52 protein-coding genes and 1 riboswitch (2 of these 53 running past the window's edge) are annotated in these 57671 nt (G+C 53.5%); of the genes, 39 read left to right on the top strand and 13 right to left on the bottom strand.

Going from position 1 to position 57671, the window contains the following annotated elements; genetic code table 11:
• From pelA (ACFQI7_RS07855) to ACFQI7_RS07840, 4 genes are all read left to right on the top strand, one after another.
• On the top strand, positions 1-784 hold the 3' portion of the coding sequence (gene pelA, locus ACFQI7_RS07855; RefSeq protein ID WP_218098735.1) for a pectate lyase. The gene continues 731 nt to the left of window position 1, outside the view; the window shows 784 of its 1515 coding nt (coding positions 732-1515); its start codon lies beyond the left edge, outside the window; it ends in the stop codon at positions 782-784.
• Positions 785-857: 73 nt separating this feature from the next.
• The gene (locus ACFQI7_RS07850; RefSeq protein ID WP_218098734.1) at positions 858-2174 is read left to right on the top strand and encodes an ABC transporter substrate-binding protein; all 1317 of its coding nucleotides are present in this window, start codon (positions 858-860) and stop codon (positions 2172-2174) included.
• Positions 2175-2225: 51 nt separating this feature from the next.
• Positions 2226-3227, top strand: coding sequence for a Gfo/Idh/MocA family protein (locus ACFQI7_RS07845; protein WP_218098733.1), 1002 nt, complete (start codon positions 2226-2228; stop codon positions 3225-3227).
• 7 nt (positions 3228-3234) lie between these two features.
• Positions 3235-4386 carry an N-acetylglucosamine-6-phosphate deacetylase gene (locus ACFQI7_RS07840; RefSeq protein ID WP_218098732.1) on the top strand — a complete coding sequence of 384 codons (1152 nt, stop codon included), beginning with the start codon at positions 3235-3237 and terminating at the stop codon, positions 4384-4386.
• A 560-nt stretch (positions 4387-4946) separates the two neighbouring features.
• Here ACFQI7_RS07840 and ACFQI7_RS07835 read toward each other — a convergent pair.
• A complete protein-coding gene (locus tag ACFQI7_RS07835; RefSeq protein WP_218098731.1) occupies positions 4947-5777 on the bottom strand; it encodes a helix-turn-helix domain-containing protein in 831 nt (276 codons plus the stop codon).
• Positions 5778-5912: 135 nt separating this feature from the next.
• Between ACFQI7_RS07835 and ACFQI7_RS07830 the strand changes: the two genes are divergently transcribed.
• Positions 5913-7736 carry an FAD-dependent oxidoreductase gene (locus tag ACFQI7_RS07830; protein ID WP_218098730.1) on the top strand — a complete coding sequence of 608 codons (1824 nt, stop codon included), beginning with the start codon at positions 5913-5915 and terminating at the stop codon, positions 7734-7736.
• Positions 7737-7806: 70 nt separating this feature from the next.
• Complete coding sequence (locus ACFQI7_RS07825) at positions 7807-9117, top strand: ABC transporter substrate-binding protein (RefSeq protein WP_218098729.1); 1311 nt, start codon at positions 7807-7809, stop codon at positions 9115-9117.
• Positions 9118-9313: 196 nt separating this feature from the next.
• Here ACFQI7_RS07825 and ACFQI7_RS07820 read toward each other — a convergent pair whose 3' ends face one another.
• Positions 9314-9697 carry a DUF2243 domain-containing protein gene (locus ACFQI7_RS07820; protein ID WP_329958227.1) on the bottom strand — a complete coding sequence of 128 codons (384 nt, stop codon included), beginning with the start codon at positions 9695-9697 and terminating at the stop codon, positions 9314-9316.
• A 164-nt stretch (positions 9698-9861) separates the two neighbouring features.
• Between ACFQI7_RS07820 and ACFQI7_RS07815 the strand changes: the two genes are divergently transcribed.
• The 9 genes from ACFQI7_RS07815 (at position 9862) to ACFQI7_RS07775 (ending at position 22394) form a co-directional block, all read left to right on the top strand.
• Positions 9862-10761 (top strand): PEP/pyruvate-binding domain-containing protein, encoded by a 900-nt coding sequence (locus tag ACFQI7_RS07815; RefSeq protein WP_218098727.1) that lies wholly within the window; start codon positions 9862-9864, stop codon positions 10759-10761.
• A 45-nt stretch (positions 10762-10806) separates the two neighbouring features.
• Positions 10807-12441: a PEP-utilizing enzyme gene (locus tag ACFQI7_RS07810; protein WP_218098726.1), complete on the top strand. Its 1635-nt coding sequence runs from the start codon at positions 10807-10809 to the stop codon at positions 12439-12441.
• Positions 12428-13750 carry an MFS transporter gene (locus ACFQI7_RS07805; protein WP_218098725.1) on the top strand — a complete coding sequence of 441 codons (1323 nt, stop codon included), beginning with the start codon at positions 12428-12430 and terminating at the stop codon, positions 13748-13750. Before ACFQI7_RS07810 ends, ACFQI7_RS07805 begins: the two co-directional genes overlap by 14 nt.
• Positions 13751-13810: 60 nt before the next feature.
• Positions 13811-16276, top strand: a complete 2466-nt coding sequence (locus ACFQI7_RS07800) for a tol-pal system YbgF family protein (RefSeq protein ID WP_218098724.1) — start codon at positions 13811-13813, stop codon at positions 16274-16276.
• 219 nt (positions 16277-16495) lie between these two features.
• On the top strand, positions 16496-17356 hold the full coding sequence (locus tag ACFQI7_RS07795; protein ID WP_218098723.1) for a helix-turn-helix domain-containing protein: 861 nt from the start codon (positions 16496-16498) through the stop codon (positions 17354-17356).
• A 227-nt stretch (positions 17357-17583) separates the two neighbouring features.
• Entirely contained in the window at positions 17584-18444 is an 861-nt protein-coding gene (locus ACFQI7_RS07790) for a glycerophosphodiester phosphodiesterase family protein (RefSeq protein ID WP_218098694.1), read from the top strand.
• Positions 18445-18515: 71 nt separating this feature from the next.
• Positions 18516-19829 (top strand): ABC transporter substrate-binding protein, encoded by a 1314-nt coding sequence (locus ACFQI7_RS07785; protein WP_218098693.1) that lies wholly within the window; start codon positions 18516-18518, stop codon positions 19827-19829.
• 49 nt (positions 19830-19878) lie between these two features.
• Positions 19879-21429 (top strand): endonuclease/exonuclease/phosphatase family protein, encoded by a 1551-nt coding sequence (locus tag ACFQI7_RS07780; RefSeq protein ID WP_230414874.1) that lies wholly within the window; start codon positions 19879-19881, stop codon positions 21427-21429.
• A gap of 461 nt (positions 21430-21890) precedes the next feature.
• A complete protein-coding gene (locus tag ACFQI7_RS07775) occupies positions 21891-22394 on the top strand; it encodes a DinB family protein (RefSeq protein WP_218098692.1) in 504 nt (167 codons plus the stop codon).
• Between the two features lie 77 nt (positions 22395-22471).
• Here ACFQI7_RS07775 and ACFQI7_RS07770 read toward each other — a convergent pair whose 3' ends face one another.
• Positions 22472-24061 carry a sensor domain-containing diguanylate cyclase gene (locus ACFQI7_RS07770; RefSeq protein WP_218098691.1) on the bottom strand — a complete coding sequence of 530 codons (1590 nt, stop codon included), beginning with the start codon at positions 24059-24061 and terminating at the stop codon, positions 22472-22474.
• 388 nt (positions 24062-24449) lie between these two features.
• Here ACFQI7_RS07770 and ACFQI7_RS07765 point away from each other — a divergent pair, with 388 nt between their 5' ends.
• The 6 genes from ACFQI7_RS07765 (at position 24450) to ACFQI7_RS07740 (ending at position 31515) form a co-directional block, all read left to right on the top strand.
• Positions 24450-25784 (top strand): ABC transporter substrate-binding protein, encoded by a 1335-nt coding sequence (locus ACFQI7_RS07765; protein WP_218098690.1) that lies wholly within the window; start codon positions 24450-24452, stop codon positions 25782-25784.
• A gap of 42 nt (positions 25785-25826) precedes the next feature.
• A complete protein-coding gene (locus ACFQI7_RS07760) occupies positions 25827-27332 on the top strand; it encodes a sulfatase-like hydrolase/transferase (protein ID WP_218098689.1) in 1506 nt (501 codons plus the stop codon).
• A 6-nt stretch (positions 27333-27338) separates the two neighbouring features.
• Positions 27339-28646, top strand: a complete 1308-nt coding sequence (locus tag ACFQI7_RS07755) for a sulfatase family protein (protein WP_218098688.1) — start codon at positions 27339-27341, stop codon at positions 28644-28646.
• A 447-nt stretch (positions 28647-29093) separates the two neighbouring features.
• Positions 29094-30596 carry a pectate lyase gene (gene pelA, locus ACFQI7_RS07750; RefSeq protein WP_218098687.1) on the top strand — a complete coding sequence of 501 codons (1503 nt, stop codon included), beginning with the start codon at positions 29094-29096 and terminating at the stop codon, positions 30594-30596.
• Positions 30597-30650: 54 nt separating this feature from the next.
• Entirely contained in the window at positions 30651-31004 is a 354-nt protein-coding gene (locus ACFQI7_RS07745) for a hypothetical protein (protein WP_230414872.1), read from the top strand.
• Between the two features lie 13 nt (positions 31005-31017).
• Positions 31018-31515, top strand: coding sequence for a hypothetical protein (locus ACFQI7_RS07740; RefSeq protein WP_218098686.1), 498 nt, complete (start codon positions 31018-31020; stop codon positions 31513-31515).
• Between the two features lie 7 nt (positions 31516-31522).
• On the opposite strand, the gene ACFQI7_RS07735 is transcribed toward ACFQI7_RS07740, so the two are convergent.
• The 4 genes from ACFQI7_RS07735 to ACFQI7_RS07720 are packed head-to-tail and all read right to left on the bottom strand — an operon-like array spanning position 31523 to position 33030.
• Entirely contained in the window at positions 31523-31843 is a 321-nt protein-coding gene (locus ACFQI7_RS07735) for a hypothetical protein (protein ID WP_218098685.1), read from the bottom strand.
• A gap of 40 nt (positions 31844-31883) precedes the next feature.
• A complete protein-coding gene (gene gerPC / locus ACFQI7_RS07730) occupies positions 31884-32312 on the bottom strand; it encodes a spore germination protein GerPC (RefSeq protein WP_377516758.1) in 429 nt (142 codons plus the stop codon).
• On the bottom strand, positions 32312-32536 hold the full coding sequence (locus tag ACFQI7_RS07725; RefSeq protein WP_218098683.1) for a hypothetical protein: 225 nt from the start codon (positions 32534-32536) through the stop codon (positions 32312-32314). The genes gerPC and ACFQI7_RS07725 overlap by 1 nt, the downstream gene beginning before the upstream one ends.
• An 11-nt stretch (positions 32537-32547) precedes the next feature.
• On the bottom strand, positions 32548-33030 hold the full coding sequence (locus ACFQI7_RS07720; RefSeq protein WP_218098682.1) for an Hsp20/alpha crystallin family protein: 483 nt from the start codon (positions 33028-33030) through the stop codon (positions 32548-32550).
• A 282-nt stretch (positions 33031-33312) separates the two neighbouring features.
• Between ACFQI7_RS07720 and ACFQI7_RS07715 the strand changes: the two genes are divergently transcribed.
• From ACFQI7_RS07715 to ACFQI7_RS07685, 7 genes are all read left to right on the top strand, one after another.
• Positions 33313-34287 (top strand): carbohydrate ABC transporter permease, encoded by a 975-nt coding sequence (locus ACFQI7_RS07715; protein ID WP_218098681.1) that lies wholly within the window; start codon positions 33313-33315, stop codon positions 34285-34287.
• Positions 34284-35126, top strand: coding sequence for a carbohydrate ABC transporter permease (locus ACFQI7_RS07710; protein ID WP_218098680.1), 843 nt, complete (start codon positions 34284-34286; stop codon positions 35124-35126). Before ACFQI7_RS07715 ends, ACFQI7_RS07710 begins: the two co-directional genes overlap by 4 nt.
• Positions 35127-35163: 37 nt before the next feature.
• Positions 35164-36675: an ABC transporter substrate-binding protein gene (locus ACFQI7_RS07705; RefSeq protein WP_218098679.1), complete on the top strand. Its 1512-nt coding sequence runs from the start codon at positions 35164-35166 to the stop codon at positions 36673-36675.
• A 28-nt stretch (positions 36676-36703) separates the two neighbouring features.
• On the top strand, positions 36704-38215 hold the full coding sequence (locus ACFQI7_RS07700) for a sulfatase-like hydrolase/transferase (protein ID WP_218098678.1): 1512 nt from the start codon (positions 36704-36706) through the stop codon (positions 38213-38215).
• A gap of 155 nt (positions 38216-38370) precedes the next feature.
• Positions 38371-39252 (top strand): formylglycine-generating enzyme family protein, encoded by an 882-nt coding sequence (locus ACFQI7_RS07695; protein WP_377516757.1) that lies wholly within the window; start codon positions 38371-38373, stop codon positions 39250-39252.
• A gap of 81 nt (positions 39253-39333) precedes the next feature.
• Positions 39334-40683 carry a sulfatase-like hydrolase/transferase gene (locus ACFQI7_RS07690; protein ID WP_218098677.1) on the top strand — a complete coding sequence of 450 codons (1350 nt, stop codon included), beginning with the start codon at positions 39334-39336 and terminating at the stop codon, positions 40681-40683.
• A gap of 26 nt (positions 40684-40709) precedes the next feature.
• Positions 40710-42086, top strand: coding sequence for a sulfatase-like hydrolase/transferase (locus ACFQI7_RS07685; protein WP_218098676.1), 1377 nt, complete (start codon positions 40710-40712; stop codon positions 42084-42086).
• Between the two features lie 130 nt (positions 42087-42216).
• On the opposite strand, the gene ACFQI7_RS07680 is transcribed toward ACFQI7_RS07685, so the two are convergent.
• A complete protein-coding gene (locus ACFQI7_RS07680) occupies positions 42217-42549 on the bottom strand; it encodes an ArsR/SmtB family transcription factor (RefSeq protein WP_377516736.1) in 333 nt (110 codons plus the stop codon).
• Between the two features lie 183 nt (positions 42550-42732).
• On the opposite strand from ACFQI7_RS07680, the gene ACFQI7_RS07675 reads away from it, so the two are divergent.
• Together ACFQI7_RS07675 and ACFQI7_RS07670 are read left to right on the top strand one after the other, a co-directional pair.
• Positions 42733-43119: a VOC family protein gene (locus tag ACFQI7_RS07675; RefSeq protein ID WP_218098674.1), complete on the top strand. Its 387-nt coding sequence runs from the start codon at positions 42733-42735 to the stop codon at positions 43117-43119.
• A 107-nt stretch (positions 43120-43226) separates the two neighbouring features.
• Positions 43227-43769 carry a DUF402 domain-containing protein gene (locus ACFQI7_RS07670; protein WP_218098673.1) on the top strand — a complete coding sequence of 181 codons (543 nt, stop codon included), beginning with the start codon at positions 43227-43229 and terminating at the stop codon, positions 43767-43769.
• Between the two features lie 10 nt (positions 43770-43779).
• Here the strand turns inward: ACFQI7_RS07670 and ACFQI7_RS07665 are convergent, their stop codons facing one another.
• On the bottom strand, positions 43780-44352 hold the full coding sequence (locus tag ACFQI7_RS07665) for a hypothetical protein (protein WP_218098672.1): 573 nt from the start codon (positions 44350-44352) through the stop codon (positions 43780-43782).
• Between the two features lie 175 nt (positions 44353-44527).
• A complete protein-coding gene (locus ACFQI7_RS07660) occupies positions 44528-44665 on the bottom strand; it encodes a GNAT family N-acetyltransferase (protein WP_230414868.1) in 138 nt (45 codons plus the stop codon).
• A 288-nt stretch (positions 44666-44953) separates the two neighbouring features.
• On the opposite strand from ACFQI7_RS07660, the gene ACFQI7_RS07655 reads away from it, so the two are divergent.
• Entirely contained in the window at positions 44954-46957 is a 2004-nt protein-coding gene (locus ACFQI7_RS07655) for a hypothetical protein (RefSeq protein WP_218098671.1), read from the top strand.
• On the opposite strand, the gene ACFQI7_RS07650 is transcribed toward ACFQI7_RS07655, so the two are convergent.
• Positions 46954-47859 (bottom strand): AraC family transcriptional regulator, encoded by a 906-nt coding sequence (locus ACFQI7_RS07650; RefSeq protein WP_218098670.1) that lies wholly within the window; start codon positions 47857-47859, stop codon positions 46954-46956. The two genes, ACFQI7_RS07655 and ACFQI7_RS07650, sit on opposite strands and share 4 nt — an antisense overlap.
• 190 nt (positions 47860-48049) lie before the next feature.
• Here ACFQI7_RS07650 and ACFQI7_RS07645 point away from each other — a divergent pair, with 190 nt between their 5' ends.
• The 6 genes from ACFQI7_RS07645 (at position 48050) to ACFQI7_RS07620 (ending at position 53781) form a co-directional block, all read left to right on the top strand.
• Positions 48050-49402, top strand: a complete 1353-nt coding sequence (locus ACFQI7_RS07645) for an ABC transporter substrate-binding protein (RefSeq protein WP_218098669.1) — start codon at positions 48050-48052, stop codon at positions 49400-49402.
• A 35-nt stretch (positions 49403-49437) separates the two neighbouring features.
• Positions 49438-50109 (top strand): hypothetical protein, encoded by a 672-nt coding sequence (locus ACFQI7_RS07640; protein WP_218098668.1) that lies wholly within the window; start codon positions 49438-49440, stop codon positions 50107-50109.
• An 8-nt stretch (positions 50110-50117) separates the two neighbouring features.
• Positions 50118-50501, top strand: coding sequence for a TolB family protein (locus ACFQI7_RS07635; RefSeq protein ID WP_218098667.1), 384 nt, complete (start codon positions 50118-50120; stop codon positions 50499-50501).
• Positions 50502-50771: 270 nt separating this feature from the next.
• Positions 50772-51329 carry a GNAT family N-acetyltransferase gene (locus ACFQI7_RS07630; protein ID WP_218098666.1) on the top strand — a complete coding sequence of 186 codons (558 nt, stop codon included), beginning with the start codon at positions 50772-50774 and terminating at the stop codon, positions 51327-51329.
• Positions 51330-51459: 130 nt separating this feature from the next.
• Complete coding sequence (locus tag ACFQI7_RS07625; RefSeq protein WP_218098665.1) at positions 51460-52194, top strand: class I SAM-dependent methyltransferase; 735 nt, start codon at positions 51460-51462, stop codon at positions 52192-52194.
• A gap of 120 nt (positions 52195-52314) precedes the next feature.
• Positions 52315-52394: riboswitch (ZMP/ZTP riboswitch) on the top strand.
• A 46-nt stretch (positions 52395-52440) separates the two neighbouring features.
• The gene (locus ACFQI7_RS07620; RefSeq protein WP_218098664.1) at positions 52441-53781 is read left to right on the top strand and encodes a bifunctional folylpolyglutamate synthase/dihydrofolate synthase; all 1341 of its coding nucleotides are present in this window, start codon (positions 52441-52443) and stop codon (positions 53779-53781) included.
• Positions 53782-53902: 121 nt separating this feature from the next.
• Here ACFQI7_RS07620 and ACFQI7_RS07615 read toward each other — a convergent pair whose 3' ends face one another.
• Positions 53903-54730 carry a stalk domain-containing protein gene (locus ACFQI7_RS07615; protein ID WP_218098663.1) on the bottom strand — a complete coding sequence of 276 codons (828 nt, stop codon included), beginning with the start codon at positions 54728-54730 and terminating at the stop codon, positions 53903-53905.
• A gap of 186 nt (positions 54731-54916) precedes the next feature.
• Here ACFQI7_RS07615 and ACFQI7_RS07610 point away from each other — a divergent pair, with 186 nt between their 5' ends.
• Positions 54917-55918, top strand: coding sequence for a type I glyceraldehyde-3-phosphate dehydrogenase (locus ACFQI7_RS07610; protein ID WP_218098662.1), 1002 nt, complete (start codon positions 54917-54919; stop codon positions 55916-55918).
• 81 nt (positions 55919-55999) lie between these two features.
• On the opposite strand, the gene ACFQI7_RS07605 is transcribed toward ACFQI7_RS07610, so the two are convergent.
• Positions 56000-56530: a hypothetical protein gene (locus ACFQI7_RS07605; RefSeq protein WP_218098661.1), complete on the bottom strand. Its 531-nt coding sequence runs from the start codon at positions 56528-56530 to the stop codon at positions 56000-56002.
• Between the two features lie 427 nt (positions 56531-56957).
• Here ACFQI7_RS07605 and ACFQI7_RS07600 point away from each other — a divergent pair, with 427 nt between their 5' ends.
• A protein-coding gene (locus ACFQI7_RS07600; RefSeq protein WP_218098660.1) for a proline--tRNA ligase crosses the window boundary here: on the top strand, positions 56958-57671 show its beginning. 1011 nt of this gene lie beyond the right edge of the window; the window shows 714 of its 1725 coding nt (coding positions 1-714); it begins with the start codon at positions 56958-56960; its stop codon lies off the right edge, out of view.

Below are 57671 nucleotides of genomic sequence, written 5' to 3'. Positions count from 1 at the left end.
GAAGATGCAGTATGAAAGCGGAGGCTGGCCTCAAGTGTATCCGGCCAGAGGCAACTATTCCGACGAGGTTACTTTTAATGATTACGCCATGACGCGGGTCATGGAAGTGCTGCGCCTCGTTGCAGAGGCGAAATATCCGTTCGATACGGATATCGTCGACGGAACGGTGCGAAGCAAAGTCGGTGCTGCGCTTGAACGGGGGCTCGATTTTATCGTGAAGTCGCAAATCGTTGCCGACGGCAAGCTCACCGGCTGGTGCGGGCAGCACGATCCGGTAACGTATGAGCCTCGGCAAGGCCGGCCTTACGAGCATCCTTCCATCTACAGCGCGGAAACCGCGGCGGTCGTCACCTACCTAATGTCGCTGCCGAATCCGCCCGAGAACGTGGCGAAAGCGGTGCAAGGGGCGTTGACCTGGCTGGAGGAGGCGCGCGTGAAAGGTAAGAAGTACGATACGAAGACGCCGACGGGCTCGAATTTCGTTGCGGATGCGAACAGCTCGACCTGGTACCGGTTTTACGAGATCGGGACGAACCTTCCCGTGTTTTCCGGGCGAGACGGTGTGATCAAGCACAATCTGCCGGACATTGAGGACGAACGGAGAAACGGCTACAGCTGGGGCGGAACGTGGCCAGCGGCGCTGCTGCAGACGGCCGGAACGACCGGATATTACGAAAACCGGGCATACGTAAGAATCGTCGGCAGCCAGTCGCTTTCCGAATCGAACGAACCGCTGTCGTCCGGGCAACTGGTCAAGATTGCCGGAGTCTTTGCGCAACCATAGTCTGAAACCCAACATCTGATGTCGAGTCTGCGATGAAATTGAGCAATGATAAATATAAGGGGAGGCAACCGCATTGAAAACAAAACGTTTGGTCGTCCTTACCGGTGCAGCACTCTTGTCATTTGTTACGGCATGTCAATCGGGCGGCGGGGACAAGGTAGCGGAGAAGCCGAAGGAGAGCGTCGATTTATCCAAACCGGCCGAGCTCACTTTCTTTATGATGGCAGGCGACTCGGAGGAAGGCTTCAACGAACGAATCGGAAATCCGATCCGCAAAAAGTTCCCTCACTATACGATTAAATATATTCGCAGCCAGCAAGGCACGACGCTGCCCGAATTGATCACCGCAGGGCAAGTCATCGATATCTACTTCGACTCGATCGGCAATTTCTCGGACGGCTTGTTGAAATATCAGATGGAATACGACATGACCGATCTGATGAAAAAAAGCGGCGTCGATGTCAACCGGTATGAACCTACGCTGATCGATGCGATGAAGCAAATTTCCGGCGGGAAAATGTACGGCTTGCCCGTATACAATAGCAATCTGGTACTCTTTTACAATAAAGCGATATTCGATAAATTCGGTGTACCGTATCCGAAGGACGGCATGACCTGGGACGAAACGCTCGCTTTGGCGGGCAAACTGACGCGCACGGAAGACGGCAAGCAGTATCTTGGCTTGACCGTATCGCCTACCCATTTGTTCCGAATGAATCAATTCTCCTTGCCTTATGTCGAACCGGGTAAAGATACACCGACCGTCAATCGGGACCCGTGGAAAAAACTGCTGCAGAAGACGATCATCGAGCCGGCGGCGGATGAAGGATACAAAGCGAAAATCATCGAGCTGAAAAACAAGCTGCCGTACCGGGAAGCCTTGCTGAAGGAACAATACATGGCCATGTTCGTATTTTTGTCTTCAATGCCCTTTACCGTACCGGATGAAATCGCCCCACTGAATTGGGATATGGTTTCGCTGCCTACGTTCAGCGAAATGCCCGGCATCGGCTCGCAAGCGTATCCGACCTATTTCAGCGTGACGGCAATGAGCAAAAATAAGGAAGCCGCCATGGAGGTCATCAAATTTCTGGGCTCGGACGAATACCAGACGGAAATGGCCCGCAAAGGAACGATGCCGGTGCTGAACAATGAATCGATCAAGAAGCTGCTCGGTCAGGATACGCAGTTCAAAGACAAAAATTTCAACGCCGTCTTCCACAACAAGTTTGCGCCGATTTCTCCCAAAACGATCTATGACGTCAGCATCGAGAAAATTTTGACGAACAAGCTTGTCCCGTTGGCGAAGCAGGAGATCGACATCAATACGGCGCTGCGCACGGCCGAAGACGAAGCGAACAAGAGCATCATGGAGTTAAAACTGAAGTAGCCCGGCCGGAATGAACCGGGAAACGCAGAGCAGAAGAAAGCGAGGAGCCGTATGACTTTCAAGGTAGTGGTCGCAGGTGCGGGCCATAATGCGGCAGGCCATGTGAAGGCGATGAAGGAGCTGCCGGAACGGCTGAGGCTTGCCGCGGTTGCAGATATCCGGACCGACCGCGCGGAAGGGCTGGCGGGAGCGACGGCCGGCATGAACGCATATGCGGATTATCGCGAAATGGTGCTGCGGGAGAAGCCGGATATCGCCGTCATTACGCTGCCGCATCATTTGCATAAGGAAGCGGCGGTATTTTGCGCCGAAGCAGGCTGTCATGTGCTGCTGGAGAAGCCGATGGCGCTGACTGTGGAGCAGTGCGACGAGATGATGGCAGCCGTGCGGCGTAGTAACGTTCGGCTCATGGTCGGCCATACGCAGCATTTCATTGCGGAGAACATGCTGGCAAAAAAAATCATCGCAGACGAAGCGTACCGCTTGGGAAAGCTCGTCATGATGAATGATACGCGCCATACCGCTTACTACACAGCGGAACGGCCCGCCTGGTTTCTTGACAAGCAGCGCTCGGGAGGCGGCATCCTGTTTAATCTGGGATCGCATTCCGTCGATCGGATCATGTGGCTCGGCAGCGCGAAGATCGCTAAGGTTCGGGCATTGATGAGCCACTACGGATCGGTAGGCGATGTGGAAGGCAGCGGAGTCGTGTTCCTTGAGAATGAGTCGGGCGTCCCTTCCACCTTAGCACAATCCGGTTACGGCGGCGTGCAGAGGAACGAACTTGAGCTTGTTTTCACGGAAGCGATGATGAAGATCGTTCCGGGCCAAGGCGTCTGGATCAGCCGCAACGGCCGGTACGAGCAAATCCCCGTTCCGCGCGAAGCGGCTCCCTTTGTTTTGCAATACCGCGAGCTGCTGGCAAGCATCGAACAGGAGCGCGAGCCGGATTGCTCGATGGCTTATTCCAGAGACATCATTGCGGTACTGGAGGGAATATATCGCTCGCACGAGCTGAAATCGGAAGTGGCTATTTCCTATGGGGGAGCGTGATCGTATCATGAGCCGGTATGATTGGATCGAGGGACGACATTACCGTACGGGTGAACCGATTGCCGTGAAAATCGAAGACGGGGGCGTTGCGCAAATTCGCGTATCCGAGCGCCGCGAAGCGGAGCTGGCCTGGCTTGCGCCGGGCTTGACCGATTTGCAAATTAACGGATTCCGCGGCCGCGACTTCAACACGCTGCCGTTTGACGAAGCGATGGTTCGCGACGTCACAAGGGACCTTTGGTCGGAGGGCGTAACATCGTATTACCCGACGGTTATTACCAATGCGCCCGAAGCGATCCGGGAGGCCGTGGCCACGATTGCAAGGGCTTGCAGGCGGCATGCCGAAGCGGACCGCTGCATTGCCGGCATCCACGTCGAGGGGCCGTTCATTTCGCCGGAGGACGGACCTCGCGGCGCGCATGACCAAACGTTCGTACGCCCGCCGGAGTGGGAGCTATTCCGGCGCTGGCAGGAAGCGGCCGAAGGCCGCATCAAAATTATCACCGTATCTCCGGAATGGCCGGAAGCGCCCGGGTTTATCGAGAAATGCGCCGCAAGCGGCGTGGCGGTATCGATCGGCCATACGAAAGCATCGGCGGAGCAAATTCGTGAAGCCGTGCGCGCCGGCGCCCGCATGTCCACTCATCTCGGCAATGGCGCGCATCCCGTGCTGCCGAGGCACCCGAATTACATCTGGGATCAGCTGGCCGCAGACGCCTTGTCCGCCTGCCTGATCGCGGACGGGTTTCATCTGCCGCCTGCCTTTATCCAGGTGGCACTGCGGGCCAAGGGCGACAAAGCGATGCTCGTCAGCGACGCCGTATCGCTAAGCGGCATGCCGCCGGGATCCTATGAGACCAATATCGGCGGCAAGGTCGTCAAGTCTCCGGAGGGCAAGCTGTACTTGGCAGAACAGCCGGCCATTCTTGCCGGTTCCGCGCAAATGCTGCTGTGGGGGATTGAACGGCTTGTCGCCGGCGGCCTGTGCAGCTTGCCCGACGCTTGGGACATGGCGTCGATTCGCCCCGCCTCCTTCATGGGCTTGCCGCAAGCCGGAGGACTGGCCGAAGGCGCTCCGGCCGATCTGGTGCTTTTCCGCCGCGACGGGGATCGTGTCCAACTCGTACAGACGTACAAGAATGGCGAAGCATTGCTTTGAAATGAACGTATATATAAATAATGGCGGCCAGGTTAGGGCCATCCGTAAAGCGCTCTCGTTCATGATGAACCGGAGCGCTTTTTTTGTACTTTGCAAGAAGCGTTCGGTTAAGTAAAAAGCTTCGATTCAGAAGTTTCTCTTACAGGTCTAGGCCCGCTGCTATGCAGTTTGGGAATACCAATTATTTATTGGGGCAGAGCTATTATTTTCATTCGAAAATATAAAGAAATTGATTGTAACAGGCCAAACCAAATAATTCGGAGGGGGATTGCTCTGAATAGTTCGGTTTGGCCTATTATTGGCCTATAAACTATCATTTCATCGGAAAACAATTGCCTCAGACCCACTATTAGTTCATTTTGCCTCGGACCACTATTCGTTCATTTTCCGCTACTGAGCCGCGAGCATATCACTGTAGTTAATAAACACGAGCGGAGAAATACAGAGCAGAGCACAGCAGATAACTAAGGATTCATGGAGAAAATCGTCGTCGATGCGTGGGTTAGCACGCGGTAATCTTCCGCCGTTTTTTTTCTTAGCCGGACATTATGGGCGAACGGTTAAACCCGGTTCATTTCCCTGAATTTGGCTGGCGTCATCTTCATTTGGTTTTTGAACACGCGGTTTAAGTAAAACCCGTTCTGGTAGCCGATGCTTTCGGCAATTTGCTCCAACGTCAAATTCGTCTCGGTCAGAAGCGTCGTAGCCTTCTTTAACCGGAGCGACGTAAGGTAATGGATCGGCGTGACGCCGAAATCGCCTTTAAATTTTTGCGTCAACCGTACAGGACTCAGGTTGAGCTCGCTGGCGATTTGTTTCAGGTCCAGCTTTTGGAAGGCATATTTTTGGATAAGAAGAGCTGCTTTTTCCATGAGCGGGTCGGCATTGCGGCCGGCAGTCTGTTCCAGGTCGGCCATCCACGATTCTTCGCCGGATTCGCAGCTATATTTCAACCAAATATCGCGCAAGTAATGATTTTGAATCCGTATTTTCCGGTCATGATCCAGCGCCTCTGCCTGCTTCATAACCGCGTAGTCGGCGGTAAGGCGAGCCGTGTCCCGGATGCTTATTATGCCGTTTGGCAGCTCTCGCAGTTCATCGGCAGTGGGTTCGCTGGGCAAAATCCATTCCCAACTGAGCCGAAGGAAGAAAAACGTGAGCGGCGTTACGACGACACGGCGAAACGTCAAATGCGGCGGACAGATGAACAGATCGCCTAGCGTTGCCGTTCCCGACTTCCCGTCGAGCTCATAATAGAATGATCCGTCTTCTACCGCAATGACGATCCATTCGGTGTAAGTGTCTTCGTAGAATTTGAATTTTTCTTTGCGCTTCCAATAATAAGAGGAATGCAGACGAGGAAAGAAGTCGCTTGATGCATACGCTTTCATTTTCGTTCGTCCTTTCGCACAGATCGTGAAGACTCTGTTTAATTTTGTATATAGTGTAGCTTAAAAAATGGCATTTCAACAGAGGGACAGTTCCGATAGGATAAAAATAAAGATGATCATGAAGGAGGAGCTGGAGTGAGTAACGAGATAATATGCAGCAGAACCAAGCTTCAAACGCAAGTATTCATCGCAGGAGGCGGGATGACCGGCGTGGCGGCTGCGCTGGCTGCAGCCAGAAACGGAGCGGCCGTTATTTTATGTCAAGACCGTCCCGTATTGGGAGGGAACGCGTCTTCGGAAATCCGCATGCATATTTGCGGAGCCTCGCCGAGAGGCAAGGAGCTGCAGACCGAAGCGAGGGAGAGCGGGATTATCGAAGAAATTGCCTTGGAATGCGCGGTCCGCAATCCGCAGCGAAGCGCCAGCATGCTGGACCTTATTTTATATGAGAAATGCCGGGCCGAGCCGAATCTGACGCTCATGCTCAATACGACCGTCGTCGGGGTGAACATGGACGGCGACCGGATCGCAGGGGTGTATGCCAATCGGGAAAGCACGGAAGATCATTTCGAAATCGAGGCGGATATTTTTGCCGATTGCACGGGCGACGGCAGGCTTGGCTTTGAGGCCGGCGCGCGGTATACGACAGGAAGGGAAGCGGCCGAGGAATACGGCGAGTCTGCGGCCGAGGCGATTCGGGATGCGTACCGGCTGGGATCTTCCTTGCTGTTCACGGCCAAAAATATGGGCAAACCGATGCCTTTTACCGCTCCGCCGTGGGCTCGCAAGTTTAGCGAAGAGGACCTGAAGTTTCGCGGACACCGGTCCTGGGAATACGGCTATTGGTGGATTGAATTCGGCGGTATGCTGGATACGATCAAGGATAACGAAGCGATCCGTGACGAGCTGCTGTCGATATTGATGGGCGTCTGGGATCATATCAAAAACAGCGGACACCACCCGGAGTCGGAAAACTGGGCGCTGGATTGGTTCGGCTTTTTGCCGGGCAAGCGGGAATCGCGCCGGTTTATCGGGCATCATGTGCTGACACAGAACGACCTGGAGAAGGCGGTCGATTTTGACGACGTGATCGCCTACGGCGGCTGGTCGATGGATACGCATCCGCCCGGCGGCATCGATGCGAAAGATACGCATCCGTGCAACCAGCCATATACGCCTTACATGTACGGCGTTCCACTGCGCTCGTTAATTAGCGCGAATATCGCCAACCTGATGTTTGCGGGCAGGAACATGTCGGCTACGCACATCGCTTTCTCCAGCACGCGGGTAATGGCGACCTGCGCCGTCATCGGCGAAGGGCTCGGCACGTTCGCCGCAACCGCAGTGACTGGCGGGAAGCCGCTGCAAGAGGCATGGCGCGACCGAGAGATGGTGCAGCTGGCGCAGCAACAGCTGCTCAGGCAGGGCGCCTACTTGCCCGGACGGCTGCTCGCCGACCGCAACCTGGCTGCCGAAGCGCAAATTACCGCCTCTTCCGAGCAGGAGGGCGGCGAGGCGTCGCAAATCGTCGACCGCCATACCCGCACCGTGCATGGACCGCGCGGCGTTCGGCCTGAGCTAACGGAGCCCGGCCTTCACCGCTGGATGTCCGCACCGGCGGATGAGAAGCCGTGGCTGGAGCTGCGCTGGGATCGTCCGGTAGCTATCCGCAAAATAACGTTAGTGCTGGATACCGGGCTTCACCGCCAGTTGATGCTATCGCATCAGGATTCCGTGTACGAGAAAGTGGTGTGGGGGCCTCAGCCGGAGACGCTCAAGGAATTCAAGCTGCTCGCGGACACGGGAGGGACGGTCACCGAAGTGGCCCATATACGGAATAACTACAGGCGTCAGCTGGAGTTCGAAGTAACGCTTACGGATGTATCCCGATTGCGTCTGGAGGTCATCGCGACGAACGGTCTGGATCATGCGAGAATCATAGAAATTCGTTGTGAATAAAATAGAAAATCCAAAGCCGTCCGGCTTTGGTACAGGATTTTGAAAACGTTATCAATGGGGGAAGCGATTTATGCGAAAAATCATTGCGATGATGTCGTTCATGTTCTTGAGCAGTGTTATTGCATCCGGCTGCAGCACAACCTCAACAGGCGGCCAGCCCAATGGTGATCAACCGGGATCTCAGAACAACGCCAGCCCGGTAACGCTTGAAGTGGCCAGCAGTGGAATAGGCGCTACGATGGATGAAGAATTTCAAAAGGTCGTGCAACAATTTTTGGCAAAGAAATATCCGCACATTACGCTCCATTTCAATCCCGAGAGCGGAAGCACGACGCTGGACGCGCTGCTGGCCGCCGGCACCGTCCCGGACCTTTTCGTAACGTTTAATGGCGCTTTGGCCGGATTTAAGGACAGAGACCTGCTGTTCGATATGACGCCACTGTTCAAACAGGCCAACGTGGATCTCGGCCGTTTCGAGAACAATTACATGACGGATGTGAAGAACGCTTCGCCAACAGGAGAGCTTTACGGCCTTCCGATCAATGTCAACTATCACGCGATGTATTATAACAAAGGCATCTTTGACAAGTTTGGCGTTCCCTACCCGAAGGACGGCATGACGTGGGAGGAGCTCATCGAACTGGCCCGGAACGTCACGCGTACGGATGGAGGAACGCAATACCGCGGTCTGGATCCGGGGAACAACCAGGTCTGGATGTCGCAGCCGCTCGGAGTCGCCGCCGTCGATCCGAAGACCGATAAAGCGACCATGAATACGGACCAGTGGAAGCGGGTATTTGAGCTCGGAAAGGCCATTTACAGCATTCCGGGGAACGAGGCGATATCGGGAACGCCGAAAGATCAATTTATGAAAACCAAAACGCTGGCGGTTCTGCTGGATCTGAACATCTTGACACAGCTCACTACGGCTCAGAAGGACGGATTGGACTGGGATATCGCGCAGTATCCAAGCTATAAGGAAAGACCGAATACGTACGGCAACGCCAGCGTATATGTCATGACCGCAACGAAGACGAGCAAGCATCATGAGGATGCGGTGAAGGTCATCGACCTCATTACTTCGGAAGAAGTACAGTTGGCGTTATCGAAGATCGCCAGATTATCTCCTCTCAAAAGCACTCAGGTCAAGCAGGCGCTTGGCAGCGACAATCCGCTGCTAAAAGACAAACATTTGCCCAGCATATTCAAAAGCGTCCCCGTCGCTTATCCGATCGCTTCGCAGTACAGATCGAAAGCCGAAAGCATCGGCGCGACGAAATTTAAAGAAGTCGTCGGCGGCAAGCTCGATGTCAACACGGCGTTGAGACAGGCCGACGAAGAAATCGACAAAATGGTCAGCGCGGAAAAAGGCGGCAAATGAGCCTATCGGCTGCAGGTTGAACCTGGGCGCTTCGTTTCCGTTATCTCAAATAACCCAAAGTCCGCTAGTAAGACGGGCTTTGGGTTATTGTCATATTTGGGGTTAATCGTTGACCGGAAGCGTATCTGCAAAACATTATGGCATATGGAGCCGTTGGGACGATCCAGGCATCGCCTTTATTCGCTGAGTCCTTCCGCTAGCGTGCCGGCACTTTTTGCTTTGTTTTGCCGGGAAACGATTTTAATAATGCTAAACCTATCAGGATCATAAGGATCCCGGTTATATCGTAAGCAAGGTCAAAAAAGAATTGATTTTGGCCTGGTCTTTCATGATGAAGCTGAAGGATATGATGATTGATTACCCCTTCTAGAAAATTAAAGAGGCCGGCGCCTGAAAGTAACCCACTCGCAAACAGTTTGTTTCTATTCCCGGTTTCCGTTGGATCGCTATTCCAAAGCACAATGCTTGCCACAAAAGTAATGGCGGTCACCGTGAGGTGGAAAATTCCGTCGCTAACGATTTGATGCTGACGATCCGTATGCATATTTGTGCTGTGCCACTGTCCCCATCCAAGTCTTATATGCGCAGCTTTTTTTGTTTTTGCTCCATGCTATGTTGCGATGCCGCTATGCTTATTCGTTGACCAAAAGTTTATTTACAAAACATTAATAATTGGTCAAATCGGCGCTATATATGGATAAGGTATGTTAAGATTTTGTAAATAAAGGAAAAGGAGGCATTAGGTTGTTCACCGTAGCATTGAATAAGGCCGGCCAAGAACCGGTGGTGCGAATCGGCTCCAAAGCACTGCAGCTTGCCAGATTGACCGGGCGCAACATCGCGATCCCGGGCGGTTTTGTCATCACATCCGAGGCGCTGGAGCGGTTTCTTTCTTACAACGGCATCCAGCCGGGCGCAGCGGACAATGAGTTCGAGGCCCGGCTCCTTGACGCGGCCATTCCGGATGATGTACAGAGCGAGGTTGCCGCCGCTTTCGAACATTTGAACGAGCAGGAGGGCAGGAGCGCGGTCGCGGTTCGTTCGTCCTCGTCGGCCGAAGATCTGGAGAACGCTTCGTTTGCGGGGCAGTATGAAACGATTTTAAATGTGACGGATTTGCCCCATTTGCTGGAAAGCTTGAAGCGCTGCTGGGCTTCGCTTTTCTCGGCTCGGGTACAAGGCTATGCGCTCCAGAGTCATATCGACTGGAACGTAAACGATTTGCCGATGGGCGTGCTTGTTCAGCGAATGGTTCAGGCCGATGTATCCGGCGTGGTGTTCAGCATGAATCCGGTCACGCAAAATAAAGGCGAAATGATCATTAACGCCAGCTACGGTCTAGGTGAAGCGGTCGTATCAGGACTTGTCACCCCGGATGCGTATTTTATCGAAAAACAGTCCGGGAGCATACATAAGGAGTTAGGCTGCAAAGAAATGAAAATTGTCGCTGCGGCGAAAGGGACGGTGGAAGCCGAAACGACACAGGAAGAACAAAACCGCTTCTGCCTCACGGACGACCAGGTGCGGCTGCTTGCGGATCAGACGAAAACAATCGAGGCGCTTTACGAAAATCCGGTAGATATCGAGTTCGCCGTAAAGGACGGGCGCGTCTACATCCTGCAGGTGCGTCCGGTTACAGCGTAGCGGATGGCTGTTCCTATATGAACGTCAATATTCGGGAGGGTTCTTATGGAAATTACGCAAACGTTTCAAAACGAACTTCTGTTAAGCGAGGAAGACCGGAAGCAAGGCTTCTGGATTCAGGATGACGTTCACCTGTCGCACGCGCTTACCCCTTTATTCGCCTCCTTTATGGCGCCGGCTGTTTCGGAAGGGACGCAACGCGCCTTTGACAATTTGAAGCTTCCGCTCACACAGTTCCGGTTTAAGCTGGCGGACGGCCGCATCTACCAGCAAAACGTACCGTTTCCCGGCAATCCGGAGCAGCGGTTGAAGGAACATCAGGAAGCGATAAGTTCTTTGCTTCCGGTCCAGAAAGATCGTTTGTTCGGCTTTGTTGAAAATGAATTTTTGCCGTTTTACCGGAAGCTGGATGAATACCGGAATTCGACGTCTACGCTGGAAGAAGCCAGGGAACGCGTCATGGAACTATTCGATTTTTACCGCAGGGCCTGGCAGCTCCACTTCGAAATCGTCATGCCGCGAGGAGGCTTCATGGCTCTGGAGCAAATGTATGGCCAGCTCACGGGCGAAACGGAAACGACGGTCGTCTACGATCTTCTTTCGGGAGTGATGAACAAGTCGCTGGAGACGGACAGGGAGCTGTGGAAGCTGGCCGATCTGGCCAAACGCGACCCGCAGACAAGAGCGGCATTAACGGTGCAGCCGGCCGAGTCGGGATATATAAAGCGTCTCGAAGCAACTGAACCGGGAAGAGAACTGCTTCGGCATTTACGGCTCGTATTGGAGGAATACGGCCACCGCTCGGCCAATTCGCATGAGTTCGCCGACGAGACTTGGGTGGAAAACCCGGAGCATGCGCTGCGCATTATTGCTTCGTATATCCGGAAGGACTACGATTTCGACGAACAATTCGCCCGAATCGTAAAAGAAAGGGAAGCACGGGCTGCGGAGTTGTTCGCCAAGCTTCCCGAAGGGGAATTGAAGCGGAATTTCGCCACGATGTATCAATGGGCGCTCGATTCGTGGGGACTCGATGAAGATCACCACTTCTATATCGATGCCATGCTGCCTGCCAAGTCGAGGCCGTTTCTGCTTCGCACCGGCGAGCTGCTTGTCGAAAATGGGGTGCTCGCGGACCGTCAGGACATTTTCCATTTCTATTTGGATGAGCTGCTTGACGTTTTATCCGCACCGTCGGCGCAGCACGGCAAAGTGGAGCAGCGGAAAATCGAGCACGAAGCCAACAAGCGCAAAAAAGCCGCACCCTTTTACGGGGAACCGCCGAAGCAGCAGTCGCTCGATCCGGCCTTGGAGCGCGTTTTCGGTGGAAAGCCGCCGGAAATTCGCGAGCAGGAGCAGACGTTTACAGGCTATGCGGCGTCGCAAGGCGTCTATACGGGTACGGTGAAGGTCGTTCTGGGGCCGGAAGATTTCGGCAAAGTGGAACATGGAGACATATTGGTATGCAAGACGACTACACCGCCATGGACGGCGTTGTTTTCGATCGTCGGGGCGATCGTTACCGATACCGGGGGCATTTTATCCCATGCGGGTACGGTAGCCAGAGAATACAAGCTGCCGGCGGTAGTCGGTTCCAAAGTCGCAACCTCCGTGCTGAAAGACGGAGATCGGGTTACGGTGGACGGCTCCAAAGGAGTGGTGCATTTTGGGCAAGTCTAGCCAGCGGCTCGTCATGCTATCCATCTTGACCGGAACGTTCCTGGTTCCGGTCAATTCCACCATGATTGCCGTCGGATTGCCTACGATCAGCGATGCGCTTGCCATCCCGCTCTCCCAAGCTTCCTGGGTCATTACGATTTACTTGATCGTCATGGCGGCCGTTCAGCCGATTGCCGGGAAGATGGGCGACCTATTCGGTAAACGGACGATGTTTTTGTTAGGGATGGGGCTGTTTCTAGCTGCGGCGGCAGCCTGCATTTTCTCGTTCAATTTGTTGTGGCTTATTGTGTTTCGGGCGATTCAGGCTATAGGCGGGGCGATTGCGGCGCCGAACGCGAGCGCTTTGATTCGCGATGTCGTCCCCAAGGAGCGGCTCGGCCGGGCATTCGGAACGTTCGGCTTGCTGATGGGGCTTGGCGCGGCGATCGGCCCTTTGGCAGGTTCGCTGCTGATCGGGCTGTGGGGGTGGACGTCGATTTTCTGGGTGAACCTTCCGTTCGCGCTGTTCAGTCTCGTGGCCTCCTGGGTTTATTTGCCCAAGAGCAAGGGAGTTCAAAACGGATTGTCTCTCGACATTCTCGGCTCCGTGTACCTCACGATCGGGCTTACGGTGCTAACCTTGTCCGTTACCCATCCGCAATTCATCAATGTATGGACGGTGGCGTTGCTTGCAGTTACGGTTATTTTGTTTATTCGCCGGGAGCTGCGCTGCGCGGAACCGCTGATCCGGTTCGATCTGTTCCGGCAGCCGATGTTTGCCAGCGCGAATGTGTCCATACTGCTCAGCAATGCGATAATGTACAGCACCATTCTTGTGATGCCGGTGCTGCTGCAGAAGGAATTTCATTATTCCGTCCAGGCGGTCGGGACGATGCTGTTTATTTTTTCGCTGGCGATGTCGGCGTTCTCCTGGTTTGGCGGCTCTTTGAGCGAGCGCATCGGAAAGCGGCGGCTGATCGGGGCATCGTTTATCGTACAAGGCGCAGCTTTGCTCGGATTTTTAGGGATCTATTGGTATCCGTCGTTTATTTTCATTGCGGCCGTCTTGCTGGTAGGAGGCGTCGGCGCAGGAATCGGCACTCCATCCATGCAGGCGGCATCGCTGCAATCCGTATCCAAAGACATGTCCGGCGTGGCTTCCGGCATTTTTTCGACCTTCCGGTATATAGGCGGGATGGCTGCTTCCGTCATGGTCAGCCTTATGGCCGATTATCACCGATTGTTTTACTGTTTGCTCGTGTTTGCCGTGATCGGTGTGCCGTTGTCCCGGGGATTTAGGGAAGCACGCAAACTTTCCGCGCGGACTTAGAACTTTTTTCCTGCGCTTCTCGTCAAAAACCAGTGTACCCTATCGTACGGAAAGGTGAAGATGATGAAGCGTTTGTCCCGATTGATTGCGTTGACGGTAACGGCTGCCTTGACGGCTGCCAGCATTCCGCTGAGCGACGCAAGACACTCCGCTCATGCGATGGAGCTGGTCAAGGAACCCGTTTGGCCGGAGGAACTGGTTCGTACGGTGAGCGAGGCCAAGGAGGCGTATGAGCGCAAACATGTCATCCCTCCCGAGCTGTCGGCCCGGCTCACCGAGGCGCGCGAGCTGCTGTTGCCGACTGCTTTGCAGCGGTTGACGCTGCGCCCCGCAGCAGCGAAAGACAGCGGGTCGCAGCAAGAGGCCGTGCTGTCTCCCGATTGGCGGTTTTGGGCCGCAACGGCGCAGCTGTGGAACGATAAGCGGTTGCTGCCGGCTCTGCTCGACTGGACCGCCTCGTTCCCGCTGGAGACGTATGAAAGCGAGCCTTACGTCCGGCTTGTCGCCGAAATACTGAGCGACGAAGAACAGGCACTCGTGCTACGCAGACTGGAGTCGGCCGATGCCAATGGAACGCAGGCGCTGCTTGGGGTGATGCGCAGCAAAAATTGGCTGGTTGCGGATCGTATCGATGAATGGCTCGCAGCCTACAGGCAAAAGCCGCAGCAGGAAGGGATCCTCAATTTTGTGTTGTATCATGAGGACGGTACGAGCCTCATCCGATTGGTTGAGAAGCATGAGCACGATCTTACGTCTGCCCAAAAGCTGCGGATCATCAGCAGACTTGTCGGCGGGCCGACGCCGGGCGAGGAGACGACACAATGGCTCCGTCAGCTCGCTGCGGCTACGGGAGAGCCGGCGATCGAGCAAACGATCGATCAAGCGCTGTTTTATTCGAGCGGCGACCGGGAGGCGGCGGAGCGATTGTATCGAAGCGGGACCGAAGGCGGTTTTGCCGTTACCTTGAATGGGCGGGTAGAGAAGGCGCTGACGGAAATGTACCCGTCCGGGGAGCTCGCCGCGGGAGCGCGACTTTACGAATCGATTCGCGGCAAACCGTACTTTTATTTCGAGGAGGACGGGTGGTATAACTCGGACGGAAAAGATTACTATGCGCCGGAAGAAGCGATCGGCTTGTGGCTTGATTTCTTGGAGCGCTATCCGAAGCACCCTGGCGCCGATGATGCCGCATACCGGCTCGCGCGCTGCTATCAAAAGGCCGGAGACAGCGAGAACGCGATGCTCTGGCTGATCCGGGCTGCGCAGCTCGGGGATCGGGATCTGGGCTACGACGCCAGCGGCATGCTGCTGTTCGTGCTGGATGTCGAGATGTCTTCGGCTCGGCTTGAAGCGGTTCGCGCCGACCGTCTGCCGGCATGGATGAAGCCTTGGCTGGACTATTCCATGGCGGTCGAATACATAAGGGAAAAGCGTTACCGGGAAGCGGCTCGATCGCTGCAATCTTTTATCGATACGTATCAAGGGAAGGACTTGTTTACGGGGGCCCGTGCTTTGGCCCGAGGGGACGAGCAGGAAATCCCGCTAGCGGCAAGCCGGTATCCGTTCTGGGAGAAGGTCGGCGAGCAGTTGCAGCTGGCGGAGCGAATGGCGAAGCTGACGGAAGAAGCGGAGCAAGCGACCGGAACCGTGAAGGCAGACGGGCAGTATGCTCTGGCGGCGGCGATCTATCGGGAGCCTCTGCTTTACTACAACCATCTGTGGCGGGGGGAGCGGCAAAGCTTCTTCTGGCTCGGCGGAATTAAAAGCATGGATTATAACGAGCCGCTGGACCGTTATATCGGGCGGTTCAACCATTTGATTCAGGCGATCGAACAATTTCAAAAGATCGACGTGCAACAGGCGAACGCGCAGACGGCGGCCAAAATGTTGTTTTCCATTGCGCTGAGCTACAGCAAGCTGGCACATTATGGAGAAGAAGTGTCGTATCATACATCCGGTGCCAAGTTAAATGAGAAGGTGACGGAATATGCGAAGCTGCTTGCGGAGACGTTTCCCGACTCCGAGCTGGCTGATGATGCACTGATGTTGATCTATTCCCACACGAAAGACAAGCGCTGGCTTGAGCAGATCGTGGCGCGCTACCCTCAAGGAGATCGAGCGGAGGAAGCCGGCAAGCAACTGGAGCAGTTGGTGGCTAAGGCGGCGGCACAGGACGAATCTTCTCACGCAGCTTACGATCCGGGCTACATGGTCCGCTATGAACAACTGCGTCTTGATGACAAACGGCTACCCTCTTCGGTCCGAAGCTGGGTGGAAGAACAACAAGATCGCAGCTTGGTTCGCGGAACGATGACGGACGGCGATTGGGTGTACGTGCTTGTGACGGCCGATGAAGGAAAAGCGCTCGATTACTTGTACATCGGCAACCGAGGCTTCCGAATGATCGTCTCATCGAATCAGAGCTCCAAGGGTGCCGCACTTGGATTGCCCTCCGCCATGCTGGCGCGTGTAAAGAGCAAGTTTGTGCCGGACGGGGAGTGGCAGTGGCAAATGTACGGCAATTAAATACCCGCTTAAAACTAATCGCTTCTAACCGCAGTGATGCGGCTGGAGGCGCTTTTTTCCTTCGCGGATAACTGCGGAGCGGAAATCTTTATACAATGAAAACATTTGGATTGGGCGGTTGCATCAGCTGCCGATGTCGGTTGTCGGCAATGATTCTCATGGTATAATTGAGCAAATACGAAAGTGCAAGCTTTCTGGCTCGTGGGGGAGGAAAGCCGCTTGAGAATTTACCATGAGAAGGTCGCTTATGAAAATCCGCTCGTGCCGCTCAAAATATTTTATCATCGCAAAATCGATGATGTGTGGAATGACTGGCACTGCCATAAGCAGGTGGAAATGCTGTACATTCTGCGGGGTGGTCTGGACGTATACGTGGAAAAGCAGCAGTACTTGCTCCGCGACGGCGATGTCATTCTGATCGGCTCCAATCAGCTTCACAGGGATCATTCCCATGGGGTGGAGTATATTGTGTTTCAGTTCGACTGCAACCAGTATTACGATCCGACGACGATGCCTTATTTCAAGCTGTTCATGGACAGCAGCGTTTCTTTGAACGAACTCAATTATTTGTTCAGGGAAAGCGTGGAGGCCAAACAAGCCGTCATTGCAAGCATCCTCGACATTTTCAAGGAAATGCAGGACAAGAGCTACGGTTATGAAATGGCGGTCAGCTTGCATATTCGGCAGCTGCTGCTCACGATGCTCCGGTACGACTCCCGTAAAATTTTATCGATCAAAAATCAGCTGGACATGGCGCGACTGAAGCCCGTGCTCGATTACATCGAAAAAAATACGAATGCGAAAATCACGATCAAACAAGCGAGTCAAATGGCGAACATCAGCTATTCTCATTTTGTGACCTATTTTAAAAAAGTGATCGGCATGTCGTTCATCGACTATGTGAACTATCACCGGATTAAGATGGCGGAACGCATTTTGCTGACGGAGGACGTCAGCGTTGAAGAAGCGGGCGTGCGGATCGGGATGGAAAACAGGGGGCATTTTTACCGCATTTTCCGCAAGTTCAACGACTGCTCCCCGAAGGAGTTTCGCAAAAAGATGATGGAATGGGGAAAATGAGCAGCGCGGGGATATAATCATTTTTTAGATCCGGGACATTCGTCCGCGGGTCTTTTTTGCTGGGGGGGGGGGAGGGTGGGAAATATGAAGGAAATATGTTGCATACGGATAACACCCTAAAATCAGGTACAAAGTTCAAGGAATCGGGTATCTCTTTTTGAGCGGGCTGAATTTATAATGAAGACGTCGCGACATAGATCAATATGAAACTTATTCGGAGGTTCACCGTGTCTACAACTGGCAACAACGACATACATCCGCAAGGAATAGATCAAACGTTTGCTTTATTCGCCCGTTCCACCAAGCATGTGCTGGTCGCAGCTCACCGGGGCGTATGGATAGCGGCTCCGGAAAATTCCATCTCGGCGATCCGTGCGGCGATTGACGCCGGAGCTCACATTGTCGAAATCGATTTGCACCGGACAAAGGACGGCGAACTGGTTCTGATGCATGATCCGACAGTCGATCGAATGACGAACGGACAAGGCAAAATCGCCGAGTTGACGCTAAATGAGATCAAATCACTTCGTCTCAAGAACGGGTCCGGCGGGGCGGACACACCGCTTACGGATGAAACGGTGCCTACGCTGCGGGAAGCGATGGAGATCGCCAAAGATCGCATTATGGTCAACGTCGATAAATGCTGGAAGTTCAAGGACGACGTCTGGGCGATCATAGAGGAGACCGGGACAACGGCGCAGACGATATTCAAAGGCACGGCCGGTCACGAAGAAGTGGCCCGATGGCTGGCATCCAAATCGCCCAGACCCGTCTACATGCATATCGTACTGGATAAAAACATCGGCGGACTGGACGACATCATGACCACCGTCAAACCGGATGCGTATGAGCTTGTATTCGCTACGATGGACGATCAGGCGATTTCCGATGCGACGATTGCCAAAATCAAGCAAACCGGAGCAAGAATGTGGATTAATATGATGTTCAAACAATTCGCCGGCGGCTTGACAGACGACCCGACTTGTTGGGACTGGTGCATCGAACGGGGGGCTACGATGCTGCAAACCGACTTTTCGGCGGATATGCTCCGCAAATACGCTCATGCCCATGTGGACATGAAAGCGTAATCATGTGGGCTGTCCGGAAACGGCCCAATTCTTTTTTAACTGGCTAGTATACGAAATAAGGGGGAAGCACCATGTTGAATAAAAGCGTAAGCGTCATATCGATCTTCGCGCTGGCCGCAGCTATGCTGGCCGGATGCGGAGGGGGAAGCGGGAGTGGGAGTACGGACAAGCAGCCTGCAGCCGCCCCCCAAGTGAAGCAAGATCCCGTAACGATCACACTGGGCATACGTGCAAGCTATTTGACCGATACGGAAATCAAGCGCTATTTCACCGATCCTGTGCAAAAGAAATATCCGCATATCACCATTGAAGTCGTCAGAATCGACGATAAAACGAATTCGTTCCAAAACCTGATCGCCACCGGCGGCTTGCCGGATGTGAACTTCATCGATTCCTTGACATTGCAAAGCACGAAGCTGCTTGGCATGCAGCAGGATCTTACAGAAATCGTCAAGAAGCATAATTACGATTTGACTAGGTTGAATACGGATTTGCTCGACATTGTGAAGACGAACAATCAGACGGATTTCCTTGTTGGTTTCCCATACGTCGTTCAGTTCAATGCGCTGTATTACAACAAAGACATTTTCGACAAGTTCGGCGTGCCTTATCCGAAGGACGGGATGACATGGACGGAAACGATCGACATCGCCAAAAAGCTGACGCGCAGCGAAGGCGGCATCCAATATCGCGGGCTGGAGCCGGATTCGGTATTCCGTCCCGGTTCCCAGCTGTCGCTTCCGCTCATCGATCCGAAAACGTACAAGTCGATTGCCGATACGGATCAATGGAAAAAAGTGCTGCAAATGTGGAAAGACATCTACAGCATCCCAGGCAACAACAAGGTGCAAGCATTCGCCTCCGGCGTCAACAGCTTCATTAAAGATCAAAATATCGCCATGCTGGCCGGCCTGAACAATCTCGGACGCCTTGAAGAGATCAAGGATAAATGGACGAACTGGGATATGGCTTCGTACCCGGTATTCCCGGAAAAGCCGGGCATCGGCACACAGGCGGATATGCACGTCATGCTGCTGTCCCCGAACAGCAAAAACAAGGACGCCGCTTTCCAGGTAATGACGACCGTCCTCTCGGACGAAGTGCAGCTCGATATGGCGCATATGGGCAAAGGCTCCGTGCTCAAAGACAAGAAGTTCCAGGATGAATTCGGTAAAAACCTCGATTTCATGAAGGGGAAAAACATTCAGGCGGCGTTCAAAACAAAGCCGGCCAAAGCATATCCGCCGACGGAATTCGCGGGATATGTATTCTCCGAAATTACGGCGCTCATGGGCAATATCGTGAAAAACAATACGGACGTCAATACGGCGATTCGCCAGTACGATGAAAAGGTGAATAAATACATCGAGCAGAACCGCAAATAATCGCCTGTCGTTCGTGAGTCGAGGTGCGAGGCGTAAGGAGGCGGCAAGTATGGAAAAGTTCGTTCGAAGGCCGGTCATATGGCTTGCCGCAGCATTGGTTGTGATCGTTATGACGGTGCTTGCCGTAACAAATGCCAAGGTGACAAACGGCGAGACGTCAGGTGAGCAGTCCGATCCGGGAGGCGGCCCTATGCGGGTCATGACGTTTAATCTGCGCTATGCGGCAGCGGATGACCAGCCGTGGGAGAAACGCCGTCCGGTGATGAAAGAACTGCTGCTGAACGAGCAGCCCGATGTTATCGGCACGCAGGAAGGGCTGCTGCAGCAAATAGCCGATCTGGAGACGAATTTACCCGCTTACGGCCAGATCGGGGTCGGTCGCGAAGGCGGGAATATTGGGGAACATATGGCGGTATTTTACAAAAAAGAGCGTGTAAAGCCCCTAGAGCACAACCACTTTTGGCTGTCCGATACGCCGCATGTGATCGCTTCGGCAAGCTGGGGCAATAAAATTCCGCGCATGGTGACTTGGGTGCGATTCCAGGATCTTCAGACGCAAAAAACGTTTTACTTTGTCAACACGCATTTGGACCATGAGTCCCCGGGTTCCCGCGAGAAGAGCGCACAGCTTCTGCTCGATACGTTCCAAACGTTCGACCCCGAAATTCCCGTGATCTTGACGGGCGATTTCAACAGTTGGACGGATTCGACCGTCTACAAGAAGCTGACGGGGGCGGGCGCCGGGAACTTGACGGATGCGTTCCTTGATGCGAAGCAGCGTGCGAACGATACGCTGGGCACGCTTCACGGGTACAAAGACCCGACCGGCGGCAGGCCAACCCATCGCATCGACTGGATTTTGTACCGCGGCAAAATCAACGTGATCCGGGGCGAAATCAATACGTTCAGCAAAGAAGGCCAGTATCCGAGCGACCATTTCCCCGTTGCGGTTGATATCGTGCTGCAAAAAGCAAGCAAAACGACAGCGGAAACGGTCGTCAAGCAGCCGGCTGCGCCGGCGCTGCTTATTACGGAAGTCGTACCGAATTCGAACGACAAAGGGAACTTCAATTACGTAGAAGTTTATAACCAGGGCGAGACATCGATCGATCTGAACGGCTACAAGTTGATTTATTATTCCGGCGCCTCGTTCGATAAAGCGAAGTCGAACAAATGGACAATCACCAAAGATGCGTTCAGCGGGACGACGGTGATCGGACCGAGAGAAACGAAAGTGATCTGGATCAAGAAACAGCCTTGCTGCTACAATCTCGGGATGGATGCGTTCTTGCGCAATTACGGACTTACGGCAAGCGATCTTCGGCCCGAGCAAATGCTCGCCGTGTTTACCCCGGGCACCAATCAAGGGTTGAACGGCACGGCGACGGACGGCCGCTCCCTCAGCATTGCAAGCCCGGACGGCTACCATTTGGTCGGCGTGGAATATAACCAGGGAGCGCTGGATGTGAAAGCGAACGAATCGGTCACGTATGTCAAACCGGAGCCGTTCATCAGCGTGATGCGCAAGCAGTCCGGCAATCAAAAGCCGACACCCGGAATTGTTGCTTCTGACCAGGTCGGGGTGGTAAAGCAGCCGTAGCCGAACTGCGGATTGCTGTCAAGCACGACCTGCACTTGCGGGAAAACGGAGGATCGAGACTGAGTAGCCAGAACGTAGAAGTAAGCAGAAGGTAGATCAGAGAGGGAATGGGTGTGGGGTGGAAGAGCGTAGCGGCCGTCCTGGTCGTCACCAACGGTGACTGCTCGGGTATGCAGCCGACCTTTAAAATCGTGAGATTACCGCTAGTCTAATTCAAAACCACACGATTTTAACAGCGGCTGGACTCCCATACCCATCCCTCCCAGGCGTAAACGTATGGAAAAGCACGCGACAGGATCGTCCTGACCCGGACGTTTTTTTTATTTGGGCTGTTGGGAAGTAAAATTTGGATAAACAAGGCAGAAATGAATCCTCTCAAGAAGGAGAAAATACGTTCGTGTCGAATCAATAATATGGAAATGGGAAACTTAATCCATATGCCCAATCAAGGAGGTTTTGACATGATTCATTCCATTCAAGAGTTTGAGCAAAGTTGGAAAGTGGAGAGTGCGTCCACCCAGAAAATACTTGATGCGCTGACCGATGCATCGCTGTCTCAGGAAGTTTCGCCGAAAGACCGGACGCTGGGGCGCATCGCCTGGCATATCGTTACTTCCGTGCACGACATGGCATCCCATGCGGGACTCGAATTCGACGCTCCAGGCCAGGATGCGGCGCTGCCTGCTTCTGCGCAAGTGATTGCCGACAGCTACCGGACTGCGAGCGCGGCTTTCGCGGAAGCGGTCAAGAAGCAATGGACCGACGCTTCGCTGCTAGAAGTGCGCAATATGTTCGGGGAACAATGGCCGAACGGATTGACGCTATCGATCATCATGAGCCATCAAACCCACCATCGCGGCCAGATGACCGTGCTGATGCGTCAGGCGGGCCTTGCAGTTCCCGGCGTATACGGGCCATCCCGCGAGGAGTGGGCGCTCATGAACATGGAAGCCCCCGTCGTATAGCTGCATTCTTTATACAAAAGATAACGAGCACTTCTCGCCAGGTCATTTGGCGGGAAGTGCTCGCTTTCATTCAGGGGTCAACAATCCTCGCTGAAGCCGGACCCCGTATACTTTACCGTTCGGTTCTTGCCGCTTCGCTTGGCGGCATAGAGCGCCGAATCGGCACATCGAAGCGCATCTTTCGCGCTTGCAGCACTGACAGGGTACGATGCTACCCCCAGCGAGATCGTGACGGGCAGACCGGTCGGATTATCTTCAATTCGCAGCTTTTGACGAATTTTTTCCGCAGTCTTGTAAGCGGCGTCGACCGGCATATCGGGCTGCAGCACGACGAATTCCTCGCCTCCGATTCGGCAGCAGCAGTCTTCTTTTCGCGTCGACGACACCATAATTTTGGCGAGCAATTTCAGCACTTCGTCGCCGGCCGCATGTCCGTAGGTATCGTTGATTTTTTTGAAATCATCGATGTCCATCGCTATTACGGAGAAAGACATACCTTCCTGCACCCATTGCTCGATCCGGGCATCAAGCGTCCGGCGGTTGGCAAGACCGGTCAACGAATCCGTCTGCGCTTCGCTGTACAGATGCTCCTCCTGCTTTTGGAACGCTTCGATCGCCAGCAATATCGTTTTATTCAGGTGATGCGCTTCGTAGTTCCAATGATTCGCTTTCAGAAAACGGTCGTATCGTTTGCCATTCAGTAAATCCCGTGCGATATCCGTCAGCGAAGAGAACGGAGCGGCCAACGTTTTGGCGAGCCAGAACGTGATGATCAGAATGATGATGAACAGCGGCAACGAGTACAACAGCATATTCGCGATAAGCTTGAGCGAGATGGACTCGATTTCCGAGAGCGGCGTCTGGACGACGATGCCCCAACCGTTCTCGCTGGAGCTCGCGTAGCCGGACAAAAACGAGATGCCCTTCGAATTGACGACGAGTTCTTCTCCGTGCCGTCCTTGCATTAATTTTTCAACGACCGAATTGCCATTCACATTATCTCCAAGCCGGCTTTGATCGGGATGGTATATAATATTGCCTGACCCGTCGACGACGAATACATAAGATCCGGATTCGCTGAAAACATTCGTGCCGAATATGCCGTTCAGTACATTCGGTTCGCGCAAGTAGATCGTTCCGCCCAAAAATCCGATATATTCCCCCCGGGCATTGTAAATCGGGTTCGTCATCAGAACGATGAGCCGGTCGGTCGTGCTTAAATACGGCTTCGATATGGTCGGCATGCGAAGCTCCAGGGCGTTTGTTACCGCTTCGGAAGTCAGCGCGAGTCCCGTGTTGCCCGATGTTACCGGTGATATCGCGCGAAGCGTGCCGGTTTTATCCACATAAATGACGGAGTTGAAGTAACCGCTGCTCTCCGTAAAAAGATTCAGTTGTTTTTGCAAAATCTCGGGTTGTTCGACTTCTAGTTGAGCGGCCGTGACGCGCAGGCTGTTTTTCATCGTCAAAAAAAGCGTGTTCATCGTTACGGCCATTTTTTGCGCGCTTTCGTGGTTCATTCCGAGCGTCGTTTCGTAAAGCGAAAGCTTTTCAGCCCGATACGCGGCGAAAATTTGCACCAACGAAGTTCCGAGTATGGATATAAATACGAGGCCCGTTAACAAATATACAAGCCGGATTCTGCGGTTGCCTTTTTGAAGGATCATCGCTTGTTCTCCCATATGGCGTTATCGTCTCTATACATTCGACATAATTCGCTAATTTCCTCTAATATTTTACAAAAATCATGCGAAACGAACAGACATAATGGGACGGACTGCTTTTAAAAAAATGTTGACAATGAATCTGCTCGATGCTACGATCCAATCAAGTAAATCACAACGAAATGTTTGAAACAACAAAACTTAATGTCGACCAATCCATTGGAGACGTTATCCCGCTGAGGATAGCGTCTTTTTTCGTTCGATCGGCAAGGATTCGATCAGATACGGAACAGCACGTCTCAACGAAGCGGGAAGCATGAGCGTTATTTTTTTTTGGAATTATACCAAGTAAACATATGAGAATAATGAAAATGAAGAGGCGGTGGTTTTTATGTTCAAAACGATATCGGCCGGTTTGATGATGACAGGGATCATGGTGCCCATCCTAGGCTGCGGCGGCGAATCCGTACCGAATTTGACGGCGGTCAGTGCGAAAGACGCGCCTGCGACGATTACCGTGTACAAATCCGGATTGAATTTGACCGATACCGAATTTCAGACGTTTTTCGTCGATCCGGTCCAAAAGAAATACCCGCAATACACGTTGCGATTGATTGCGGACGAAAAAGGCGCGACGCCGGAGGAACTACTGGCGGCCGGTACATTTCCCGATATTATTTTTACGAGCAACCCGTCGTATTTCCGCTTCCTTAGTTTGGATGTCGTTCAAGGCTTGGATGATGTCATCAAGAAGGACGCATTCGATCTGAGCCGGATCAAGCCGGTCATTACGGATTCGATTCGGCTGTATTCCGGCAACCAACAGTTGATTGCTCTTCCGTTCTCGTTAAACACCGCTGCTTTATTTTATAATAAAGATGTATTCGACAAGTTCGGCATGGAGTATCCGAGAGAGGGGCTGACGTGGGATGAGGCGCTAAAGCTTGGCAGGCAATTGACCCGTACGGACAACGGGACGAAATATGTCGGCATTGACTTGACGGAACCGATGAATGTCGCGCGAGGGTTGTCGTTGCCGTTAATCGATCCGAAAAGCGGAAAAGCGGCGGTCGGCAGCGAAGCGTGGGTCAAAGTGTTCCGGCTGTTACAGGAATCTTATGAAATTCCGGGCTACATCGGCGACAACGACCGGTATTCTTACGGCAATAAAGCATTTATGCAGGAACGCAATTTGGCGATGCTGCCCAATTGGCTCGGCGGACTGATCGGCCCTTTGCACGAGCTGGCCAAGCAGGGCAACCCGCTCAGTTGGGATGTCGCGCCGCTTCCGAATTTTCCCGAAGCGCTCGGTACCGGGCGGGAAATCGATATTCACTCGATGATGCTGTCCAGGCTAGGCGCTCATCAGGAGCAGGCGTGGCAAGTCATGAGCCTGATGCTGCAGGACGAGGTGCAGAATATCATCTCCAGAGCGGGCCGCCAATCGGTTCTCGACAACCCGCGGCTGGACGAGGAATTCGGCAAGGAACTCGATAGCTTGGCCGGCAAGCAGACGGCGAATATTTTCAAGACGAAGCCCCGCCTCCTTCATCCGCCGAGCGAGTTCGATAAAGATGTGGCGATCAAGCGGATGAACGAAGCCGCCAAGGATGTCGCCATAGGCCGTGTCGATGTCAATACGGCATTGCGCAACGCCGCGGACAATATAGATAAGGATATAGCCTCCTTGAAAAACACGGACCGAGCGCAAGCCGGAGCAAAATAAAGTCACTCGCAACGAAACAATACAGAGGAGAGGTTGGAGGACATGTCGAATTCCAAAATGAACTATTTATTTTTCTTTCCCGATGAAATGCGCGCCGAAAGCTTGGGCTGCTACGGCCATCCGGTTGTCCGGACGCCTCATCTGGATCGTTTGGCCGGGGAGGGAGTGAGGTTCGAGCAGTGCCATGTTCAGCACACGGTCTGCACGCCGTCCCGCTGCAGCTTGATGACCGGATGGTATCCGCATACGGCAGGGCACCGAACACTGTGGCATTTGCTGCGGCCCCACGAGCCGAGCTTGTTCCGTTATTTGAAAGAAGCCGGCTACCGGATCGAATGGTTCGGTAAAAACGATCTATATTCGCCGGAGTATATCCGGGAAATATTGGGCGAGCCGAATAAGGCGGATGCAGGTGACACAGCTTCAGGCCGAACAGGAAATGGCGGGAATTTCAAGAAAGACAACCCGTATGCACCGGACGATCCGGCGTTTTACAGCTTTTTGTTCGAACCGAGAGGAGGAGACGAATCCGGAACGGAAACGGCCGTCAAGATGAAGAAGGCGATCGACTTTTTGCGTTCCCCACAGGCGCAGGACGGCCCGTTCTTTCTTTATTTGCCGACGGCGATGCCGCATCCGCCGTATGCGGCACCGCAGCCGTACCATGATCTCTACGATCCGGCCGCGCTGCCGGAGCTGCGTCCGGCTGATTTGAACGGCAAGCCGGGATTTTACCGGCTCATTCGGGAATACCGCCGGCTGAACCGGGCGGACGAGGATCTCTTCAAGAAAATTCAGGCGGTATATCTCGGCATGATCAGCCATGCGGACTACTACCTGGGCGAGCTGCTTCAGGCGCTGGAAGAGAGCGGTTTGGCGGAGACGACGACGGTAATCGTGGCATCCGACCACGGAGATTGGGCCGGGGATTACGGGCTTGTGGAGAAATGGCCGAGCGGCTTGGACGATACGCTGACGCGAGTGCCGCTCATTATTCGCAGTCCCGGCAATACGGCGGGCCATGTCGTGAAGGAGCAGGTCGAGCTGTTCGATATTATGGCGACGGTGCTGGATTTGTCGGGCATTGAGGCTAAGCACAATCACTTCGCGAAGTCGCTTGCTCCGCAGCTTCGCGGGGCGGCGGGCGATGCGGGACGGGCTGCATTCGCCGAAGGCGGTTACGATACAAGGGAGCCCCACTGCTTCGAAGGGGATCCGCAGCGGATGTTCGGCGGCATCGCCCGGGATACGAGCCATATTTATTACCCGAAGGGCAAGCAGCAGCAGGATCATCCGGAAAGCGTATGCCGCGCTTCGATGATTCGAACAGCCGACTACAAGCTCGTTCGTCGAACCGCCGATACGAGCGAGCTGTACGATCTGCGCAGCGATCCCAGAGAGCTGGAAAACGTATACGCCCGGGAAGCCTATAGAGCGGTACAGGCGGAGCTCGAATCCCGGCTGCTCGACTGGTATATTCATACGTCGGACGTCGTGCCGACAAACGAAGATCCGCGCGGATTTCCGGGCGGCATGGAGAGGGGCTGAGATTGCATGAACATCGTATATATACATACGCACGATACAGGGAGATACATTGAGCCGTACGGGTACCTGGTGCCGACACCCCGGCTGCAGCAATTCGCCGAAGAAGGCATATTGTTCCGTCAGGCGTACAATGCAGGGCCGACCTGCTCGCCGAGCCGTTCCGCGCTGCTTACCGGCATGGTGCCGCATTCGAACGGCATGATCGGACTGGCGCACCGGGGCTTCCGGCTGCACGACCCGGGTCAGCATCTGGCGGCGTTCTTGAAAAACCGCGGGTTCGAGACCGTGCTGAGCGGCGTCCAGCACGAAGGAAAGCAGCCCGAAGCGCTCGGTTACGACCGCGTGCTGCACAGCCCGGGCGGCAGTAAAAAAGACGGCGCTTGGGATGAAGAAAACGCGAAGAGAGCCGCCGAATACATCCGGGGCTGCTCGCCGGACCGGCCGTTCTTCCTTGCATTCGGGATGTTCAGCACGCACCGGGAGTTTCCCGACCTGGACGGCAGCGTCAATCCGAACTATGTGCAGCCGCCGCACCCTTTGCCAGATACGAAGCAGAACCGCGAAGATACGGCCGCCTTCATCAGCTCGGCCCGCATTGCCGACCGGTGCGCGGGCATTGTGCTCGATGCGCTCAAGGAGACGGGACTGGAGCGGGATACGCTGATCATTTATACGACGGATCACGGCATCGCTTTTCCGCGGATGAAATGCAATCTGTTCGATACGGGGATCGGCGTATCGCTCATACTGAAAGTGCCGGGCCATCCGGCGAACGGCCGGGTGATCGATTCGCTCGTGTCGCACATCGATCTGTTCCCGACGATCTGTGATCTGCTCTCGCTGGAGAGACCTTCCTGGCTGCAAGGAACGTCGCTGCTGCCGCTCCTAAGCGGCGAAGCGGAGAAGGTAAGAGACGAAATCTTCTCGGAAGTGACGTTCCATGCCGCCTATGAACCGATGCGCTGCATCCGCACGGAACGGTACAAGTTCATCCGGCTCTACGACGATCACGATGGGCACGTACCCGCCAACATCGACGACGGCTTAAGCAAAACGTTCCTGCTGGATAGCGGCCTGCTGGAGGAAAAGCGGGATCGCGAGATGCTCTTCGACCTGCATCTCGACCCGGTCGAGCGCGTCAATCTGGTGAACGATCCGCGGTATAAAGCCGTCTTCAGCGATTTGTCCGCGCGATTGCAGAGCTGGATGGAGCAAACCAGCGACCCGCTGCTGCACGGCAAAGTGCCGGTGCCGGAAGGGGCAAAGGTGAACCGGAGAGACGCGATCAGTCCGAAGCTGAATGAGTTCGAGTAAGCGAAACGGAGTGCTTTTCATTAAAAATCGCAGCCTCCCGTTGCCACGTTCATCGTGGAGCGGGAGGCTTTTTTTGTGCAATCGAAGGGAAGGCTTTTCGCGTATGGGATAGTCTCTGTCTAGGGGTGACCGTCCGATTTGCAGCGCCGAAACGGGCTAAGATCGGCGCGCGTTGGAATAGGTAACGCTATCGGCCTTTCTAACCACCGCTGCACGGCAAGGGCATGAAGGCGCTCCAAAAAGGACAAAGAATTGAAACTTTTGCCCGAAAACGACGTCGTTCCATAAAGATTTGCTGCAAAATGTACTTTATAATGGATGTACACTCGAAAGTTACAAAAGCAACAGCAACTCAAGCGTTCGCAGCGGGCATGTTCTGCAGCGGGAAAAATGAAAGGGTTTGCAGAGAGAGTGCGTACAAACGACGCGATGAATAGGGGCGGTCATGTGAGAAGAAGAACAGAACAAGTGACGCACACGCTGCGTGCAGCCAAATGGATCGGCGCGCTGCTGCTTGTCTCCTTGACGGCGGCGGCATGCCAAGGCACGGCTTCACTGGAAACCGGCGGCGCGGCGGCCGTCGGAGCGAAGCAGCCGCTGCAGATCGTCAAGGCGGAAGCGGTCGGCGCAAGTACGGTAGAAGTTACGTTCAGCGGCAAGCTGGCCGGCTTCGACCCGAAAGATATTTCGCTCGTGGCGGCAGCAGGGACGTGGAGCGAGCTTGATCCGAAGCTGACCCGGTTTCTGACAGTCCAGAAAACGAGCACCCGCGTTGATGCGGACAGCCGCACGGTTGCCGTATTCGACATTGAGGAGAAGCTGAATCCCGATGCGACGATGCCGAGGCCAGCGGTGAAAGACCCGCGGAAAATTCCGCTGCTGACCGCCAAATATTATACCGGTAACGAGGCGGCCGACCGGAAGCGCGCCGACAACCTGCTCACATGGCAGACGGCAGAGGGGGGCTGGGACAAAGCGCTGGAGGAACGGAGCAAACAGCCGTGGAGCAGCGGCCCGAAATCGACATGGCGCTCGAAAAGCGGTGGTGACCTCGGAACGATCGACAACGATGGGACGACGAACGAGCTGCTGTTTTTGTCGCTCATGTACAACGAGACCAAAGAGGCAAAATATAAAGAAGCGGTGCGCAAAGGCATCGATTTTTTGCTGACCATGCAATACCCGAGCGGCGGCTGGCCGCAAGTGTATCCGGCCAGAGGCAATTATTCCGACTATGTGACGTTTAACGATAACGCGATGATGCGCGTCGTGGAGGTGCTGCAGTTTATCGGGCAGGGCCATTATCCGTTCGATACGGATGCGGTCGATGCCGAGCGAAAGAGCAAAATTCAGAAGTCTCTGGATCGTGCCACCGACTACATCGTGAAGTCGCAAATCAAAGCGAACGGCGTGCTGACGGCGTGGTGCGCGCAGCATGATCCGGTTACGTACGAACCGCGCAAAGGAAGAGATTACGAGCATCCTTCCATTTCCGGCTCGGAGTCGGCAGCGATCGTGAAATATTTGATGTCGATTCCGAATCCATCGGATGAAGCGCGCAAGGCAATCGACGCGGCGCTGCAATGGTTTGAAACGGCGCGCATCAAAGATACGAAGTGGGAGAAGACGCCAAGCGGCAACAACTTCGTTCCTGCGCAGAACAGCTCTACGTGGTACCGGTTCTACGAAATCGGCACGAATAAAGGCATGTTTTCCGGCCGGGACGGCGTGATCAAGTACAGCGTGCTGGAAATCGAAGACGAACGGCGTAACGGGTACGCTTGGGGCGGCACATGGCCGCTGCCGCTGCTAGGTGTAGCCAAATCGACGGGATACTATGAAAATCGCGTCTATGCCCGGATCGTCGCCGAAAATTCCAAAGACGCCGGCGGGCAGACGCTGCGGATGGGGGAACTGAAGGTCATAGGGAAGCCGGATAAAGCGAAATAAGGTTATCGCGATGTCACTGGCAGCAGTTTGCCTAAATGAAAAAGGATTTCGTCGTTGTCATCGACGGATAGGACGGGTGAAGCGAGCAGCGGGAATATTTGTAACGTTCGAATCGGGGCGGAATACAATACGATTATAGGCATTTGTCAGGGGGGGAGCAGCTTGGCCGTTACGATTACGTTCGTAGCAATCAATGTCAATACGTTGAACCGCGGTGGCGTCGTATCCGTAGGAGAGGTCGCTCAGCCCGGCTGGGCTCAACACGGCAAAAATAACTTCGGCAACGGGAACATGTACGGCGTCAATATCGAGACGAATATCGTCAACAATGTGCTGGACAGCGATCTGGTCGATTCGCCGATCAGCGACGTGCAAAATACGCCGAGCTTCCAAAATCAGACCGTCTGAGGAGGCGTTCCGTTTGACCCAAACGTGTCAGAATGCGTACGTTGTATTCAACAAGCTCGTCGTAACTTCCATCGAAAATACATCGGGCATTTTCGTCGGGACCAATTATGCGGTTGGCTGGAGCGCCTACAGCAAGAGCAATCAAGGGCTTGGCAGCGTTCAGGATGCGAACGTCGCCCATACAGTCAACGTCGTCTACGATCAGGACATCAGCGATATGCCTGTTCAAGATTGCAAGCAAGTAGCGGCGGTGTCCGGCAGCGGCTTGCAGCAGCAATGCGACATCGTCTTTCATTCGATCCATACGAATACGGTGAGCAACGGTTCGGCGATCGACGTCGGAGAGAACATGCAGGCCGCATGGAGCGGCATGCATAAAAACAATTACGGCACCGGCAAAAATATCGGGCTCAACCGTTTGAAGCATATCGCCAATCTGATCCAGGACAACGATATCATCGACAGCCCTGTACGTTCGGAAAGCAAAATATTCGGGAGCGGCATAGGATAAATCTTCGTTACGCCGGGCCTTTGCCGATATCGGGCTCGGCTGCTTTCGCAGCCGCTCCGCCGGCCGAGAGGATCGCTTTTTGCAGCCAATCCGGCACTTCGGCGTCCGTAATGTTGAGCATGTCGAGAAAATCGGAGTCGTTCAGCAGCGAACGAATCCCGGAGACGACATTGCGGTCGCCACTGACCGAACCGAAGCCCTGGGTCAGCTTCTGATGGCTCTCGAATCCGGTCGGCCAGTTATTGCCCATATTGATGCAGGCCGCGTTTTCGACCGAGCCAATGCGAATGGAGCCGATCACAAATTGAGGCGATAAAAAAGAAGACATGGCGAATCCCTCCGATCGTCGGGATAATAGTGTGGGTGCGTTAGCTTCGCTTCAGCCGAAAGCCAGTCGGCGTGGATTGCAGCCCTGCCTCGGAATGGCCGGATGGCGGCCGATCCGCTGCGGCATTTGTTGTTGCGGAACCGCCGGCGGGGACGGTTTCGTCCTTCTTTTTCGTCAGCGGCATCGTTGAAGGGCCTGGGCCAGGGGGCGTTTTTCCGCCGAAATTATTTCCGAGATTTAGCGAACCGCTTAGATGCTCGATATCCAGAGCATCCAAGCGGTATTCCATTTTTTCCACTACCGGCTGATGGATATGTATATTTTCAATCGTAATTTGCGGCGCTTTGGCGGAAAGCCGCTCGAGCGACTCCTCCAGCCTGCGGAATTGGGCGTTCAAATCGCGAAGCTGCCGTTCCAAATCGCGAACCGACGTATCGGGAACGGTCTTCTTTTTCCAAAACAACGGCATCACCGGGGAGATGGCTTTCCGGCGTTATGCATGTCGATCCGGTCGCGATCGTCCAATGAAGCTTGCACGTCCGAGACGATGCACGACTCTCCGCTGATCGTACCGAAAGCTTGATTTTGTTTGGCCGCATGCTTGAACTTATGTTGGCTATTGCTGCCGGAGAAAATACCCGATGAACCGGAGACGGTTTCAACCCGCAAATCTTGAAATTGTATGCGTACCATGTGGATCCCCCTTACCCTTGGCTGAAATCGATCGGAATTGGCGGTTGCCGCGAATCTTCCTCGATCTGCAGCTCGACAATCAGCAAGCCTTGCGAATAACGGGCATAAATTCCGTTTGCGGAGACAGGCTTCGGCATCGGAAGAGAGCGGCGGAAACTTCCGAAGAAGCGCTCTTGTTGGGTAATCCGGTTGTCGGTAACCGGGTACAGACGAGGGATATCCCCTTCCACGACAAGCGTTTGTCCCTCCAGGTGAATGTCGATATCATTCGGAGATGTCAGTCCTGGAATCTCGGCCAATACAACGACAGAGCCGGCTGTATAATATATATCGATGCGCGGACCCGTATTCGGAATCAGGCCGGCGATGTCCTGCCAAAACTGTTCTCCCAGCACCTCGCCGGCCTGTTTATGGAACGAATTCCAGTCGATCATCGGATTTTGCCGCTCTTTGTCCTCCATCGCCATCACCGCTTTCCAAGGGTTCATTACCATTTATATGTGAAGGCTCCGCCTTATTTGTATAAGCGGTGATGACTTTTTATAAAAATTATTGTGCAGCGGTTCCAGACGTCGGACCCAAAAGTTGATCCAAAACTTTGTATTGACAAACAAGCGACGTCGGTGCTACCATACCCTATATAATCAAATCCGATAAAACATATTGGAATTAAAGTGATTAAATGTGCAGTTGACCGGACCGCCGGAGACGCGCTTCCCATAGTGGAGCTGCGTCTTTTTTTTGTATTACTTGCTCGAAGGGGAAGGAGACATCTGATGGCTTACGTATTGGAAAGAAAGACGGCCCATGGGAAGCGGGAGCGTGTGCATCATCGGACGCGCAGGCAGTTATGGTGCTTATTGTTCATTGCGCCGCAGCTCGTATTATTTTTACTCTTCACGTTGTACCCGATCATCATGAGTTATGTATATGCCTTTTTCAACTGGAGCGGATTCGGCCCGCTTAAAGATTATGTCGGCTTCACCAATTTCAAGGAGACGCTTCTGGATCCGATCTTCTGGAATGCGTTCCGCAACAGCTTGACGTTCATGCTGTACGTTGTCCTCATTCAGGTGCCGTTGGCACTGCTGTTGGCGCTGCTGCTTAATGTCGGTTGGCTTCGAGGAAAGGCCTTTTACCGCATGATCTATTTCCTGCCGGTCGTAACGACGACGGCGGTTGTCGGTTTGGTGATGCGCTTCATCTTCGGCGCCTACAAGGGGCTTGTCAACGAGGTGCTCATTCGGATTGGACTGCTAAGCACCCCCATCGATTGGCTCGGCTCGGTCGATACGGCGTTTCTGGTCGTTGTGCTGGTAGGCATATGGAAAAGCTTCGGGATGAAGCTGATCTATTGGCTGGCCGGCATTCAATCGCTGCCGAAAGAAGTGTTCGAAGCGGCGAAAATCGACGGAGCGGGTCCGCTGCAAATGCTGCGTTACATTACGATCCCGCTGCTTTTGCCCGTCGGGAGCGTGATTCTGCTGATGTCGGCGGTCAATGCGCTGCATGTGTTCGACCTCGTCAAAGCGATGACGGACGGCGGGCCGGCGTTCAAGACGGATATGGTCGACGTGTATATATACCGCTACGCCTTTTCCGGCAAAGGGGAAGCGCGGGTCGGCTTCGCATCGGCGGCAGGCGTCTTGTACGGCATCGTCGTCATGGTCATATCGCTCGTCCTCGGTTTGCTCGCGAAACGTGCCGGGGGACGCAAAGCAGGGAAAGGCCCGAGGGAGGAAACAACATGACAAAACAAAATATCAAACGTTCGCCGCTAATCCTGCTCGTCCATCTGCTGCTGATCGGGCTGGGGATCGTCTGGATTTATCCGTTCGTATGGATGATTATGGCTGCATTCAAAACAAACAAAGAATATATCAGCTCTGGCATTTCACTGTGGCCGGAACAATTTCAGTTCGCGAATTTCAAGCGGGCCTGGGAAACGGCGCATTTCTCCGTTTACTTCTGGAACACGGTGCTCGTCACGGTGGCGGTCGTCGCGATCGTGATCGTCGTGTGCTCGATGGCGGGTTACGCGGTCGGACGGTACAACTTCAAGGGCAGAATGTTCTTTATTTCGGCCATCACCGCCACCATGTTCATGCCGAAAGGCTATACGATCATTCCGATCTATACACTGGTCAATCAGCTCGGTTTGAACAATACGCTGTGGGGCGTCATTTTGGCGGAGGCCGGAGGGGCGCATGTCCTGTTTATATTATTGTTCGTTGCTTATTTCCGCGGCTTGCCCAAAGAGCTTGAGGAGTCGGCCGAGGTGGACGGGAGCGGCTTTATACGAACCTTCGTCCAAATTATGCTGCCCCTTTCCAAACCGATTATCGCTACGACGGCGATCATGCAGTTTATGTTTACCTGGAACGCGTTCCTGATGCCGCTCGTCTTTACGCTCGGGAAGCCGAAGCTGCGTACGCTTGGGGTCGGCATGTTTCAGTTCGTAGGGGAGAATACGCTCGATTGGACGGGAATGGCGGCGGCGGCCAGCATCTCGCTGATCCCGATCTTAATCGTATTTCTGCTGCTGCAAAAATATTTTATCGAAGGCGTTGCCGGTGCGGTAAAAGCTTAACAGAGACAAAAAGAATTATGCGGAGGTATGGAGCGATATGAAAAACAACTGGAAAAAATCGTTATTGGCCGGGTCAATCGGCGCAGCTTTGCTCGTGACGGTGGGCTGCTCAGGTTCGGCGGATGGGAATGGCGCAGCGGCCGGTGACGGAAAAGAAGCGGTCATCACCTTATGGGGCTTGAGCGACTTTCTGAAGGGCGACGAAAGTCCCGGACAGCAAATGGTCAAAGAGTTCAATGGAAAATATAAAGGGCAGATTCGCGTGGAAGCCCGGTTTATGCCGGCAGCGGAATACAATACGGCGATTCAGGCGGCGATCTCCTCGAACGACATGCCGGATATATACCAGACGCCGTCGAGCTCGGATATTCGCACGTTCGTAGCGAACGGTCATGTGCTTCCTTTCGACGGGCTCGTGTCCGAAGGCTGGAAAAATCGCTTTTTCCCGGGAAGTTTCGTGGAGGGCGTCAACGTGATCGACGGAAAGACGTACAGCTGGCCGCTTACGGGCCCGCAGCTCGGTTCGATCTTGTATTACAACAAGGACGTATTGAAGCAAGCGGGTCTCGATCCGGAGAAGCCGCCGAAAACATGGGACGAGCTGAGGGAAATGGCCAAGACGATTACGGCCAAAGGGAAAGGCGATGTGTATGGCGTCGTGTTCGGAGGCGGCGAATCCGGCGGCAATTCCGGCGTCGTTAACTTCGTCAACGCTTTGGCGGCGGGGACGTCTCCCGAGGCGGCAGGAGGCTTTAATTACAAAACGGGCGAGTACGCCTACGATTCCAAGGCGATGCTCGACTCGTTCGATTTTTTGCTCAAGCTGAAGCAGGACGGCAGCATTCTGCCTTCGTCTTTTACCTTGAAAGGAGCGGAAGCCGGGATCATGTTCGGTCAAGGGAAGGCGGCGTTCCTGATCGACGGCAGAGCCCGGATGTGGATCGTCAAGCGGGATACGCCGGAAGCGAGCTTCGGCCTGGCCCAGGTACCGACGCCGGACGGCAGCAAGCCGACCTATTACTACGTCCCGGTCAACCCGACCGGTTATATGATTTCGTCGAAGACGAAGCATCCGAAGGAAGTCGGCACTTTCCTCGAGAACGGCTTTACGGCCCCAATGTTCTACGATCGCTATCTGAAAAGCGGCGTGGCGCTTACGCCGATCGACAGTATCAATAATAATAAATCGCTGTACCCGTATCCCGAGTTCAATACGTTTATGCAGCTTCATAAAGATCTATTGAGAGTGAGACCGGATTATGCGGTGAGAAATGCGCAAACCGCCAAAGTCATCGTCGAACTCGGCTCGCTCGACCAGCCGAAAGTGAAACCGGGCTTCAACGACATTTTGCAATCCGTCCTGTCAGGGGCGCAAAAGGATGCGGCCGGTCTGCTCAAAGCGTACAACGACAAGTTAAACAAAGGACTGGAAGAAGCCGTGAATAAAGTAAAATCGGCGGGCGGCAGCGTCAGTCTAGGCGATTTCAAATTTCCGAACTGGGACCCGAAAAAAGATTATACGGCCGATGACTACAAAGCGTTGAAATAAACATGGATTAACGGAAGGAGATCGTTCGATGAGCAAGCCGAATATCGTATTTATCGTAGCGGACCAGCACCGGGGGGACTATATGGGCTGCGCGGGTAACCGCGTGGTACGTACGCCGAACCTGGATCGTTTGGCGGAAGGCGGCGTGCGGTTTACGAATGCGTACTGCAATTCCCCGCTTTGCGTCCCGTCCCGCATGTCCATGCTGACGGGACGCTACCCGCATCAAACCGGCGTGTTCGCCAACAGCGATCACCTGGCATCGGACATTCCGACCTTTGTGCACGGGCTTGGACTGGGCGGCTACGAAACCGTGCTGTGCGGCCGCATGCATTTCGTCGGGCCCGATCAGCGGCACGGGTACGAGCACCGGCTCGTCGGCGATATTACGCCGACTTACTTGGGCGGACCGTCTACGGCGTACGGCGATTTGAAAGGCACGTCGGGCCAAGGCTTGCGCTCCATCGAAACGGCCGGCCCCGGCAACAGCCCGGTGCTGGAGTACGACGAGCAGGTGACGCAGGCGTACGAACAATACGTATCCGGGCGCAGCCGCGAGGCGGCTCGGCCTTTGTTCATTACGGTCGGGCTGTATGGACCGCATCACCCGTTCATCAGCCCGCCGGAGCAGTATGAGCAGGCGGTTCGGGCAATGGAAGCGGCCGATGCGCCGATTCCTCCCGATTCGCTTCCCCGTCATCCGTGGCTCGATCATTGGTTTCGCCGGCTGAAGGCGGAGCAAATTACGCCCGGGCAGCTGTTCGAGGCAAGGGCCAACTATATCGGCCTCGTGAATCGGCTTGATCAATTGGTCGGGCGGATCGTCGAAGCGTCGGCGGCGCTGCCGGGGGACACCTGGATCGTCTACGTATCCGATCACGGGGAGATGGCAGGAGACAAGGGCATGTTCTGGAAGCGCAGCTTCTATGAGGGCGCGCTGCGCGTACCGATGATCTGGCATCCGCTGCGGCACAGCGGTTCGGACGGAATCGTCAGAGGCGCAGCAGTCGATACGCCGGTTAGCCTGGTCGACCTGGCGCCGACCTTCCTCGGGGCGACGCAATCGCCGGCGCCATCCACCTTGACCGGGAACGATTTGTCTCCACTGCTGTTCGGCACGGATCAGGCCGGAACGGTGTGGGAGCAGGAACCGCCGGTGTTCGGCGAACTGCTGACGCCGCAGGATTCGGCGATCCGCATGGTCCGGCAAGGCGCGTACAAGCTGGTTTACTACCATAACTACCCGCCTGTGCAGTTGTTCGATCTTCAGAGCGATCCTCACGAAACGACGAATTTGGCTGAACTTGAAGAGTACCGGGAGCTTGTGCAGCGGTTGATCGGACTGGCGCTGCAGGGCTGGGACCCGGATTCGCTGATCTCGTCCTCCTTGCAGCGTCATGCGGATCAGGCCTTCCTCGCCCAATGGGGCAAACAGGTCGGGCTGGAGCGGCATGAGGTGTGGAATCCGGAGGCGGTCCCCGGCGCTGATGCAACCGGCGCTGCGCAGCGGGAGATCGCAGGGACAAAGGAGGGAGCTTGACCGTGGCGGAACATGTACATAAGCTTTCATGCTGCTCCATAGGTCGTCGCGGCAATGAAAGGGCTGAAGCGGAGGCGGCCGCTGCCTTGGCGATCCAAGGCCATGGAGGGATTGAGCGGCGGAACGATCTTGTTGCTTCGCCTTCTGGAGCAACTATCGCTGGAATCGGCGCAAGCGCAGCGCAATCGATGGTGTATCTGGCAGGCGGCACATTCCTTATGGGCACCGACGATACGGAAGGCTTTCCGGCCGACGGGGAAGGACCGGTCCGCGAGGTGGAGCTTTCCCCGTTTTATATCGATAAAACGACGGTTACGAACGCAGAATTCGCGGATTTCGTGCGGGATACGGGATATGTAACCGAGGCGGAACGATTCGGATGGTCGTTCGTGTTTCATTTGTTTGTTCCGGATTCCGCCCGCAAGGCGGATGCCGCGAGCGTACCTGGAGTCCCCTGGTGGCTCGCCGTCCCGGGGGCAAGCTGGCGGAAGCCGGAGGGTGAGGGCACGGGCATCGACGAACGGATGGACCACCCGGCGATTCACGTGTCATGGAACGATGCCGCCGCGTACTGCGGCTGGGCCGGCAAACGGCTGCCGACGGAAGCGGAGTGGGAATACGCCGCCCGGGGCGGGCTGGTGCAGAAACGGTATCCGTGGGGCGATTTGCTGAAACCGGGCGACGAGTACTTATGCAACATTTGGCAAGGAAAGTTCCCCGATAAAAATAACGCAAGCGACGGCTATATCGGGACGGCGCCTGCGCTTTCTTTTCCTCCGAACGGTTACGGCTTATACAACGTGGTAGGCAATGTGTGGGAATGGTGTTCGGACTGGTTCAGCCCGAACCCTGCAGCGGCGGCCGGTTCGGCGAAAAATCCGAAAGGCCCCAAAACCGGCGTGAATCGGGTGATGCGGGGTGGATCTTACTTGTGCCACAAGTCGTACTGCAACCGGTACCGGGTCGCTGCGCGCAGCTCCAATACGCCGGACAGCTCGACCGGCAATCTCGGCTTCCGCTGTGTGCGGGACCCTTAAGAATGAGGCAGCTTATCATGTAAATGTTGGGCGGCTTGAAGTAAAATAATAGCAAACGGGTTAGAGGAGAGTGTACGGGTCATGGCGAAAAGAAATGCACAACCGAATGTTATCGTCTTTTTTACCGATCAGCAGCGCTGGGATACGACAGGAGCACACGGCAATCCGCTGGGTCTCACACCGAATTTTGACCGCATGGCGGCGAGCGGTGCGCACTTGTACCACTCTTTTACATGCCAGCCTGTATGCGGACCTGCCCGGTCCGCGCTGCAAACCGGCCTATATCCGACGACCACGGGCTGCTTCCGCAATTCGATTCCGCTGCCGGAAGGGTCCAAGACGCTGGCGCATTATTTCCGCGAGGCCGGCTATACGACGGGGTATATCGGCAAGTGGCATTTGGCCGACGAGAATCCGGTTCCCGAATCGAAGCGGGGCGGCTATGAGTATTGGCTTGCGGCCAATGCGCTGGAACGGACATCGGATGCGTACGATACCGTTGTGTTCGACAACGACAACGAGCGTGTGAAGCTGCCCGGCTACCGGGTAGATGCGCTGACGGATGCGGCGATCCGGTATGTCGACCGGCATCAAGACGAGCCGTTCTTCCTGTTTGTTTCGTTCCTCGAGCCGCACCATCAAAACCACCGGGACGATTACCCTTCGCCCGACGTGTACGCGAATGCTTATACGGGCCGATGGACTCCGCCGGATTTGGCGGCGCTCGGGGGTACGAGCGCACAGCATTTGGACGGCTACTACGGCATGGTGAAACGTCTCGACGAAGCGCTCGGCCGCGTGCTCGACACTTTGAAAAGTTTGGCGCTGACGGACGATACGGTCGTACTGTTCACCTCCGATCACGGCAACCATTTCAAGACGCGTAACGGCGAGTACAAGCGATCGTGCCACGAAAGCTCGATTCGCGTGCCGACGGCATTTACCGGACCGGGCTTTACGAGCCGGGGGCAAATCCGCGAGCTGATCAGTCTGATCGATTTGCCGCCGACACTGCTCGATGCCGCAGGCATTCCGGTTCCCGCCTCGATGCAGGGCCGATCCCTTATGCCGCTGCTGCGCCGGGAGACAGCCGACTGGCCGGAAGACGTCTTCGTGCAAATCAGCGAAGCGCAGACCGGCCGCGCGATCCGGACGAAGCGGTGGAAATATTCGGTGTCCGCCCCGGATTCAAACCGGAACAGCGCTTCGTCCGACGCTTATGCGGAGGAGTTCCTGTACGATCTTCAGGCCGATCCGTATGAGCTGACGAATCTGATCGGCTTTCAATCGCACCGGCAGACCGCCGAAGTGCTCAGGCAGCGGCTGCTGCAGCGTATGGCCGAAGCGGGCGAGGCGCCTGCGGAGATCATTGCTGCCGAAGAGAAGAAGAGCGGCCAACGCCGCGTAACGGAGCAGGAAACCCGGCTTTAGGCTACCCGACAAAGGAGGAATACCGAATGAGCAACAGCATCGTATTCATGTCCGACGAGCATAATCCGTTTTATTCTGCCGTGTACGGCCATCCCTTCCTTCGCACGCCGAACATGGAGCGTTTGGCGGCGGAAGGCACCGTGTACGAGAATGCGTATTGTCCTTCGCCGCTTTGCTCGCCGAGCCGCTCCGCGTTTATGGCTGGCTTGCGCGTGCATGAGCTGCAAACGTACAGCAACTGCAACGTCGGGCTGCGAACCGACTTTCCGACCTACGGCAAAGTGCTGCATGATCAAGGCGTTTATACCGTCCATTTCGGCAAAACGCATGTATATGACGCAGGCCAGCGGCTCGGCTTCTCGGAAATTCATCACAGCAAAGACCAGAAGAAGCCCGGCGACACGAACTTCAGCCGCAGGCCGCTCGCGGTCCGCAAAGATGCCGCACAGCGTGCGGACGGCTACGGCGTAAAAGAAACCGCTTTTGACGGCGATTTAAAAGTAATAAACGATGCGCTCCAGTGGCTGCGTGAAGTGGCCCCGACGTTAGAGCAGCCATGGTGCCTGACCATTAATTTGCTCAATCCGCATTTCCCGCAGTGGAACACGCAGGAGTATTGGGATTTGTATCCCGAGGGTGGCGACCTGCCCCGCTATGGAAAAGAGGAAGCAAGCGCGAATCATCCGTATGCGAGCGATTTGCGAAGTCACTTCGAAGCGGATTTGTTTACCGAAGAGCAGGTGCGCGGGCTGAGAAGAGGTTATTTGGGCAATGTGGCGTTTATTGACGATCAAATCGGAAGATTGCTCGGTGTATTGCAGGAGAACGGACTGAAAGAAAGCACGAATGTCATTTATACATCGGATCACGGGGAGATGCTCGGCAAGTTCGGCATGTGGTGGAAATGCTCGTTATATGAGGACTCCGTACGAATTCCGTGCATTGCGGCCGGACCGGACTTTGCCAAAGGCAAACGGGTAGAAACGCCTGTCGATACGCATGACGTGCAAGCCTCGCTGTTTTATGCCGCAGGCGCCATAAGACCGGAGCATTGGGCCGGGGAACCGCTGCAAACGGTGAGCGTACGGGACGCGGAGCGAGTTGTTTTCTCCGAATACCATGGGCATGGCACGAGATCGGGGGCTTACCTGATCCGCAAGGGAGACTGGAAGCTGATCTATTATACCGAAGCGCCGCATCAGTTGTTCCATCTGCGGGAAGACCCGGAAGAGCTGAACAACGTGTTCACGCAATATCCGGAAAAAGCGGTTGAGCTTGAGACCGAACTTCGACGCATTTGCTCGCCGGAGCTGGAGGATACGCGGGCGCATCAGTTTCAGCAGGAGCAGCTGCGATTATTGAGGGAAACCGATAAAGGCAGTTCGTCGGTCGAAGCGATATAATTTGATTCGTTAATTTGGTAATTAGTGTAAAAATACAAAAACAATCCGCAGCCCTTTCCTGAGAAGGTGCGCGGATTGTTTTTTGTGTTCCGTCATGATCATACAGCATCGGGGGCATCCAAGATCCGTTCTATTCCTTTTTATCCTTTTCCTGCAGCACCCGCAAATAATCGTCAAGGCGGTCGAATCGTTCTTCCCACATGCGGCGAAAAGACTCCATCCACGTGTCCAGCTCAACGAGCGGTTCGGCCCGCAGCCTGTATATGCGCCGATTGGCGTCCGGATGTACCTCGACAAGCCCGGAATCGCTTAGTACACGAAGATGTTTGGAAGCTTGCGGCTGGCGAAGTCCAAGCTCGTTGGCAATTTCCCCTACCGTAAGCGGTCCGTTGCGCAAAAGCTCGACAATTTGCAAGCGATTGGGCTCAGCAAGTGCGCTCAAAGTTGTTAATTTCCCGCCCATACGCATTTCTCCCTTCATACTATTAAATATACATAATATGGAATATTCCTGTCAAGGTATATTGATATCTCTCGATATATATCACAAACATGAGCTGTAGGATTCTAATTCATATTATTTCCAATTGTGTTATGATGAGGTGATATTCGCCAAAATAAAATAACATTGGAAAGGACGAAAACAATGACTCCATATATTGAAGGAATCGAATATACGGAAATTCCCGTTTCCGATTTGGAACAAGCTTTGGACTGGTATTGCAATAAACTGGGGGCGAAACTAGGTTTTAGAAATAAAGATCTTGCCTATGTTGATTTTGCGATGGGACCAAGCTTGTTTTTGGTAAAGACCGCTGACGATACATCGGCGACTTTCCTTGTTAACGGGGAGGACCACTACACGATCGGTTTTAGAGTGAGAAATATCGTTGGATTTCACGAGCACCTCCTGCAACTGGGGGCAAAAGTGGGGAAAATCATTGACGAGGGGAACATAGGCAAGTTTTTTACGTTTTACGATCCTTTCGGAAATATGTTTGACGTACATCAGCCCGTCCGTTCACGTAAATAGTTCATACTGGTGGCGGCAATATTTGATTGCTTATTTGGAGCGTAGTTCAAGGGCTGTAGCGATGCAGTGGATGTAACGTATTAGTTAGTTAATATTGGGGGCTCGCCATGAAAAAGAAGTTCGCCGACGAACCGGGATGGTTTCGAATCTATGAAAAAAGCTATGTGCAAATGTACGTTGAAGAAGCGTCGTTTACCGGCTATGTCTCCCTACTGACTTTAAAAAAAGTCGAAGAGCCGATTTGCGTAAATTACGGGGGCGGCGATTTGTGCATTGTAGATAACGATTACGAGTGGTTAATGCTATTCCCGATACATCGCAAGTTCGCGGTGACGGCATCAATAGATAACCATGGCAACATCGTTCAGTGGTATATCGATTTGATTAAAGATATGGGGTTAACGGAAGCGGGGGTCCCATATATCGAAGATCTTTACTTGGATATTGTTTATTTGCCTGATGGATGCGTCTATGTATTGGATGCAGATGAATTAGAGGATGCCTTGGAAAAAGGAACCGTCTCCGAAGAGGACTATATAACGGCCAAAGAGACGGCTGCACAATTAGTCAAAAACTTGCAGAACGAAAATAATCTCATGATGGCAGAAACACTAAGATTTTTGGGATTGGTCAAACATGCAACGTCATGAAATGCACTCCCTATGTACGAACCTGAACATACTGCTCTTCTCTTAAATGAAAATAGTCTTCAATCCGATATTGGGCTAGATCGATCACCCGATGAGGGGCATCGTTTTTTTGACGCCGTTCATTTCCTATCGAACAAGTGTAAATCTCAAACGTTTCATGATTTTTCCCATAATCTTGAATGAGCCGAAACAGTTCCTTGATGCATTTGAGATTCACTTCGTACTCTTCCGGGTACAACGTCATCAGTAGTGGACTCAAATTGAATTTTCCCCAATTGGGGTAGAGTTCACAGACGTAAGAATTGGTAAAATGCCGCGTGATCATTTCGTTCCACGGCTGAAGCGCTCGAATAATAATTCCCGCTGCGCGTTCAGGGGAATCGTATATCGCTGTTTCGTCGGCTTGAACATGGGATAAGTCGAGGATCTGATCGAGCGGGATGCTTCCTTCAGGAATGACGGCCGATTTAAATCGAATTGATTTGATCGGCTTGCTGCCGCTCTTATCTTCCGCCGACTTTACGCTTCCCCGTTCTCCCAGAGGCAGTTCACGGGGGGAACCGATATAGTAACAATGACTCATGCAAACTCTCCTTTCAACTCACTAGCTACAATGAGCTACTTTTACACCACACGAACATTTTTCCCCCGCTCTTCAAAGCCTGCCTTCAGATATACCCGCAAGGCATCGTCAGGCTCGGGATCGAGCGTCCATAAGCCTTCATGGTTGATGTACAGCTTGAGAGCGCCAAGAGCTATTAACCGGCGTATGCTTTAGCCAGCCCTTTTCTCCTGTAGCTTTCTTTCGTTCCGAAAGGCTCGATGACGGCTATATGGTTGGGTTTATCATGCCAAACATTGGCAAATGCAGCTACTTGATTATTCGGATCGACCACGACCAGATAGAGCTCATGCTGTACGTTGGATTCTCCATTAAACGAAGATATTTCTCCAATTGAGGTACGCCATGCCCGATGCTACTCCGATTATAAGGTAAGCGGCAGCCATATTCATTGGAAAAAATGATTATAAGCAACAGAACAATTTCATTATAGTTTTACAGCAATAATGAAATGTTTGGATACGGTTGCTTTTTCTATAATCAAAAGTACAGCGGTGGGAATTACCAGCAAGGGGGATTCGGATGGATGTAAGGTTTGATATTTCGGTTACAAGGAGGGTATATGGAGCTGGAACGCGATAAGAAAGAAACAACATCGATGAGCCGAAGAACATTTTTTACAGGTTTAGGCGCGGCAGGCATCGGTTTGATTGCGGGGAGTACGTTGACGGGGATGGGGAACGCGGCGGCCGGACAGAGCGTAACCGATTCGGTGTACGGCAATAACGGCGATCCGCCGTTGGGCTGCTGCACCGAGTACAACGTGAAGGACAAGGGAGCGAAGGCCGATTACTTTCTGGCCGACGGAACGTTCAATCCGAATCCGACGAACAATACGCTGCCGTTCCAGCAGACGTTCGATGCGATCGAAACGGGAGGAGCGGTCTATATTCCTGCCGGCGCGTATTACGTCACAGGCAATGTGACGGTCAGCGGGAAGCACGTGGCGCTGATCGCCGAAGGAGTACGCCTATACGGCGGCGGAACGTTTCTGCTCGATGCGCCGACAGGCGCGGCGGGGGCGGCAAGCGATGTGACGGCAGGGGACTATCGGTTGACAACCGCCGTATCCGCTGCGGCCGGCGACTTCGTCGAAATAGCGGGCACGATCGCGCATTCGCTTTATACGCCGAGCCGCTATGCCGCGACAAAGTTTATCGCAAAAGTCGTTGCTGCGGCCGAAGGCACTCTGACGCTCGACCGAAACATCATGTTCAGCTTGACTGGAGTTACGGTGGCTCGAATCACTCGCCCCTATACGCTGCACGTTTCCGAAGGGCTGTCGCTTCATTCCGTCGGCATGTCCGTCAGCCGTTGTATCGGCGGAACGGTAAGCGTTTCCATGACGGGGGTGCGGGTAGCGTCCAGCTCGGGCATCGCCGTCTCGAAGTGCTGCGATCTAAGCTTGCGGGTGCAGGCGACGGACTTGCTGTCCACGCACACGGTCGTGCTGCAGGACAGCAACAACGTCAGGCTGGGCGTCACTGCCGCAAGGTGCGGCCAAACGGACGGTTCTTCCGTGAAGGTTATACGCGCCAACGGCATTCAAAATGCGACCATCGACGCCCTATGTAACGGCAGCTTGACAGGAGACAGCACCATTTACGGTAGCCGGAACGTCCGGCTCCATATCGAATCCGTCGGCAGCGGACGTTACAACCGGGAAACGAACGTTACGGGCGGGAACCGGCTGGAGGCGGTGCAGTTTTCGGAGTGCAACGATATTACGGTCACCGGGAGCTTAACCGAAGTGGATGACCAGGCGATCGAGTTTCTTTCCGTCGAACGCGGTGTCATTCAGGCCAAGGTCAGTACGCTGCCCGGCAGCACGGAAGGCGCTATCGTCATTAAAGGCAAGTCCAAAGAGGTCGATATCGTGAACCCGGTCATCCGCTGCTGGAATCCGTACGGGATCAAATTCGAGTATGTCGACGGGATGCAGGGATACCACAAGGTTATCTACCCGGACATCGTCAATCTGAACGATACGTCCCACACCGGGATTTTCATAAGAGACGCGCAGACGGCGCTTGACGCGAACGTGACCGTACTGGGCGGGGTAATTGAGGCGAATACCCCATTCATTGTGAACCCCAATCATAACAAAGTGACGATAAAAGATACGATCATCGAGTGCAAAGGCGGATACGGCGTGCAAATGAACGGCGACTTCGGTATCGTCGATAACGTGGCCGTCACCGGCACCACGACACGGGCGGTTGTCGTGAACGGAGCGAATACAACCGTATCCAGGGTTCGTTCTCACTCGCTCCTATATGTTCGAAGCGGGGTAAGGCCCGGCTTTTCGATCGGCAAATACAGGAGCAACGACGTGAGCCAAATTTATTTCGATCAAGGCAGCTGGCATATTCGTGCAAGCCAAGGAAAGTACGAGGCGCCTTCGGCGCCGACGGAATACGCCTGGAGCACGGGAGATGTGCTTTATAATCAAGCACCGGTCGAAACGGGGGCGGCCGGGAGTAAGTATATCGTCACCGGCTGGGTATGCACGGCATCTGGAACACCCGGCGTCTGGTCGCAGCTAAGGGCACTGACCGGGAATTAACCGGGATCAAGCCCGTTCGGGCTTGTCTGTCTATATTTTGTGCGGAACTGCTTCGGCGTCATTTCCACGTGTTTCTTGAAGATCATGCCGAAATACGGGTAGCTGTTGAAGCCGACCATCATCGCAATATCCGAAATGGTCAGGTCCGAGCGGGTTAGCAGCCTTTTGGCATGGTGGATGCGTGTATACAGGATGAATTTGCTAATCGTATCGCCGGTCGTTTTTTTGAACAGATGGCATAAGTAGTAAGGGGTTATGAAAAACATTTTGGCGAGCTCATCGAGAGAAACGTCTTCGGCATAATGCTCGGATAAATAGTTGATGACGTTTTCGACGATGGCATTGGTGGAGCTGCCGGACGCTTTGGAATCCGGTTCTTTGCCGGAATGAAGCAGCCGATAAATTTCGAAGAGCAGCCGGTTCAAATAAACGCCGAGCATTTGGTCGAAGCCATACTCCCGGGTAGAGTACTCCTCGTGCATGCGGGACAATATAGCGGATATGTGCGAATGCTCCTTGGCATTCAAGCGGATGTGCATCTTATCCGGATGGTGCGCTCTCTCGAACATCTCGAGCCACTTCTTCTTGGTGCTGGAATGCAGAAACTCCGGCAAAAAATTAATGACGGTCCGGGTAAACGGACGGCCTTGGGCGGGAATCGGCTTATGAATCTCGTTCTCTCCGATCAAAAAGATATCGAATCCGTCGATCGTATAAATCCGGCCGTCTGTCAAAAAATTGCCGGTGCCGTCATGGACGAAATACAGCTCATACCCGTTGTGGGAATGAAAATTCATGCGAAAATGCAAGTCGGTCCAGCGATGTTTAATAAAGAAGGGCAAATCCTTCAAATCATTGTTGACCATGCTGTCTACAAAAGGTTCCGAATCATGAACGTTCATCACGAGCCTCCTCCCACGACCTCAATTGCACATTCCTCATAGTAAAATCGGATATGAAGCAAGCATGCCTTGCGTGTAGTACGCGCTTTAAATTTGGTTTAATCATATACGAACGCCTTGGTATTCTGGAAGCGTTTTACTTAGAAATGAAAAAAAATTTATTTATTTTGATCAATCGGGAGGGTTCAATATGACCTATACAAAGAAGAGCAGGTCTGCTTGGCTGGCCGGTGTAATGTCACTGGCGCTAGGAATGGCGGGGTGTGCGCAAGGAGGCCCGGCAGGTGGGAATGCGAATCCGGCTCCGTCGGATAAAGGCAAGAACGAGCCTGCGGCGATGAGTACGGAACCGATCACGCTCACGGTATTCAACACGAGCATGGGGGATGAATTGTTCAAAACCGCGTTCGAAGAGCCGATCAAAAAGAAATATCCGTTTATTACGATTCAAGTGGTGAAACGGGCGAAAGGCTCCATGATCGAAGACCTTGTGGCGGGGGGCACGGTGCCGGACATTCTTTTCCTCGACAGCGGTGCGGATATTATTACGTACAAAGACTTGGACGTTCCGCTTGACATGACGCTGCTCGCCAAAAAATACAACTTCGACCTGGGCCGGATCGACCCGGCCGTAATCGATGATATGAAGGCGTATGCAGGTGCAGGCAATGAAGGAAAGCTGCTCGCATTGCCCCGCTCGATCAATGTGGAGGCGCTGTTTTACAATAAAGATATATTCGATAAATTCGGCGTACCGTATCCGAAGGATGGCATGACGTGGGACGATGCGATCGAGCTGGCCAAAAAAGTGACGAAGCTGGTGGACGGCGTGCAGTTTCGCGGCATCGGCATCAATGACAACATCTTGATCCCTTACAATCAATTATCTCTGCCGCTTCTCGACGCGAATGACAATGCGGTGGTCAATACCGATCCGTGGAAAAACTGGTTCGGCACAATGAAGCGGATTTACGAGATGGACGGCGGCAAGCTCGCTTCACAAGATTACGGAAAAGCGTCGCAGTATTATTTGAAGGACAAAACGCTCGCCATGTTCGCTTCGACGACGATTTTCGGATCGCTGCCAGAGGCGATCAAAGGAGGCCTCAACTGGGATGTGGTCGCGCTCCCGACCTTCAAGGAGGCTCCCGGCCGAACGATCCAAATGTTCGCCCCCGGCATGGCGATCTCCAAAACCAGCAAGTATAAGGAGCAAGCCTTCCAGGCGATCGCGCATATTTTATCGGATGAAGTGCAGACGGCGGAGATTAAGCAGGGAAGAATGACCGTGTTGAAAAACCAGGAGATCAAGAAGGAGTACGGAAAGGAAAACCCGATACTGGAAGGCAAAAACCGCGAAGCTTTAATTAAAAATCAGCTTGCCCCAACAAGAAAGCCGGTGTCGAAATATGATTCCGTAGCCGCTCCCGTCATGCAAGCGAAATTCAAGGAAGTTGTCGTGAACGACAAAGACGTCAACACTGCGCTAAGAGAAGCAGAAGAACAGATCAATCAGCAGATTGCCAAGCTGAAAGTTAAATAAACGATATACGAAATGGGAAAGAAGGCGATCATTTCATGCTGGCAGCCAAGCTTGTAACGAACGCGCAAACCGGCCGCACGATCCATTCCGTCGGCAGCGAACAATCCCATACGGTTCACGGGTATTTTACCGCTTCTTCGTGGAGAAGCAACAGCCGCGACCTGATCGTATCGGCGAACGTGAATCCGGACACGTACCGATGCCGGTACGTGCTGTACAATACGGAAACCGGCGGCAGCAAGGTTTTGGCCGAGAACGTTCCGTACGAGGCGGGGACATCCGCGTCCGACGATCATTACTATTACTGCGTCGGCAACAAAATTCTTGCCGTCGATTACAACAGTGCTCACGTTCGCGAAATATGTACGGTCGATGAAGAGATGAAACTGGTCGGTCCCGTGTCGATCTCAAACGATTGCATGACCGTATCGGTCATAGGCAGCCGGGAGGAGCACACGCTTGTATTATCAATCGACGTTCCTACCGGCGAATGGCGCGTTGCTATCGACCCGTTGTTTGCCAAGCCGTTTCCGATAGCGAGCCACGCCATGGTGAATCCGGTCTATCCGGTCTCATCTTCTACGCGCATGAAGGAGCGACCGAGCACATACCGGACCGGATCTGGGTTGTCGATGCGAAGACAGGCAAGGCGGACAATATTTTCAAGCAGAAGCGGCTGGATGACGGCACGGTCGGCGAATGCGTAGGCCACGAAATGTGGTCGCATGACGGCGAGCGATTGTATTTCGTCAAATACGGAGTCAGTCCGCTGACTCCGACAGGAATATATTACGTAACGAAGGACGGGGAGCGCTGGGGCTGCGTCAACAGCGAGCATGTCCATTGGCACGCTGCCGTTAGCCCCGACGGGCGCTGGACCGTATCGGATACGGGACCTGGAGGGACGCGAAGCCGAATCGTGCTAACCGACGTACGGAACGGCAAGTCCGCCGTTCTGTGCGAGATCGACCGCTGGAAGCATCATCCCGGCCATCCCCATCCGTCGTTCAGTCCCGACAGCAGCAAGGTGGCGTTTACTTATGAGGATGAAAGCGGGTTTTTACGGGTCGGCTGCATAGATATTGACTCAGTGCTGTAGCCGGTATTGTGAATCAATATCACTCACGAAACGAATCGTTTGCCCTTGGTGACATTCTCTCACCAAGGCTTTTTTTTGTTACCGGGAATTTTATAATGGCGGATATTTTTATTTTACTGTACCTTATCGAGGACTTGAACCGGAGTGGGAATGAATAAAATAAACTGTTCGAGTAACCTGGAGGTATCACCAACACGTTTCAGTTAGATTCGACCGGAAATACCCCGTAAGATAGCGACCGATCGATAGGAATGAAAGGGAGTGAAAACCATGGCCACGATCCCGATTATTGAAAAGATCCTGTCAACGGGAGAGCACGTTGTCATCCGGTCCGCAGCGCCCGCAGATGCTTTGAACGCCTATCATATTCAGCGATCGGTTGTGGACGAGAACGAATTTGTCATCACGCAGCCTCATGAATTGCGCAATTCGGAAGAAAGCTACCGCGGTTTAATCGATAAAATCTCCAGAAGCGAAAAGGAACTGTTCATCGTCGCTGAGGTGAACGGCGAGGTCGCCGGCTGGCTCGTTTTTCATACACCCTCCTTGCAGCGGCGAGCTCATTATGGTGAATTTGGCATGATGTTGTTTCGTCAGTGGAGGGGAAAAGGGATTGGAAAGCTATTGATTTCCGCTATGCTGGGTTGGGCTGAATCTCACCCGGTCATTGAAAAAGTCGGACTGGAGGTATTTTCTACGAATGAGCATGCGATCCGGCTCTATCAAGGTTTTGGTTTTCTGGAGGAGGGCAGGCGTATGCGGCAAATCAAGCTCGGCTCAGGCAGCTATATCGATTTGATTCTCATGTATAGAATGGTCAGCGAATAAGGCGCTGACTGGCGGGAAGACTGCTCCTGCTTCGAACATGCACGGGTAAAGTTTAACCTCAAACGGAAGTTTCTCTACTGGTACGCAGCGTCATGTTTGTATAATAATCCCACTGGAAGGAGTGAAGCTTGTGAAAGAAAACGACCATCTCCTCATGATCCAAAAGCAGTGGGATGCGTACCACCCGGAATACATGGAAGCGATTCTGAAAGACAGGCCCGATTATTACAAGTTTTTTGCCGAAGGCGGGGTGGACGATTCCTTTGAATTTCGTCTATTGGGCGATGTTCGGGGACTTCGACTGCTCGACACTTGCTGTGCCTGCGATGCCAGCCAAGCATTCACGTGGACAAATTTGGGCGCAAAGGTGACGGCGTGCGACATTCGCGAAGTAGCGATCGAAATCGCTAAGAAAAATGCCGCAATCATGGATTTGGACGTGGATTTTCAAGTAGCCGATGCCCAAACCTTGCCACCCATCCCGAATGACGCCTACGATATCGTTTACGCCACCTATTTGGTCTGGTACGAAGACATCGAGAAAGCGTTCAAGACATGGTACAGGGTGTTGAAACCAGGGGGACGCGTATTATATGCAGGAGTGCATCCGTTGAGCAAGTTGTTGCAAGAAAATAACGGAATGCTGGAGATTAAGCGCCGTTATCACGACAGAGCGCCGCATTACTATCGATTTGACGCAACCGCAGCCGGAAGAAGGTTCGGTGTCAATGTGAACAAGCCGACCGTCAATAATTTTTCATACGATGGCCGATATCGTCAATGCGATTTCCGAAGCCGGTTTTACAATAGAACGCATGGTCGAAACGGAAGTGCAGGGCAGTACAATGAAATCGTATTTGCCTGATGAAATCGCCATCGTCGCGAAGAAACACATTTGATTACGGGAATGAAAGGAAACCGAACGAGGCTCGCTTTGAAAAAAGCCTTGCTTATTGCAGCCGGTCGACTATAATAAGAGTAAATATTTGGTATGTGCGACTGGCGTAAACGTGGTGAACCACGAGGGAGCACATACGGACAAAGCCGTACGCCTGGGCAAAGTGTTCGATCTTCGGATCGAATGCTTTTTTATTTTCTAGGAGGTGCACGTATGGATCATTTCAAAGACTTTTCTACGGCTGTCAATTGGATTGAGGGGATCGTTCCTTTCGGCATCAAACCGGGCTTGAAACGAATGGACATGCTGCTCGATAAGCTGGGGCATCCGGAACGCGGGCTGTCATTCGTTCATGTCGCCGGTACGAACGGCAAAGGCTCGACGTGTGCGTTCTTGACAGAGATGCTTCTAAGAAGCGGGTACTCGGTAGGAACGTTCACCTCGCCATGCATTGAACGTTTCACGAACCGGATCAAATGCAGCCGCGTAGATATCCCCGAGCACGAGGTGCTTGCGATTACGAATCGGTTGAAGCCTTTAGTGGATGAGGTCGCGCAGTCCGATCTTGGTCACCCTACGATGTTCGAAGTGACGACTTGTATGGCATTCGTTTATTTTTCCCAAGTTCGGCCCGATTTCGTCGTCCTGGAAGTAGGTCAAGGCGGCAGGCTGGATTCGACGAACGTCATTACGCCGCTCGTTTCCGTCATAACGAATATCGGTCATGACCATATGGCCGTATTGGGGGACTCGCTCGAAAAGATTGCCTACGAGAAGGCCGGCATTATCAAGCGCGGTATCCCTGTCGTAAGCAGCGTGGAGCAGGAAGAAGTGATCGGAGTCATTCGGCAGCGTAGTGAAGCTCAAGGTTCCCCACTGTATTTGTTGAAGCGGGATTTCGATTTTGAGGAGGTATCCTCCAAGCTTAACGAGCAAGTTTTCAACTTCCGGAGCGCGTTCGGGCGCCGTGAACGGTTGCAAATCTGGCTGAACGGACGGCATCAATTCAAGAACGCGTCGGTTGCGCTCATGGCTTTGGAGGTATTGCGGGCCGGGCACGGCATAAGCTTGTACGGGCTCGAAGAAGGATTAGCCCGAACGGAGTGGGCCGGCCGGCTCGAGATGGTCTCCAGCGAACCGCGAATCGTACTTGACGGAGCGCATAATCCGGAAGGAGCTCAGACGCTCGCGGATGCACTGCGTACGATCTATTCATATAATCGATTGAACCTGATGATGGGCATGCTGAATACGAAGGAGCATACGGAATACCTCAAGCACATGTTACCGTTAGTCGATACGCTTATTGTTACCGAACCGGCGTTTCGGAATCAGATGCCTGCAAACGATCTACTTCAATTGGCGCGGCGCATCGCCGATGAACATCATTTGCAAATCCGGATGTATGTGGAGCCGGAATGGAAGAACGCGCTGAAATTGCTTTATGATGTAACAAAGAAAGATGACCTTGCCGTGGTTTCCGGGACGCTGTACCTTATTTCCGATGTCCGATCGTGGATACTATATAAGGTGGAATCATATAAAGGCTTTTGACCCGAGCGCTTCCCCACAATAAGGCTGTGGCTTGTTGCAGCAATCGGACTTCGACGTTTGATACGGTTATATGCAAAGCAAGGCTGCCGGCCATATTCTTAGCTCGGCAGCCTTGCTTCATTTAAGGGAGAGGGCGTATGTCGAAACCGGCGATCCCGTTAGCCATGCTGCGATTGAATTGATGCATCTGAATTTCGGATGATCCGTTCATGATCGTATATTGCAGATGAGCGCCTTCCTTTTGTCTTAAAAAATAAGATCCCGGCTTCAGCGCAGCGCCGTTGCGATCCTTGCCATCCCAGCTCCAGGCCGGCGATTGAACGCCCCAAAACATGTCGTTATTCGCTCCGGGAATCGGAAGCCCGTTGATATGGGCCGGGCCGTCCTTCAAAGGGGTGTGTTCGATGGAGCCTTCCCATACGACCTCCCTGTTTCCGTCTTCGCTTCCTCTCACCATTTCCAAATCGATCTTGAACCCGTTTAACAGAACCAGATCCTGCTCGCCGACGTTATAAATCGAAGCTTGAAATTGATACTTGCGGTCTTCCAAAGGCTTGTTTTCCTCAGGATTTACTTCCTTCATGTTCAACATGAGGGAGAGTGGAGCATCTCTATGATTGCCGGGCTGCATCAAGTAGGTCAAATGCCATGCTTGCCCCGCCGAACCGCGGTCCGGAGAACCCAATGTTACGCTGCTCTGCTCGTTCGTCCGGCCTTGGTTGTATTCGACCTGCTGCCCGAGCTGCTCGGAGAAAAATCGGAGGGGGACGTAAGTCTGATTGTTGTAGTTCAGGACCGGACTTTCCGCAGGAAGCGCCGGAGCTTTCCCATTGATGAATACTTGAATGGGAAATAACACGGCTTTCACGGCATCGGTCGCAAAAGCGGTCGTCGTACCGGCGATCAGCAGGCCGGCGCTCATCGCAAGCGTTAATGGAACTCTTTTCAAGGCGGCACACACTCCATCGTTTTAAACGTTAATCGTTCTAACAAATAAACGCAGTCCGATCGGTCTTTGTTGCATTGGAAACGGGATTGATTTCCCATAAAAAGGGTGGTATAATTCAGTTGTGGACGAAATAAGTCCCTACGGGACATTATATGTCCCATAAATGATAGGAGAGGGAGCGATAGTATGGGAAACATTGCAATCCATGGATTCGGGAGAATTGGCAGAACGGCCACGAGAGCCGCGCTTTTAAAAAACATGTTTGTTCCATTTTCAATCTCCGATATTAAAGACAGTAAAGCATTGGCAAGCTTGTTTGCATACGATACGAACTACGGCAAGTATCCGGGCCATGTAACGGCTCAATCCGATCGATTCATCATAGACAATAACGAGATTGCATATCTGAATTCGAAAGACGCATTGCCGGATTGGGGAGCGCTGGGCGTCGACGTCGTTATCGACTGTACGGCAAGAGCGACGACTCGAAGCGGCGCCCAGGCACACTTGGATCGCGGGGCAAAGAAAGTGCTCGTAAGCGCTCCAAGCAAGTCGATGGAGGACTGCGATGCGATTCTGCTGCCGGGCATTAACTTGGAAGATTATAACCCGTCACAGCATCACATTATTAGCATGGGAAGCTGCACCACCAATGCGCTGGCTCCGGTAGTGAAAATCATCGGGGAAAAGCTGGGGATCAAGAGCGGATTTTTCTCTACGGTGCATGCCTACACCAACAGCCAATCTTTAACCGACCAGCCTATGAATGCGATGAGAGACTCCTGGGCGGCGGCCGAGAACATTATTCCTTCCTCTTCGGGCGCAGCCAAAGCGCTTAAATTTATATGGCCGGAACTCAATATTACCGGTAAAGCGTACAGGGTACCCGTTCGTACCGGCAGCATCGTTGAGGTGAATGTGCAAGTGGAAAAAAGCACTTCGCGTGAAGAAGTGAATGAAATGTTCAGAACGGCTGCGAGTAGCGATCAATTACGCGGCATATTATCCGTCCTTGAGGACGAGTTTTCTTCCGCCCGGATCGTTGGCGAACACCATTCATCGATCATTGATCTTCCGTTAACCCAAGTACTCGATGGAAACTTGTTATCCGTTGCTGCTTGGTATGATAATGAAATGGGCTACGCCACCCGATTGGTGGAAGCAGCACTTTATTTTTCCCGGCAATGAGATAATGTTAGCGAAGGAACAACGGATAAGAAGCCTTTCGGTTGAAAGGCTTCTTGGCATGAATGCGAGCGGAGTCTGATTTCAGGCGGTAACGAAGCGGATCCATCCCAATACCGCAAAACAGAGCAGCACGGTACCCGCGCCGATTCCGGTAATCGCACTGCTCGCGACGTTAAGCTTTTTGGAGACGAATAATGAAATGACCGACACCGCGATGAGAAGTACGGCCAGAAGATATAAGCCGGCATCTTGAAATACGCTTTTTAGCCAGAAAAAATGAACGCCCACAATAAAAGCAATCCATGGAGCGACAACATTACTACGTTTATTTTTTAGCAGCCAGAAAGCGCCGATACCAGCCAAGAAAAACTCAATGAAGACGAACAGCAAGTAATGATCGTATGCGCCGGGCTCCGACAAGGCCGTGCCTGCGTCCCAATGCGTTATGCTTAAATAAATACCGAATAAGCCAACCAGCAGCGAAATGCCGGAAGCGATGCCGAGATACAGGCGCCAGCTTGGTCTCGGGTTTTCCAGCGCCCAGCCGAACCAGCTGCAGCTAAATATGCCGAAAATGGCCGTATACATCGCATAATCCCGTATGTAATCCATCGTACAGCCCCCTCTATCCGTTTCGTCTATTAGTTTATAAACGCAATTCGGGTGGCGATGGTTGCAATGAATCAAGCTGCAAAACGTTCGGCTGCATGATGCAAGGGGCTTTATTAGTTGACTATGCGCTACAAATAGTGTAAATTAAAGCAAATTACGAAAACAATGGCTTTGACCAAGGACATGAGGTTCATATCGTCGGTTACAGAGAAGAAGCCCCCGGGTGAAAGGCTTCTCCATACGAATGAATGCTCCCCGCCTTGCGAGCTGTAGCGGTGAAATCGAGTATCCGCTGCCGGCACCGACCGTTAATCGGGCAGAGGATCGCTATTGCCTGCGATTAAAACTGGGTGGTACCACGACACATTCGTCCCTGATGAATGTGTCTTTTTGTTTTTCATTTCATTTTTAGAAGGAGTGATTTTCGATGCGACAGTCGTCCCTATTTTCCAGCACGTTACGTGAAGCTCCGTCGGATGCCGAAGCCGTAAATCATCAGCTTATGCTCAGGGCTGGGTTTATCAGACAGCTTGCTGCGGGCATTTATACGTACATGCCGCTGGGCAGGCGGGTATTGCGCAAACTGGAGCAAATCGTGCGAGAGGAAATGGATCGCGCGGGTGCACAGGAAATGCTGATGCCGGCGCTGCAGCCTGCCGAGCTGTGGAAGCAATCGGGCCGCTACACCGTATACGGGCCGGAGCTGATCAGGCTGAAGGACCGTCATGACCGCGAGTTTGCCCTCGGTCCTACGCATGAAGAAGTGATCACCACTTTGGTAAAGAACGAGTTCAGCTCCTATAGGAGACTGCCCGTAGCCGTGTATCAAATCCAAACAAAGTTCCGGGATGAGCCTCGTCCCCGGTTCGGGCTGCTGCGCGGCAGAGAGTTTTTGATGAAAGACGCATATTCCTTCGATGCCACCTGGGAAGGTCTGGATACATCGTATAGGAGAATGTACGACGCGTACGTACGGATTATGGAGCGCTGCGGATTAAACTACAGGGCCGTCGAGGCCGATGCAGGAGCGATTGGCGGCGAAGGCGGCACGCATGAATTTATGGCGCTGGCCGACATCGGCGAGGACACGATCGCAGCTTGCACATGCTGCGGCTACGCGGCGAATCTGGAGAAAGCGCAG

Source organism: Paenibacillus allorhizosphaerae (assembly GCF_042659105.1).
Lineage (GTDB): Bacteria > Bacillota > Bacilli > Paenibacillales > NBRC-103111 > Paenibacillus_G > Paenibacillus_G allorhizosphaerae.
The sequence above is the reverse complement of the archived record's forward strand: the minus strand, read 5'-3'. Positions and strand labels throughout refer to the sequence as shown.

Coding starts and splice junctions, on each gene's coding strand:
- ACFQI7_RS07670 (WP_218098673.1), top strand. CDS start 43,227: ATGAAAAAGAAGTTCGCCGACGAACCGGGATGGTTTCGAATCTATGAA.
- ACFQI7_RS07630 (WP_218098666.1), top strand. CDS start 50,772: ATGGCCACGATCCCGATTATTGAAAAGATCCTGTCAACGGGAGAGCAC.
- ACFQI7_RS07760 (WP_218098689.1), top strand. CDS start 25,827: ATGTCGAATTCCAAAATGAACTATTTATTTTTCTTTCCCGATGAAATG.
- ACFQI7_RS07650 (WP_218098670.1), bottom strand. CDS start 47,859: ATGAACGTTCATGATTCGGAACCTTTTGTAGACAGCATGGTCAACAAT.
- ACFQI7_RS07705 (WP_218098679.1), top strand. CDS start 35,164: ATGAAAAACAACTGGAAAAAATCGTTATTGGCCGGGTCAATCGGCGCA.
- ACFQI7_RS07770 (WP_218098691.1), bottom strand. CDS start 24,061: ATGATCCTTCAAAAAGGCAACCGCAGAATCCGGCTTGTATATTTGTTA.
- ACFQI7_RS07715 (WP_218098681.1), top strand. CDS start 33,313: ATGGCTTACGTATTGGAAAGAAAGACGGCCCATGGGAAGCGGGAGCGT.
- ACFQI7_RS07720 (WP_218098682.1), bottom strand. CDS start 33,030: ATGGTAATGAACCCTTGGAAAGCGGTGATGGCGATGGAGGACAAAGAG.
- ACFQI7_RS07825 (WP_218098729.1), top strand. CDS start 7,807: ATGCGAAAAATCATTGCGATGATGTCGTTCATGTTCTTGAGCAGTGTT.
- ACFQI7_RS07620 (WP_218098664.1), top strand. CDS start 52,441: ATGGATCATTTCAAAGACTTTTCTACGGCTGTCAATTGGATTGAGGGG.
- ACFQI7_RS07675 (WP_218098674.1), top strand. CDS start 42,733: ATGACTCCATATATTGAAGGAATCGAATATACGGAAATTCCCGTTTCC.
- ACFQI7_RS07655 (WP_218098671.1), top strand. CDS start 44,954: ATGGAGCTGGAACGCGATAAGAAAGAAACAACATCGATGAGCCGAAGA.
- ACFQI7_RS07685 (WP_218098676.1), top strand. CDS start 40,710: ATGAGCAACAGCATCGTATTCATGTCCGACGAGCATAATCCGTTTTAT.
- ACFQI7_RS07735 (WP_218098685.1), bottom strand. CDS start 31,843: ATGTCTTCTTTTTTATCGCCTCAATTTGTGATCGGCTCCATTCGCATT.
- ACFQI7_RS07840 (WP_218098732.1), top strand. CDS start 3,235: ATGAGCCGGTATGATTGGATCGAGGGACGACATTACCGTACGGGTGAA.
- ACFQI7_RS07775 (WP_218098692.1), top strand. CDS start 21,891: ATGATTCATTCCATTCAAGAGTTTGAGCAAAGTTGGAAAGTGGAGAGT.
- ACFQI7_RS07835 (WP_218098731.1), bottom strand. CDS start 5,777: ATGAAAGCGTATGCATCAAGCGACTTCTTTCCTCGTCTGCATTCCTCT.
- ACFQI7_RS07700 (WP_218098678.1), top strand. CDS start 36,704: ATGAGCAAGCCGAATATCGTATTTATCGTAGCGGACCAGCACCGGGGG.
- ACFQI7_RS07665 (WP_218098672.1), bottom strand. CDS start 44,352: ATGAGTCATTGTTACTATATCGGTTCCCCCCGTGAACTGCCTCTGGGA.
- ACFQI7_RS07755 (WP_218098688.1), top strand. CDS start 27,339: ATGAACATCGTATATATACATACGCACGATACAGGGAGATACATTGAG.
- ACFQI7_RS07680 (WP_377516736.1), bottom strand. CDS start 42,549: ATGGGCGGGAAATTAACAACTTTGAGCGCACTTGCTGAGCCCAATCGC.
- ACFQI7_RS07780 (WP_230414874.1), top strand. CDS start 19,879: ATGGAAAAGTTCGTTCGAAGGCCGGTCATATGGCTTGCCGCAGCATTG.
- ACFQI7_RS07635 (WP_218098667.1), top strand. CDS start 50,118: ATGTGGTCGCATGACGGCGAGCGATTGTATTTCGTCAAATACGGAGTC.
- ACFQI7_RS07710 (WP_218098680.1), top strand. CDS start 34,284: ATGACAAAACAAAATATCAAACGTTCGCCGCTAATCCTGCTCGTCCAT.
- ACFQI7_RS07640 (WP_218098668.1), top strand. CDS start 49,438: ATGCTGGCAGCCAAGCTTGTAACGAACGCGCAAACCGGCCGCACGATC.
- ACFQI7_RS07765 (WP_218098690.1), top strand. CDS start 24,450: ATGTTCAAAACGATATCGGCCGGTTTGATGATGACAGGGATCATGGTG.
- ACFQI7_RS07785 (WP_218098693.1), top strand. CDS start 18,516: ATGTTGAATAAAAGCGTAAGCGTCATATCGATCTTCGCGCTGGCCGCA.
- ACFQI7_RS07845 (WP_218098733.1), top strand. CDS start 2,226: ATGACTTTCAAGGTAGTGGTCGCAGGTGCGGGCCATAATGCGGCAGGC.
- ACFQI7_RS07810 (WP_218098726.1), top strand. CDS start 10,807: ATGGAAATTACGCAAACGTTTCAAAACGAACTTCTGTTAAGCGAGGAA.
- ACFQI7_RS07605 (WP_218098661.1), bottom strand. CDS start 56,530: ATGGATTACATACGGGATTATGCGATGTATACGGCCATTTTCGGCATA.
- ACFQI7_RS07725 (WP_218098683.1), bottom strand. CDS start 32,536: ATGGTACGCATACAATTTCAAGATTTGCGGGTTGAAACCGTCTCCGGT.
- ACFQI7_RS07690 (WP_218098677.1), top strand. CDS start 39,334: ATGGCGAAAAGAAATGCACAACCGAATGTTATCGTCTTTTTTACCGAT.
- gerPC (WP_377516758.1), bottom strand. CDS start 32,312: ATGCCGTTGTTTTGGAAAAAGAAGACCGTTCCCGATACGTCGGTTCGC.
- ACFQI7_RS07800 (WP_218098724.1), top strand. CDS start 13,811: ATGATGAAGCGTTTGTCCCGATTGATTGCGTTGACGGTAACGGCTGCC.
- ACFQI7_RS07610 (WP_218098662.1), top strand. CDS start 54,917: ATGGGAAACATTGCAATCCATGGATTCGGGAGAATTGGCAGAACGGCC.
- ACFQI7_RS07645 (WP_218098669.1), top strand. CDS start 48,050: ATGACCTATACAAAGAAGAGCAGGTCTGCTTGGCTGGCCGGTGTAATG.